Consider the following 55,815-nt stretch of genomic DNA (forward strand, 5'->3'; position numbering starts at 1 on the left):
GCCGTAGATCGAACCGGCGGGCAATGCATTGCGTACGCGCAGATCGACCGTCGTGCCTTCGCGCCAGCGCAGGATCGGTGCGGGCAATGATCCGTTGATCGTCGCCGCCGGTCGCGTGCGGCCCGTGAAGTTGACGAGCGTCTCGCCGACGACGAGGTCGAAATCGGTGCCGGCGAGCACGCGGCGCGTCGGCGATTGCAGCGCCCAGCTGGCGCGTGGCCACAGGCCTGCACCCGCGGCGGCGATGCCACCCAGCGCGAGGCCCTGCACAAAACGACGGCGCGACGGCGCGACGCCGTCGTCCGCGGAAATTCGGAATGTCATGTCTTGCTCCAGATCGGAAACCGGATCGCGAGGCGACCCATGCCCTGCCCCTGTCGAGGCAGCGATGCGATCAGGTGCGCAGAATCGGAGGTCGGACGGGATCGTCGAGACGCGGCGCGGCGCGATCGATGGTCACAAGCAGGGCGACGACCGCGCCGCCAGTGGATGCAGCGATGCGTGGCACCACCGGCAACACGCTGCCGCAGCCGTGCAGGCACAAACAGTCGCCGCCGTCGCAACAGCTGTCGGGCGCAGGGGACTTCTGTTCGGGCGCAGCAGCATCTGCGGATGCATCCGCATCCGTCGAATGACAGGGCGGCGGCGCCTCGGAGGCGACGTGCGCCGCGTGCGACATCACCGGCGCTGGCCCCGCAGCTGCGAACGCAGCGCCCACGCCGTCGAATGCCAGCAGGACGGCGAGCAGCAGATGCAGCAGCACGAGCGCGGAAGAACGCATGCGGCGAGTATACGTCGGCGCGCGAATGCGTCGCGGTACGCGAACCGGCGCAGCGATCGCACATGGCAGAACGGGCAGCTCTCGCGAGCTGCCCGTCTGTTTGTAAAGTGGCGTCCCCACGGGGATTCGAACCCCGGTGTCCACCGTGAAAGGGTGGTGTCCTAGGCCTCTAGACGATGGGGACGCAGAAACCTGCATCATTCTATCGATCGGCCTTTGATCGACAGACAAATTGTGGTGGAGCCAGGCGGGATCGAACCGCCGACCTCCTGCATGCCATGCAGGCGCTCTCCCAGCTGAGCTATGGCCCCACGTTTGGGAGCGCGAAATTGTAGTGTTCCGTAACGGCAACGTCAACAGAATTTCGCACTTCCTTCGTTCGCTTCGATTCGTTCCGGAGAACGTCTCAGCCGGTGGCGCCGGCGTTGCTGCGATCGAGCCGCGCATCATCCGGATTTGGACGCAGGCTTGCAAGCCCATGTCCCTGATCGTCGAGATACTGCAGCCACTTTCCAAGGAAGGTGTTCATGCGCAGGCGGTGATCGACCACTTCGTCCGGTGGCGGAAACATGCCGATCACGTCCTGCCAGCGGCGGCCCACATAGCAATGCGTCGCCTCGACCTGCCCCGCATCGCGATACAGACGCAGATGCGCGGACGGGTCCGGTTGGCCGGTCACCGGGTCGAGCATCGCGTAGCTCAGGCGCAGCTGCGTCGTGTACGGATGCTGCTCGACGACGTCCAGCAACACCGGCAAGGCGCCGGGCACCTCGGACCGGTAGCGGCCGGGTGCGAGGCTCGCGGGATCGAACAGGCGCACCAGGCGTTCGTGGTTCTCCGCATACAGCGCCATCAGCCAGCCGAAGCGGCCCATCGAGGGCACGCGGGGACGGCGGCGGGTCAGGACTTTTTCCATGGATCGATGCTACATCCGCGGCGATGAATCCGTCAGGATCGATCGACGGCGTGCGGGATGGGGTTCCGGGCGTGCCGTCCCCATCTCCGGATCGACCTCCTCAATACATGACGCGCTCGATGCCCAGGGTCGACAGGACCTTGCTGGAGATCTCCTCGATCGAGGTGTGCGTGGTGCTCAGCGAGGGCATGCGTTCCGCGCGAAACAGCGCCTCGGCCGCGCTCACTTCGTGCTTGCAGGTCTCCAGTTTCGCGTAGCGCGAATTGGGCCGGCGTTCCTGGCGGATCTGCGCCAGGCGCACTGGATCGATCGTCAGCCCGAATAGCTTGGCGCGATGCGCGCGCAGCCTCGGCGGCAGGCGGTCGTGCTCGAGGTCTTCCTCGGTCAGCGGATAGTTCGCCGCGCGCACGCCGTGATGCAACGCCAGATACACGCAGGTCGGCGTCTTGCCCGCGCGCGACACCGCGACCAGGATCACGTCGGCCTCGTCGTAGTTCGTCGCCATGCCGTCGTCGTGGGTCAGCGCGAAGTTCATCGCATTGATGCGGCGGTGGTAGGTCTCGAAATCGACCATGCCGTGCGCCCGGCCCACGCGCGACTCGCGCGTCTCCAGCAGTTCGCGCTCCAGCGGCTCGATGAATGGCGCGAAGACGTCGAGCACGAGCGCCCCGCTCTCCCCGAGTACCAGTGCCAGGCCGGTGTCCACGCAAGAGCTGATGACGATCGGACGCACGCCCATTGCCTCGCCGCGGGCGCGGATCAATCCCGCGACTTCCCGCGCGCGCGCCTCGTTGTCAACGAACGGGATCCGGTTGGTGCTGAACTGCGTGCCGCTGAACTGGGTGAGCAGGCTGTGGCCGATGGTTTCGGCGGTGATGCCCGTGCCGTCGGACACGTAGAACACCGGGCGGGGACTGGACATGCGGACTCCGGAAGTCACGGATGAGCGCCGCGGCGCCCGGGAGGGCTAAAATAGCCGTTCGATGCCGGGCCTGCCCGACCTCCTTTTCGATCAACGCGACACGGAGTCTCACCTTGAGCGCCAACATCCTGTGGCTGCATGACCTGCGCCTGTCCGACCTCGCCCAGGTCGGCGGCAAGAACTCGTCCCTCGGCGAGATGATCGGCAACCTCGCCAAGCTCGGCGTTTCGGTGCCCGGCGGTTTCGCCACCACGGCCGATGCATTCAAGGCGTTCATCGCCCACAACGATCTGCACCAGCGCATCTTCGATCGCCTGGCGCCGCTGGACGTCGAAGACGTCGCCGCGCTGACCGCGGCCGGCAAGGAGATCCGCGGCTGGGTCATCGATGCGCCGCTGCAGCCCGATCTCGACGCGGACATCCGCGCCGCCTACGACACGCTGGCGTCCGAGAACGGCGGCGGCGACATCGCCGTGGCCGTGCGTTCGTCGGCGACCGCCGAAGATCTGCCCGATGCCTCGTTCGCCGGCCAGCAGGAGACGTTCCTCAACGTCACCGGCGCCGACGACGTGGTGGTCAAGGTCAAGGAAGTCTTCGCCTCGCTCTACAACGACCGCGCGATCGCCTACCGCGTGCACCACGGCTTCAAACACGAGGACGTGTTCCTGTCCTCGGGCGTGCAGCTGATGGTGCGTTCGGACATCGGCGCGTCCGGCGTGCTGTTCACGCTCGACACTGAATCCGGTTTCCGCGACGTGGTGTTCGTGACGTCCAGCTTCGGCCTCGGCGAGATGGTCGTCCAGGGCGCGGTGAACCCGGACGAGTTCTACGTCTACAAGCCCACGCTGCGCGCCGGCAAGCCCGCGATCCTGCGTCGTGGCATCGGCAGCAAGCAGCTGCGCATGGTCTATTCCGACGTGCCGGGCGAGCGCGTGCGTATCGAGGACACGCCGGCCGACCTGCGCGACACCTTCTCGATCACCGACGAGGACGTGCAGGAACTCTCGCGCCAGGCGCTGATCATCGAGGAGCACTACAAGCGCCCGATGGACATCGAATGGGCGAAGGATGGCGCCAGCGGCAAGCTGTTCATCGTGCAGGCGCGTCCGGAGACGGTGAAGTCGCGTGCCAAGAACACCCAGATCGAGCGTTTCTCGCTCGAGCAGCGTGGCGACGTGGTCTGCGAAGGCCGCGCGATCGGCCAGAAAATCGGCGCCGGCGTCGCGCGCGTCGTGCGTTCGCTCGACGACATGAGCCGCGTGCAGCCCGGTGACGTGCTCGTCGCCGACATGACCGATCCCGACTGGGAGCCGGTGATGAAGCGTGCCGCCGCGATCGTCACCAACCGCGGCGGCCGTACCTGCCACGCGGCGATCATCGCCCGCGAACTCGGCGTGCCGGCCGTCGTCGGCACCGGTAACGCGCTGGACACGATCGAAGACGGCCAGGAAGTCACGATCAGCTGCGCCGAGGGCGATACCGGCTTCATCTACAGCGGGATCCTGCCGTTCGAGCGCATCACCACCGATCTGACTTCGATGCCCGAGGCGCCGCTGAAGATCATGATGAACGTCGCCAACCCCGAGCGCGCGTTTGACTTCGGCCAGCTGCCCAACGCCGGCATCGGCCTGGCGCGTCTGGAGATGATCATCGCCGCGCACATCGGCGTGCATCCCAACGCCCTGCTCGAATACGACAAGCAGGACGCCGAGACCAAGAAGAAGATCGACGCCAAGACCATCGGTTACGGCAGCCCGGTCGATTTCTACGTCAACCGCCTGGCCGAAGGCATCGCCACGCTGACCGCGTCGGTCGCGCCGAACCCGGTGATCGTGCGTCTGTCGGACTTCAAGTCCAACGAGTACGCGAACCTGATCGGCGGCACGCGCTACGAGCCGGAAGAAGAGAACCCGATGATCGGCTTCCGCGGCGCCAGCCGTTACGTCGATCCGTCGTTCACCGAAGCGTTCTCGCTCGAATGCCGCGCGGTGCTCAAGGTCCGCAACGACATGGGCCTGGAGAACCTCTGGGTGATGATCCCGTTCGTGCGCACGCTCGACGAAGGTCGCCGTGTCATCGAAGTGCTGGAGAAGAACGGTCTGAAGCGCGGCGAGAATGGCCTGAAGATCATCATGATGTGCGAGCTGCCGTCGAACGCGCTGATGGCCGACGAATTCCTCGACATCTTCGACGGCTTCTCGATCGGTTCCAACGATCTGACCCAGCTCACGCTGGGCCTGGACCGCGATTCGTCGATCGTCGCGCACCTGTTCGACGAACGCGACCCGGCAGTCAAGAAGCTGCTGTCGATGGCGATCAAGGCCGCGCGGGCCAAGGGCAAGTACATCGGCATCTGCGGCCAGGGCCCGAGCGATCACCCCGATCTCGCCCAGTGGCTGATGGACGAAGGCATCGAGTCGGTGTCGCTCAATCCCGACACCGTCGTCGACACCTGGCTCAAGCTCGCGAAGTCGAAGGCCCGCGCCGGCTGATTCGCAGCGACAGCGTCGAAACGCAGAACGCCCGGGTGTGATGCCCGGGCGTTCTGCTGTGTGGCGTCGGTCGGCAGCGGCCTGCTGCGGCCGAGGGAACGCGCGTCAGGGGCTCGCGAGCGCGGCCATGTGCCGGCGGTAGTGGCGCAGTTCGTCGATCGAATCGCGCACGTCGCTGAGCGCGGTGTGCGCCGAATGCTTGGTGAAACCCGACAGCACCTGCGGCGCCCAGCGGCGCGCGAGTTCCTTGATCGTGCTGACGTCGAGATTGCGGTAGTGGAAGAACTTCTCCAGCGCCGGCATCTGCCGGTGCAGGAAGCGGCGGTCCTGGCAAATCGAGTTGCCGCACATCGGCGACTTGCCCGGCTCGGCCCACAGCTGCAGGAATTCGAGCGTGCGCGCCTGCGCCTCGGCCAGCCCCACGCCCTGCTCCAGCGAGCGCTGCCACAGGCCCGAACGGCGATGCTGGCTGCGGTTCCAGTCGTCCATCGCTTCCAGCACGTCGAGCGGCTGCACGATCGCCAGTTCCGGGCCTTCGGCGAGCACGTTGAGCTCGGCATCGGTGACGATGGTCGCGATCTCGAGGATCTGGTCGTGGTCGGTATCCAGGCCGGTCATTTCAAGATCGATCCAGATCAGCCGGCCCTCGATGGCCTTGTCGGCATTCATGCGTGCATTCGCCTTACGCGGAGTGACAGCGCATGATATCGCAGCCGTCGCTGCCGCCAGGTCCGCAGTGTTCCCTTCCCAGATGTTGTCCAATCCCGCCTTGACGCACTACGCCATTCTCACCGCGATGCTCGCCCCGGCGTTCTTCCTGACCGCCACCGCCTCGCTGCTCGGATCCGCGAATGCGCGGCTTGCGCGCGTCATCGACCGCACGCGCTCGCTGCTGCGCGATCTCGCCGACGACGAAGGCAACGATGCCGAAGACCGCCGCATTCTCGAAGAGCGCATCGCGCTGCAGCGTCGCCGCAGCCGCATCATCCTGCGCGGCAGCCAGCTGCTGTACGTGGCGATCAGCTGCTTCGTCGGCACCAGCCTGACGGTCGCCGGCGATTCCTTTTTCGGCCACAAGTTCGAACAGGCGCCGACGCTGCTGGCCTGCCTGGGCGTGCTGGCGATGTTCGCGGCCAGCCTGCTGCTGGCGCGCGAGGCCTCGATGGCCGTGCATGCGGTCAACGAGGAAATGGACGATGCGCACCGCCGGGCGAACCGGCGCAGCCCGTTGATCTGAGACGGTTGCGCGGCGGCTGCCGGCGCGACGTGCGTGCACCGCCCTCGCCTGCCCTCTGGCGAAGGATCCGGCACTCAGCGCGGTGTCAGCCCACGCTTGGCGCGGAAATAGTTCGTCAGCATCGGCCCGGCGACATCGGCCAGAACGCCGCCAGTGACTTCGATGCGATGGTTGTGGCGCGCATCGCCGAGCACGTCGAACACGCTGCCCGCGGCGCCGGTCTTGGGATCGAATGCACCGAACACGACACGCGCGACGCGGGCATGGATCATCGCCATCGCGCACATCGCGCAGGGTTCGAGCGTCACGTACAGCGTGCAGCCGATCAACCGGTGATTGCCGAGTGCGCTGCCGGCACGCCGCATCGCGACGATCTCCGCGTGCGCGCTGGGATCATGCTCGGCGATGTTGCGGTTCCAGCCTTCGCCGATCACGCTGCCGTCCGCATCGACGACCAGTGCGCCGACCGGAATCTCGTCGTCCTCGTGCATCGCGCGCTCGGCCAGCGCCAAGGCGCGCGCCATCCAAGAGGCGTCGGTGTCCTGGGCGCTGGGCGGCACGATCGACGGCATCGAAACCTCAGCGCGTCTCGCGGATATGCGCAGCGAAGTCCTGCACGAACGTGTCGAGCTGCGCGCGCACCTTCTCGTCCTGCAGCGTGCCGTCCTCGCCGAAGGCCTGGCCCGCGCGCGAGACCAGCAGACGACCGCCGGCCCACTGCCGGCAACCGAGCGTGCGCAGCACCGGCAGCCATGCGGTCTGCGACAGGATCGTGCCGAAGCCGCCGAGCGATGCGCCGATCACCGCGACCGGTCGGTCGCCGAACAGGGCGGGGATTCCACCGCCCGGCCGCGACAGCCAGTCGATCGCGTTCTTGAAGACGCCCGGAATGCCGTTGTTGTATTCGGGCGTCACCAGCAATAGGCCATCGGCCGCGAGGATCTGCGCCTTCAGCGCGTCGACCGCGGCCGGGATGCCGTCACGCGCTTCGACGTCGCCGTCGTAGAGCGGAATGCCGTGCAGCGTGGCTGCGTCGATCGTGAGCTCCTCGGACGCGAACGCCTGTGCGGCGCGCAGCAGGCCGGTGTTGTACGAAGCGGCGCGCAGGCTGCCTGAAATGCCGAGAAGTCTGACCATGTCGCAATCCGCCGGAGTCTGGCGGCGCGGCGCCGCAGTTCGGCGGCGACTTTACCGCAGGCGCGATCGCCGGGCGTGGCTCAGCGCGAATCGCGGCGCCATCGCGCGGCCTCTTCGCGGATCAATGCGCGCTCGGTGGCGTCGAGCCGTTCCAGACTGCGGACCTGCTGCGCAGTGCGCGGATTGGTGGCCAGCAGCGCTTCGTGGCGCAGCATGAAATCCCAGTACAGACGCGTGTACGGACAGGCCTGCGGCCCGGTGCGCTGTCCCGGGTCGAACGGACATCGGCGGCAGTAGCTGCCGGCGCTCATGCGCTCGATGTAGCGGCCGCTGGCGATGTAGGGCTTGCTCGACATCAGACCGCCATCGGCGAACTGGCTCATGCCGAGCACGTTGGGCATCTCGACCCATTCCACCGCGTCGACGTACACCGCGAGAAACCAGCGGTGCACCTGCGCCGGCTCGACACCCAGCAGTTGTGCGTACAGACCGATGACCATCAGCCGCTGTATGTGGTGGGCGTAGCCGAGCTTGAGCGTCTGCTGCAGCGCGTCGGCCAGACACGGCATCGGCGCATCGCCGGTCCAGTAGAAACCGGGCAGATCGCCGGTCGCCTGCAGCGCGTTCGATTCCACGTAGCGCGGCATCTGCGTCCAGTAGACGCCGCGCACGTATTCGCGCCAGCCGAGGATCTGGCGGATGTAGCCTTCCGCGGCCGCCAGCGGTGCCCTGCCCGCGCGCCATGCGGCCTCGACCGCGTCGACGACTTCGCGCGGGTTGAGCAGCTTGAGGTTCAGCGCGGACGCGATCTGCGAATGCCAGAGCCACGGCGCATCCGGCCACAGCGCATCCTGCCAGCGGCCGAAGGCCGGCAGCCGGTCCTCGACGAAGCGTTCGAGCGCGTGCAGCGCCTGCGCGCGGGTGACCGGCCACGCGAACCTGTCCAGGTCACCGGGGTGATTGGCGAAGCGCGTGCGCACGAGGTCGAGCACCTCGCGCGTGAGCGCATCCGGCTCGACGGGCGGCGGCGCCGGCACCACGCCCGGGCCCTGCGCGTCGAACGGTGCGCGGTTTTCGGTATCGAAGTTCCAGCGATCGCCGGCGGGCGTGTCTCCGTCCATCAGCACGCGATGCGTGCGGCGCATGTGGCGGTAGAACGCTTCGAGCCGCAGTTCCGGCTGGCCACGCGCCCACGCGGCGAATGCACGCACGTCGCAGTAGAAATGGCGGTCCGGTTCGATCACCAGTTCGACGCCTGCCGCGGATGTCGCATCGCGGACCGCCTGCAGCACGCGCCAGTCGCCCGGGGCAGTCATCCGTACGGATTGCGGACGCAGGCGTTCGATGGCCGATGCCAGTTCCGCACCGAGCGTGCCGCGATTGTCCGGGGCATCCAGCGGCCGGTAGTCGACCGTCCAGCCGCCAGTACGCCGATCCTGCGCGAAGTGCCGCATCGCGCTCAGGAACAGCGCGGTCCGCATCTTCGTGGACCACACGTGCGTGGATTCCTCGGCGACTTCCGCCATCCACACGACGTCGTGCGCCGGGTCGCAACCATCGAAGGCCGCCGCGGTCGGATCGAGCTGGTCGCCAAGAACGACGATGAGATGGCGGACCGGATCAGCCATCACGTGACGTATCGGGCGCGTCCGCAGCGCGCCTGTTGCGACGGCACCGCTCCGAGCAGTAACGCACCTCGTCCCAGGTCTTCGCCCAGGCGCGACGCCAGGTCATCGTGCGGCCGCAGACCGCGCAGGGTTTGCTGGGCAGGAAGCTTTTGTTGCCGGCGAATCCGCCATCGCGCCTGGGTGACATCGCTACCCTGCCCTGTCGATGCAACCACGGGATGATCCGGATCGGCGTCGCAGGACGTGCGACCGGCTCTGCCTAGAACACACGATTTCCGATCCGCAGCCGCGGGCAGCCGGGCCCTGCATGCTCAGGCGCTGCACGCGAACACCAGAAACTGGTGCAGTGCATTCGCCGGTGCCGACAATGCGTCGTCGGGCCGCCAGACCAGGCCGACTTCCATCGGCGGCACTGCATCGTCGAGCGTGCGCACGTCGATCCGGCGGCCTTCCAGCGACCACGGCCGGTAGACCATGTCGGACAGGATGCTCACCCCGAATCCGTAGGCCACCAGTCCTCGCAACGCTTCCAGCGAGGAGGTCCGGAAGGCGACGTTGGGCTCGCGCTGCACCGATTGCCAGTAGCGCAGCGCCGAGGCTTCGCCCTCGTCCACCTTCAGCATGATGTAGGGATACGCAGCAACGTCGGCCAGGCCGATCACCGGTTGCTGCGCCAGCGGATGCGATTCGGCCAGCCATAGTTGTCGGCGCGAGCGGATCAGCAGCTGCCGCTTCAGCGTGTAGGGCTCGACCATGTTGGAAATGATGCAGAGCCCGAAGTCGAGCGCGCCTTCGGCCACGCCGCGTTCGATTTCGACCCGGTCCATGTCGATCAGGTCGATCTCGACCAGCGGATACGAGCGCTTGAAGCGCGCCAGCAGGCTCGGCAGGAAATAGCCGAGCACGGTGTACGACGCGCCCACCCGCACCGTCCCCGCCAGGGTGTTGGCCAGGAACATCGGCTCGCTGAGTGCGTCCTGCAAGGTGTCGAGGATGTGGCGCACATGCTGGTGGAAGCGGTGTCCCTCGGCGGTCAGGGCCACGCCGTGCGGCATGCGGTCGAACAGGCGCAGACCCAGCAGGGTTTCGAGCTGGGCGACGGCGGTGGTGATCACCGACTGCGAGACATGCAGCTTGCGCGCGGCCTGCGAGAACTGGCCCAGCTCTGCGGCCTCGGCGAAATAGCGCAATTGCCGCAGCGACATGTTGGCGGGGATCTGCATGCGGCGCTCCGGCGGGGCTCGGGTATCTGAATAAACAATACCTCATAGTCAATTAAACAAATTTACGATATTCGCTGCCGCCTTTAGACTTCACGTCTGGCGGACTGCGTCACGCTCCACGCCGCCTTGAAAGCCGCGGGCCGACGCCCGTCCGACCGGGAGAAGCGTTCTTGCACTGTGCCCCGTCCAGTCCGCCCAGGCCCGCGCATCGCGCGCCTGCCGTCGCGCCGCCAGCCGTTCCGGTCCACGACCGCGCGTCCCGCATCCGCACCGCCCTCTTCGTTGCCGCCGTCCCCCGCCGCCGGCATGCCTGCAGCTCCATGACCCATGCCCAGCGAGGCCCCTGACATGTCCACATCCCAGAATCCGGCCGCGACCGAACCCTTGCGGTTGCACGTGCCCGAGCCGAGTGCCCGTCCGGGCCAGGCCACCGACTTTTCCTATCTGCAGCTCAGCCCGGCCGGCAGCGTCGACAAGCCCACGCTGGACGTGACCGCCCAGCAGACCATGCCGATGACCCGGCAGCTGATCCGCGTGCTCGACGACAACGGCGACGCCGTCGGTCCGTGGGCCGCCGACATCGACGACGACGTGCTGCTGCGCGCGATGCACGCGATGCTCAAGACCCGCGCCTTCGACGCGCGCATGCTGATCGCACAGCGCCAGAAGAAGACCTCGTTCTACATCCAGTGCACGGGCGAAGAAGCCATCGCGGTCGGCCAGACCCTTGCGCTGCGCGACGGCGACATGCAGTTCCCGACCTATCGCCAGCAGGGCATCCTGATCGTCAAGGACGTGCCGCTGGTCAGCATGATGTGCCAGATCCTGTCGAACGCCGCCGACCCGCTGAAGGGCCGCCAGCTGCCGATCATGTATTCGTACAAAGACGCCGGCTTCTTCTCGATCTCCGGCAACCTGACCACCCAGTACATCCAGGCCGTGGGCTGGGCGATGGCCTCGGCGATCAAGGGCGATACCAAGATCGCGACCGCGTGGGTCGGCGACGGCGCGACCGCCGAAGGCGACTTCCATGCCGCGCTGGTGTTCGCGCACGTCTATCGCGCGCCGGTGATCCTCAACGTGGTCAACAACCAGTGGGCGATCTCGACCTTCCAGGCGATCGCCGGTGGCGAGAACACCACCTTTGCCGCGCGCGGTGCCGCGTACGGCATTCCGTCGCTGCGCGTGGACGGCAACGATCTGCTCGCCGTCTATGCCGCTTCGCGCTGGGCTGCAGAGCGTGCGCGCAGCAACCTCGGTTCGACGATGATCGAGTGGGTGACCTACCGCGCCGGTCCGCACTCGACCTCGGACGATCCGTCCAAGTACCGCCCCGCCGACGACGCCCAGCATTTCCCGCTCGGTGATCCGATCGATCGTCTGAAACAGCATCTCGTCAAGCGCGGCCTGTGGAGCGACGAACAGCACGAGACCGTGCGCGCCGAACTCGACGCGGAAGTCTCGCGTGCGTTGAAGGAGGCCGAGACCCACGGTCTGCTCGGCAGCGACAACCGTCCCGGTGCCGCCGACATGTTCAACGACGTCTACAAAGAACTGCCCGAACACCTTCGTCGCCAGCGCCAGCAGTTGGGAGTCTGACCATGAGCGAAACCCAGAACACCGGCGGTTCGCCGATGACGATGATCCAGGCGCTGCGTTCGGCGATGGACGTGATGCTGGAGCGCGACGACAACGTCGTCGTGTTCGGCGAGGACGTGGGCTACTTCGGCGGCGTGTTCCGCTGCACCGACGGCCTGCAGGCCAAGTACGGCAAGCAGCGCGTGTTCGACGCGCCGATTTCCGAAAGCGGTATCGCCGGCGCGGCGATCGGCATGGCGGCCTACGGCCTGCGTCCGGTCGCCGAGATCCAGTTCGCCGACTACATCTATCCGGCCTACGACCAGATCGTGTCCGAGGCCGCGCGCCTGCGCTATCGCTCGGGTGGCATGTTCACGTCGCCGCTGGTGTTCCGCACGCCCTGCGGCGGCGGCATCTACGGCGGCCAGACCCACAGCCAAAGCCCGGAGGCGATCTTCGCCCACGTGGCCGGCCTGCGCACGGTGATGCCGTCCAACCCGTACGACGCCAAGGGCCTGCTGATTGCCTCGATCGAGAACGACGATCCGGTGATCTTCCTCGAGCCCAAGCGCCTCTACAACGGACCGTTCGACGGTCACCACGACCGCCCCGTCACCGCGTGGTCCAAGCACACCGACAACGTGGTGCCGGAAGGCTACTACTCGGTGCCGCTGGACAAGGCCGCCATCGTGCGCGAAGGCAAGGCCGTGACCATCCTGACCTACGGCACCACCGTGTGGGTGGCGCAGGCCGCGGCCGAAGACGCCGGTATCGATGCAGAAGTGATCGACCTGCGCAGCCTGTGGCCGCTGGATCTCGAGGCGATCGTCGCCTCGGTCAAGAAGACCGGCCGCTGCATCGTGCTGCACGAGGCCACGCGCACCTGCGGCTTCGGCGCCGAGCTCGTCGCGCTGGTGCAGGAGCACTGCTTCTATCACCTGCAAGCGCCGGTCGAACGCGTCACCGGCTGGGACACCCCCTATCCGCATGCGCAGGAATGGGACTACTTCCCGGGCCCGGCCCGGGTCATCGAAGCGTTGCAGCGCGTGCTGGAGGACTGAGCCATGGGACATCACGTCATCAAGATGCCGGACATCGGCGAAGGCATCGCCGAAGTCGAAGTGATCGCCTGGAAGGTCGAAGTCGGCGGCCAGGTTGCCGAAGACCAGATCGTGGCCGAGGTCATGACCGACAAGGCCATGGTCGAGATCCCCTCGCCCGTCGCGGGCACCGTCGTGTCGCTGGGCGGCAAGCCCGGCGAGATGATGGCCGTCGGCAGCGAGCTGATCCGCCTCGAAGTCGAAGGCGCCGGCAATGCCGCGTCCGCAGGTGCACCGGCTGCGGCCAAGCCCGTTGAAACCGCGGCCGAGCCGAAGGCCGAAGCGCCGAAGCCGGCTGCGGACGCCAAGCCCGCACCGGCCGCTGAAGCCAAGCCCGCCGCCGCACCTGCGAAGGCCGCGGCACCTGCACCGGCCGCAAAGTCCGACGCACGCGGCGCGGTCACCAACAGCGTGCTCGCGGCCGGCGAACAGCCGCTGGCCTCGCCTGCCGTGCGTCGCCGTGCCTGGGATCTGGGCATCGAGCTGCGCTACGTGCCGGCGACCGGTCCGGGCGGCCGCATCCTGCACGCCGATCTCGACGCGTACGCCGAAGCCGGCGGCAAGGCGCAGCCGGTCGGTGGTGGCGCGGGCGGCAGCAGCTATGCGCGTCGCACCGGCGAAGAGCAGGTGCCGATCATGGGCCTGCGCCGCAAGATCGCGCAGAAGATGCAGCAGTCGTGGTCGAACATTCCCCACATCACCTATGTGGAAGAAATCGACGTCACCGAAGTCGAGGCGCTGCGCGCCAAGCTCAACGACCGCTGGGGCAAGACGCGCGGCAAGCTGACCCTGCTGCCGTTGCTGGCACGCGCGGTGGTGCTCGCGGCACGCGACTTCCCGCAGATGAACGCCCGTTTCGACGACGAAGCCAACATCGTCACCCGCTACGAGGGCGTGCAGCTCGGCATCGCAACGCAGAGCGCGGTGGGCCTGTCGGTGCCGGTGATCGCGCATGCCGAATCGCTGGACCTGTGGCAGACCGCAGCCGAGATCGGACGTCTCGCCGCCGCCGTGCGCGAAGGCAAGGCGACCCGCGATGAGCTGTCCGGTTCGACGATCACCATCAGCAGCCTCGGCCCGGTCGGCGGCGTGGTGTCGACGCCGATCATCAATCATCCGGAAGTGGCGATCGTCGGCGTCAACCGCATCATCGAGCGTCCGATGTTCCGCGAAGGCCAGGTCGTCGCCCGCAAGCTGATGAACCTCTCGTCCTCGTTCGACCATCGCATCGTCGACGGCATGGACGCGGCCGAGTTCGTGCAGGCCATCCGTCAGCGCCTGGAAACCCCTGCACTGCTGTTCGTGGAGTAATCGATGTCCAACACCATTGAAACCCAGCTGCTGGTCATCGGCGGCGGCCCCGGCGGTTACATCGCCGGCATCCGCGCCGGCCAGCTCGGCGTCAAGACCATCGTCGTCGAGGGCGTCAACCCGGGCGGCACCTGCCTCAACATCGGCTGCATTCCGTCCAAGGCGCTGATCCATGCCGCCGAGGAATTCGCCAAGGTCGCGAGCTATGCGGCCGGCACGTCCCCGCTCGGCATCAGCGTGCAGGCGCCGGCGCTGGATCTGGCCAAGACCGTCGAGTGGAAGGCCGGCATCGTCAAGAAGCTCACCGGCGGCGTCAGCGCGCTCTTGAAGAAAAACGGCGCGCAGCTGATCAAGGGTTGGGCGACGATCGTCGACGGCAAGACCGTCGAAGTCGCGGGCGCCGGTGAAGACGGCGGCGCGCTGCGCATCAAGTGCGAGCACCTGTTGCTGGCGACGGGTTCGGACGTCGTCGAGCTGCCGTTCCTGCCGTTCGGCGGCAAGGTGATCTCCTCGACCGAAGCGCTCTCGCCGACCGCGCTGCCGAAGCATCTGATCGTCGTCGGTGGCGGCTACATCGGCCTGGAACTCGGCACCGCCTACCGCAAGCTCGGCTGCGAAGTCACCGTGGTCGAAGCGCAGGACCGCATCCTGCCGGCCTACGACGCCGAGCTGACCAAGCCGGTCGCGACCCACCTGCAGAAAGCGGGCGTCAAGGTGCTGACCAGCCACAGCGTGCTCGGCCTGAGCGATGGCGGCGCGCTGCGCGTGCGCGATCCCGACGGCACCGAACTCACGCTCGATGCCGACCAGATCCTGGTCGCGGTGGGCCGTCGTCCGAAGACCGACGGCTTCAACCTCGAATCGCTGGGGCTCGATCTCGCCGGCAAGGCGATCAAGATCGACGACCAGTGCAAAACCTCGATGCGCAACGTCTGGGCGATCGGCGATGTCGCCGGCGAACCGATGCTCGCGCACCGCGCGATGGCGCAGGGCGAACTCGTCGCCGAGATCGTCAGCGGCAAGAAGCGTCACTTCATGCCGGCGGCGATTCCGGCCGTGTGTTTCACCGATCCGGAAGTCGTCGTCGTCGGCCTGTCGCCGGACGAGGCCAAGGCGCAGAACATCGAGATCAAGACCTCCATGTTCCCGTTCGCAGCCAACGGTCGCGCGATGTCGCTGGAATCGACCGACGGCTTCGTGCGCGTGGTCGCGCGTGCGGGTGACCACCGCATCCTCGGCTGGCAGGCTGTCGGCGTGCAGGTGTCCGAACTGTCGATCGCCTTCGTGCAGTCGATCGAGATGGGCGCCACGCTCGAAGACATCGCCGGTACCATCCATCCCCACCCGACGCTGGGCGAAGCCGTGCAGGAAGCTGCGCTGCGCGCACTCGGCCACGCCCTGCACATCTGAGTCCCGCGCATGACCGACACCACGTTCCCCACCTTCCGCCACGTCCCGTCGCAGCAGGCGCGCGCGCAGGCCGACCGCGAGAAGATTCTCGCCGATCCAGGTTTCGGCACGCACTTCACCGATCACATGGTCGCCATCGACTGGACCGTCGAAGACGGCTGGCACGACGCGCATGTGCGGCCCTACGGCCCGCTGACGTTCTCGCCCGCCGCCGCGGTGCTGCACTACGGCCAGGAAATCTTCGAAGGCATGAAGGCGTTCCGGCATGCCGACGGTTCGGTGTGGACCTTCCGCCCGGAGTCCAACGGCCGTCGCCTGCAGCATTCGGCCCGCCGCATGGCGCTGCCGGAACTGCCGGTGGATCTGTTCGTCGAATCGATCAAGCAGTTGGTCAAGACCGATGCAGCCTGGGTGCCCGGGGGCGGCGAATCGAGCCTGTACATCCGGCCCTTCATGATCGCCAACGAGGATTTCCTCGGCGTGCGCCCGGCCCGTCGCGTGGCCTACTACGTGATCGCCAGTCCCGCCGGCGCCTACTTCAAGGGCGGCATCAAGCCGGTCTCGATCTGGCTCTCGCGCGACTACGCGCGCGCCGGCCGCGGTGGTACCGGTTCGGCCAAGTGCGGCGGCAACTACGCGTCGTCGCTGTTGCCGCAGCGCGAGGCGGTCGAGAACGGCTGCGCGCAGGTGCTGTTCCTCGATGCGGAAACCAATACGTATGTCGAAGAACTCGGCGGCATGAACGTGTTTCTCGTGCAGCGCGACGGCAGCGTCATCACGCCGTCCCTGACCGGCAGCATTCTCGAAGGCATCACCCGCGACAGCGTGATCCAGCTGCTGCGCGATCGCGGACACACTGTGACCGAACGCCGCGTCGAGATCGCCGAGTGGGTCGAAGGCGTGCGCTCGGGCGAGATCAGTGAGGTCTTCGCCTGCGGCACCGCGGCCAGCATTTCGCCGATCGGCGTGCTCAAGGGCGCCGATTTCAGTGTCGGCGATGTCGACGCGCAGCCGGGCGAGATCACCATGGCGATCCGCAAGGATCTGCTCGACATCCAGTACGGCCGCGCGCCGGACCAGCATGGCTGGCTGACGCGCCTGGTCTGATCCATCGCGTCAGGTGATACGAAAACGGCCCGCATTGCGGGCCGTTTTTTCTTTTGCCGAGTCGTCTACGCGTCCTGTCTGAAGAAGACAACGAATCAGAGATGTTCGAACCCCCGGCTGCTCCCTGAGCCGCTAGCACGCAGATTCGCGAGCCTCATCTCCATCGACATGCCCTCTTCCGGTCCCGGCACTTATAGTCCGCGCCGGCACCGGATGAGGGATTGGTCATGTGCAAGCAGTATCACTTTCGTGAGGGCGAGCAGGGCTTGCTCGCTTGGGATGTGCACCGCCTCATCGACCTCACGAAAGACATGGAGCCGCATGCGGTGAGACTGTCCGCGATCCGTGAGATCGATGAGCCTTACTGGTACGACGCCGACGATCCGCCACCGACCTGTCGCGACCTGATGGATCATATGCGCTTGGTCGAAGCAACCGACCTGGCGCACCCGATCATCCTGTCGCCCGATGGCCGGGTTATGGATGGCATGCATCGCGTCATCAAAGCCCTGCTGCAAGGCCACTCCGACATCATGGCGGTCCAGCTGACGGCCATGCCCGCGCCGGATTACGTCGGTGCTGATCCCGATGACCTTCCGTACGCATGATGCACGGGAAGTCGACGACGCGCTGTGCGGTGTAGACCTGCGCACACGCGCTCCTGTTGACAGATGGACGGGGCGGCCCGAGGCTCGCCGGCATGAAGATCGATGTCGATGCGCTTTCCCTCCGCGAGCTCGATGCACTGTTGGTCGCCGCCGAGCGACGCAAGGCGGTGCTGTCACGCCGTCGACCGGTCGCGGTCGTCCGCGCGGAACTGATCGCGTTCGTGCTTTCCCAGGGCTACGCGATCGAAGAACTCATCGACGCCGCATCTCCGGGTCCCGTCGCCGCCAAGCGCGCGAAGAAGGGAAAGCGCGCGAAGGTCGCTGCGAAGTATCGCGATCCGCAGAACAGGCGGAACACCTGGTCCGGCCGTGGCCGCATGCCACGCTGGCTTGCGGAGAAGACGAAGCGTGGCCAGAGCGCCGCGGACTTCCTCATTCCCGGTCTGGCCCGGCCGACCGCGAAGAAGAGCAGTCCGATCGGACAGCGGACTGTCTACAAGCAGGGCTGAGTTAGGGCTGCGCCCGGTCGCGTCAGGCCGGATCAGGCCGCCGCGTTCGCCAGCCCCACCGTCGCTAGCTTGCTGGCCGGCTTGCGCCCGAGTTCGCCGCTGATCCACACCGCCGTATCGGTCACGGCCTGCAGGTCGATACCGGTGCGCAGCCCCAGTCCGTCGAGCATGTAGAGCAGATCCTCGGTCGCGAGATTGCCGCTGGCGCCCTTCGCGTAAGGGCAGCCGCCGAGTCCGCCGACCGCGCTGTCGACCACGCGCACGCCGGCTTCGAGACAGGCCAGCACGTTGGCCAGCGCCTGGCCGTAGGTGTCGTGGAAATGCACGGCGAGCTGCGCCATGGGCACGGTCTGCGCGCAGGCCAGCAGCATCTCGCGCGCCATGGCCGGCGTGCCGACGCCGATGGTGTCGCCGAGCGAGATCTCGTCGCAGCCCATCGCATGCAGGGCATCGGCCACGCGCACCACGTCGCCCAGCGGCACGTGACCTTGGTAGGGACAGCCGAGCACGGTCGACACGTAGCCACGGACCGATACACCCGCAGCACGCGCCTGCTCGACGACCGGCTTCAGCCGCTCGAGCGAGCCGTCGACATCGATGTTGGTGTTCTTGAGGCTGAAGGCGTCCGAGGCCGCGGTGAACACCGCGATGTGCCGCACGCCGGCGGCCAGCGCCCGTTCCAGACCTTTCGCGTTGGGCACCAGTACCGGATAGGCGACGCCGTCGTTCGGCTGCATGCCGGCAAGCACCTCTTCGGCATCGGCCAGCTGCGGCACCCACTTCGGGCTGACGAAGCTCGTAGCTTCGACGACCTGGAAACCGCAGACCGACAGCCGGTCAATCAACGCGATCTTGGTCGCGGCCGGCACCAGCGCTTTTTCGTTCTGCAGCCCATCGCGCGGACCGACTTCGACGACGCGGACGAAATCACTCATGCCGCGCCCTCCTCTGCATCGCCCTCGACGAAGTCGACCAGCACCGCGCCGTCGGCGACCAGATCGCCCTGTTTCGCGAGAAACGCCTTGACCACACCGTCGTGCGGCGCCTGCAGCGTGTGCTCCATCTTCATGGCTTCCATCACCAGCAGCGGCGTGCCCTTCTTGATGGGCGTGCCCAGCGGTGCCAGCAGTTCGACGATGCGCCCCGGCATCGGTGCGATCACCGCGCCGGCATGCGCTTCGGCGCCGGTGTGACGATGCAGCGGATCGACGTGTTCGAACACGAAGCGGTCTTCGCCGCGATACAGCACGATCTGCGCGCCCTGCACCAGTACGTCGACATTGCGACGTACGCCGTCGAGGGCGGCGGTCAGCGTCGGTACGCTCCATTGGAAGCTGACCGGACTGGCCGTCTCGCCGTCGAAGCCGATGCGCAGGCCGTCGAGGTCCTTACGCACCGCGATGCGGCGGTGCTGTCCGTTCGCCGACAGTTCGATGAATCGGGCGGCATGGGTGCCGAGGCGCCAGCCGTCGGCGATTGTCCACGGAGAAGCGACCCTCACCCCTGCCCCTCTCCCGGAGGGAGAGGGGTTGGAAGTCGCGTCGTCTTTTGCCGACTGGGATTGCGCCCAGAATCCGAGCGCGGCCAGCATCCACGCCGCATCGTCGGCCTCGGGCAAGGGCGCGAGCAGCGTGTCGATCTCGCGTGAGACGAGTCCGGTGTCCAGACGCGCGGCAGAGAAATCCGCCTGGCGCGCGAGGCGGCCGAGGAACACCGCATTCGTCGTCACGCCGACGACGCGCACCGCATCGATGGTCTGACGCAGACGCTGCAAGGCACGGGGACGGTCTTCGTCCCAAACGATCAGCTTGGCGATCATCGGGTCGTACCACGGGCTGATCGCGTCACCCTGCTCCACGCCGGTGTCGATGCGCACGTGCACGCTCGCTTCCGGGAACTGCATGACCTGCAGCGTGCCCGTCGAGGGCAGGAAGCCTTTGAGCGCGTCTTCCGCATACAGGCGCGCTTCGATCGCATGACCGCGATGGTGGATCTGATCCTGACGCAATGGCAGCGCCTGGCCGGCAGCCGCGCGCAACTGCCATTCGACGAGATCGATGCCGGTGACCATCTCGGTGACCGGATGTTCGACCTGCAACCGGGTGTTCATTTCCATGAAATGGAAATCGCCGCCCTCGCCCACGATGAACTCGATCGTGCCGGCGCCGATGTAATCGACCGCGCGCGCGGCGGCGACCGCAGCCTGCGCCATGGCCTCGCGCTGCGCGTCGCTCAGTTCGGGCGCGGGTGCTTCTTCCAGCACCTTCTGATGCCGGCGCTGCACCGAGCAGTCGCGCTCGAACAGATGCACCACGTTGCCGTGGCTGTCGCCGAAGACCTGCATCTCCACGTGGCGCGGCCGCACGATGTAGCGCTCGATCAGCACGCGCGCATCGCCGAACGAACTCTCGGCCTCGCGCTGGCACGACAGCAGCGACGCCGCGAAGTCCTCGCGCTTCTCGACCAGACGCATGCCCTTGCCGCCACCGCCGGCGCTGGCCTTGATCAGCACCGGATAGCGGATCTCGTCGGCCTGCTGCTGCAGGAACGCGGGATCCTGGTTGTCGCCGTGATAGCCCGGCGTCACCGGCACATTGGCGGCCTGCATCAGCGCCTTGGCTTCGCGCTTGTCGCCCATCGCCTGGATCGACTTTGGGCTAGGGCCGATGAAGACCACGCCGGCATCGGCGCAGGCCTGCGCGAATGCCGCGTTCTCGGACAGGAAGCCGTAGCCGGGGTGGATCGCCTGCGCACCGGTGCGGCGCGCGGCGTCCAGCAGTTTGTCGGCGCGCAGATAGCTCTCGCGCGCCGCCGACGGGCCGATGTGCGCAGCCTCATCGGCCAGACGCACATGGCGCGCATTACGGTCGGCGTCGGAGTACACCGCCACGGTGCGGATGCCGAGCCGGCGACAGGTCGCGATGATGCGGCACGCGATCTCGCCGCGATTGGCGATCAGCACGGTGTCGAACAGCGCGCCTTCGGAAATTCCAGTGGTCATCGAGCATCCTTTGCGCGGCGTGCGGACAGGAAGGCGTCCAGCCGCTGGCGGGCTTCGCCGGTGGCGCGGATGCCGGCGATGCGCGCGGCGGTGTCGGCAATCAATGCATCACCGATGGTCTGGCCATCGAGATCGCGGATCAGCCGCTTGGATTCGGCCTGCGCATTCGGACCGCCCTGCGCCAGCGCCTGCACCAGCGTGTCGATCGCGGCGTCGAGGGCATCGTCGGCGACGACTTCATGCACCAGTCCGATCTCGTACGCCTTCGCCGGCTGGATCAGCTCAGCGGTCAGAAAATAGCGCGCGGCCTGGCGCGGGCCGATCGCGCGCAGTACGTACGGGCCGATGGTCGCGGGAATCAGTCCGAATCTGACCTCGGACGTCGCGAATACCGCCTTGTCGCTGGCAATCGCGATATCGCAGGCAGCGACAAGACCCAGCCCGCCACCGATTGCCGCGCCATGCACGCGCGCGATCGTCGGCTTCGGCAGTTCCGCCAGGCGGCGCAGCATGCGCGCCAGTGCTTCGGCTTCGTCGCGATTGCGCGCGACGTCGTAATCGGCAGCGCGGCGCATCCAGTCCAGATCGGCGCCGGCGGAAAAACTGCGGCCGCGTCCGGCCAGCACGACGACGCGCACGCTTTCGTCGGCGCCGAGCGTCTGCAGGCCACGATCGATCGCGTCGATCAGGTGTTCGTCGAACGCGTTGTGACGCTCGGGGCGATCCATCCACAAGGTCGCCACGGCGCCCTTGCGTTCGATCCCGATGTTCGGTGTGTCGGTCATTGCGGTGTCCTCGTCGCGCCCGGTCACATCCGGAAGATGCCGAACTTCGTCTCTTCGTTCGGTGCGTTCAATGCCGCCGACAGCGCCAGCCCCAATGCGCGCCGGGTCTTGGCCGGATCGATGATGCCGTCGTCCCACAGTCGTGCGCTGGCGTAGTACGGATGGCCCTGCTGCTCGAACTGTTCGCGGATCGGCGCCTTGAACGCGTCCTCGTCTTCCGCCGACCACGTGCCGCCCTTGGCCTCGATGCCGTCGCGACGCACGGTGGCCAGCACGCCGGCCGCCTGCTCACCGCCCATGACGCCGATGCGGGCGTTGGGCCACATCCACAGGAAACGCGGCGAGTACGCGCGGCCGTTCATGCCGTAATTGCCGGCGCCGAAACTGCCGCCGATGACGACGGTGAACTTCGGCACCTTCGCGCAGGCGACCGCGGTCACCAGCTTGGCGCCATCACGTGCGATGCCGCCGTTCTCGTACTTCTTGCCGACCATGAAGCCGGTGATGTTCTGCAGGAACAGCAGCGGAATGCCGCGCTTGGCGCACAGCTCGACGAAGTGCGCGCCCTTGAGCGCGCTCTCGGAAAACAGGATGCCGTTGTTGGCGACGATGCCGATCGGATAGCCGTGCAGATGCGCGAAGCCGGTGACCAGCGTGGTGCCGTAGCGCGCCTTGAATTCATCGAAGCGCGAACCATCGACCAGCCGCGCGATCACTTCACGCACGTCATACGGTTTACGCGTATCGGCGGGAATCACGCCGTAGAGTTCTTCGGCCGGATACGCCGGCTCTTCCGACGGCTGCGTCAGCAGCTCACCCTGCTTGCGCCAGTTGAGCGAGGCCACGATGTCGCGCACGCGCGCCAGTGCATCCCGATCGTCTTCGGCGAAGTGATCGGCCACGCCCGAGATGCGCGTGTGCACGTCGGCACCGCCCAGCGATTCGGCGTCCACTTCCTCGCCCGTCGCGGCCTTCACCAGCGGCGGTCCGCCGAGGAAGATCGTGCCCTGCTCCTTGACGATCACCGTCTCGTCGCTCATCGCCGGCACGTAGGCGCCGCCGGCGGTGCACGAGCCCATCACGCAGGCGATCTGCGGAATGCCCTGCGCGGAGAGATTGGCCTGGTTGTAGAAGATCCGGCCGAAATGATCGCGGTCGGGGAACACCTCGTCCTGCATCGGCAGGAAGGCGCCGCCCGAATCGACCAGATAGATGCACGGCAGGCGGTTCTGCTGCGCGATCTCCTGCGCACGCAGATGCTTCTTCACCGTGATCGGGTAATAAGTGCCGCCCTTCACCGTCGCATCGTTGGCGACGATCATGCATTCGACGCCGCTGACCAGTCCGATGCCGGCGACGACGCCCGCGCTGGGCACCTCGCCGCCGTACATGCCGTGCGCCGCCATCGGCGCGACCTCGAGGAACGGCGCGCCGGGATCGATCAGCGCATCGATGCGATCACGCACCAGCAGCTTGCCGCGCTTGCGGTGCTTCTCCCGCGCGGCCTCGCTGCCGCCCTGGGCGATGCGCGCATGCGTGGCGCGCAGATCATCGAGCGCCGTCTGCATCGCAGCGGCATTGGTCTGGAAACTCTCACCGGCCGGGTCGATCCGGCTCTGCAGGATGGCCATCGGTGCTCCTTCAGCTGGTCTGGCGGAACAGTTCGCGGCCGATCAGCATGCGCCGGATCTCCGACGTGCCCGCGCCGATCTCGTAGAGCTTGGCGTCGCGCCACAGGCGGCCCACCGGGTACTCGTTGATGTAGCCGTTGCCGCCCAGCGCCTGGATCGCCTGCCCGGCCAGCCACGTCGCCTTCTCGGCGGCGTAGAGGATCACGCCCGCGGCGTCCTGACGGGTGATCTTGCCGGCGTCGGCCGCCTTCGCCACCGCGTACACGTAGGCGCGGCAGGCGTTGTAGGCGACATACATGTCGGCGACCTTGCCCTGCATCAGCTGGAAGTTGCCGATCGCCTCGCCGAACTGGCTGCGCTCGTGCACGTACGGCAGCACCGCATCGAGGCCCGCGGCCATCAGCCCCAGCGGACCGCCCGACAGCACCAGGCGCTCGTAGTCGAGACCCGACATCAGCACCTTGACGCCGCCGCCGACTTCGCCGAGCACGTTCTCGACGGGCACTTCGCAATCCTCGAACACCAGTTCGCAGGTATCCGAAGAGCGCATGCCGAGCTTGTCGAGCTTCTGCGCGGTCGAGAACCCCTTGAAGCCCTTCTCGATGATGAAGGTGGTGATGCCCTTCGGGCCGGCGTCCGGATCGGTCTTGGCGTAGACCACCAGCACGTCGGCGGTCGGGCCGTTGGTGATCCACATCTTGTTGCCGTTGAGCACGTAGCGGTCGCCGCGCAGTTCCGCGCGCAGCTTCATGCCCACCACGTCCGAACCCGCGCCCGGCTCGCTCATCGCCAGCGCGCCGACGTACTCACCGCTGCACAGCTTCGGCAGATACTGCTGCTTCTGCGCCTCGCTGGCGTTCTTGCGCAGCTGGTTGAGGCACAGGTTGGAGTGCGCGCCATAGGACAGACCGATGCCACCCGAGGCCCGCGAGATCTCCTCCATCGCGACCACGTGTGCCAGATAGCCGAGGCCCGTGCCGCCGTATTCTTCCTCGACGGTGATGCCCAGCAGGCCCTGCGCGCCGAGCTTGGTCCACAGTGCGTGCGGGAACTGGTTGGCCTCGTCGGCATGCGTGGCGAGGGGCGCGATCTCCTGCGCGGCGAAGTCCTGCACGGACTCGCGGATCATCTCGATCTCTTCGCCGAGTTGGAAATCGATGGACGGAATACGCATGCTGGACTCCAGGTTCCCGGGGACGACGACCCGCATGGCATCGCGCCTGCGCAGTGGTCCCGATCAGCACAGGCTAGCGGGTTCCGGGCAAGAATTGAACTGATATTCAAAAATTGAACCGAGGATCACGTTTTGAGCTACCGGCGTTCGGACCTGATGGAAGAGCGGATGACCCGCAACCGCGAGCGGATCGTCCACGCCGCGCGCACGCTGGTGTCCGTGGGCGGCTTCCGCGAGGCCCAGGTGGCCGCCGTCGCGGCCGAGGCTGGCGTGTCGACCGGGCTGATCTACCGCTACTTCCCGTCCAAGACGGAACTGTTCGTCGAAGTGCTGACCGTCGCCATCGACGCCGAGATCGTGATCCTGCGCGGCGCGGCCGCCGGCCACACCGATGCCCGCGACCAGCTGGGCGCCGCCATCGAAGCCTTCGTGCGCCGCGCCCTCGCCGGCCCGGCCCTGGCCTACGCCTTCATCGCCGAGCCCGTCGATCCCGAGGTGGACGCCGAACGTATCCGCGGCCGCCGCCGCTTCGGCGAAGTCTTCCGCGACATCCTGCTGGCCGGCATCGAACGGAAGGAATTCCCCGCCCAGGACGCCGACGTCACCGCCGCCTGCATCGTCGGTGCGTTCACCGAGGCGCTGGTTGGGCCGGTGGCGCCGATTCTAAAAGAGAAGACATCGGGGCCGGCTCAGTTGGTGGATTCGATTCGGGAGGTGTGTTTGCGGGCGGCGGGGTCTGTCGGTTAATCCTTCGCTCTCATGGCCGAAGCGAAGTTCTATTTAGGAAACTCAGCGGTAAGAATATGGTCCTCGTCGAGCGCGACGACAGCGTTCTTGCGCCAGAAATGACCGGCAGCATTCTCGATGGCATCATCCGCGATAGCGGCCCGGAGCGGAGGCGCACGCACGTGTTGGGACTCCCGCCTTCAACGAAAATTAGATGAAGTCGTAGATCGCCTACTCGACTCCCAGCGCCTTGAACACAGCATCCACCGGATCGGAATAGAAGCTCGTCTGAAACTTGGCAAACAGCTCGCCCGGCACAGACACGATGTCGGCGACGCTGCTCATCGGCAGCAGAATCCGCTTGGCACCGGCGTCAAACGCGACCTGCATAGATTCCGCCAGATTGCGTGCAGGCGAGATGGTGCCGCCCAAGGACATGTCCCCCAAAACCACCAGTTGGCTCTGTACGGCGCGCCCTAAACCGGCCGAACACAGCGCGATCAGGCTGGACAGCGTCATACCTTGCGGGGCGCCGATGTTCTGCAGCTCGACCAGATGCAGATGGAAGTCGTGTTCGCCAGGCTTGATCGATGCACTGATGCGAGCGGCGTGCGCTTTGAAGTAGTCGAATCCCACACGAACGGATTCCTTCGCGGCGGAGCCGGAAATCGACAGCTTTCCGTTTCCCGCCATCGTCTGGATCTCGACGCGATAGACACCCGGCATGCCGCCTAGCCCCATCGTGATCGTGTGCAGCGTGCCCGGTGCGCTGCCGCCTTCTGGTATCAGACCACCTCCGCCCTGTTCGGGTACGGCGACGAAACGTTCCTCACGGTCTTCCAGATCGATATAGGAAAAGTGGACGTCGTAGAACTCCATGCCGCCGATCTTCTTCAGCTGCTCTTTGACCCGTCGGCGCGCCTCCAGCGCGTACTCGAGACACTGACGCACCTGCTCCTTGTCATACTCGCCATGTGGACACAGCAGTTTGAGCAAACCTGAGACCGTGCGCCGCACCGCAATGGTGTCGCGCTGGTTGAGGTTGTTGCCCAGCTTGAAGTAGCGGTCGATCGCGTCGGAGAAGCTGTGCTTGCGCATCTCGCGCAGGTACTCCGCCAAGTAGTCCACGATGAGACCAAATTGGTTGGTGAAGAACTCCGGCCGCATCTTGGGGATTTCCCAGCCCGGCACGTAGGCATGGAATCGATCGAAGAACGCGGAGTCGATCATGACTTCCGGAAAAGGCGCCAGCAGGTGCGAGGTCTTCACCAGCGACTCGACGCTCTGGTTGATGTTGCCGATGAAGACCATCGACGCGTTGGCATTGATCGACTCGCGGCCGCGGCTGAATGAGCCGGACGCCATGTAGTCCTTCATGATCTGCACGCCGTCGTGGTCCTTGAAGCGGATGCCCGCGACTTCGTCGAAGGCCACAACATCCCACAGGCCCACCAGGCCCACCGTACGCGCCGCCATGTTGTAGAACAGGTTGGCTACGGTGGTCTGTCCACCGGAGACCAGTATGCTGTTGGGGCTGATCTCTTTGAAGATGTGGCTCTTGCCCGTGCCGCGCGGCCCCAGCTCGCAGTAGTTGTAGTTGTTCTCGACCAACGGAATCATGCGCGCCAGCAGATGCCACTTGGCGCGCTCATCAAACGTGGTCGGTTCCATGCCGGTGGAACGCAGCAGCACGTCGATCCATTGCGCATCGGTGAAGGCCTTGCGGCCCTCGAACAAGGCCTGCATGTCCATGTTCGGCATCTGGATCGGCTTGAGATCCTCGACGACGAAGGGCGAGCCCTTCTGGTTTTCCTCGTAGAGGTAGCGCAGCGTCACGATGCACCAGATGCCGCCAGCCAGCAGCTTCTCGAACTCACGCACGAAACGATGCGAGATCTCTGCGTTCTTCACGCCGAGGTTGGACAACAGCGCCTCGTAGACATCCCGCTTGTCGTTGAGCTTGACCGTGACCTTGTCGATGATGCGATACGTGCCGCTCTCGCGGATCTTCGATTTGACCTTCTCGGCCTCGTCGGGTCGCACATAGTTCTCGCTCAGCACGCGCTTGACCGTGGTCAAGCCGGCCTGAATGGTCGCCTCGTCATCCGAGGCGCAATACATGCCCAGCAGGTACTCCAGAACGTAGACCGGGACATTCGCCCCCTCTTTGATCAGCTTGGTCAGATCCTTGCGCACCACCTTGCCGGCGAAATGCCGGTTCAACAGCGCATCCAGATCCTGCAGGGCCTGCGGATCGTCTACAGCACTTGCCGTGTCGCTCGAAGCGTCAGAAGTCATTGGAAAACGCCAGGTCGATTCTCAGGGAAGCGCGTAGTACTTCTACGTTCGTCTTTGCATCGCGCCCCACCAGGGCGTAGTCCTTGTGGCGGTCGTACTGGCCCGACCGGACGGTCAGGATGATCTGTTTAATCCGCTCTGCCAGGACGGAAGATGCGCTGTCAAAGGTCACCGTCGCTTCGTCGCTGATCAGCGTGTCGCCATCGCGCAGCGAAACCTTCAAAGAGCGTGCCAGCACCTGTGCGCCTACGGCCTCTGTCTGAATCAGGTCGAAGCGCTGCGTGTTGGTCACCACCTTGTTCGACAATCCCATCAGACTCACGTCCACGGCGCGTACCCGGCCCTTCGCCGATTCGGATTCACGCACGGTCAGCAGCGGCACGATCACTTCCTGCGGCATCGCCGAGCCATGCACGAAGCGCGCGCCCCCAGCGAAGTGGAAGCGCATGGCGCCCTTGGGCAGCCAGAAGTCCACGCTGCTCTCGCCTAGCTCTGTATGCGCGGTGGTACGGGTGGAGCCAGCCCACACGGCCGGATTCTCCGGCAGGTCGCGACCGATCAGGTAGCGCTTCTTGGCGCGCAGCGTGCCTGCAGGCTTCTCGGCCAAGGCCGCCTTGCTCGCGTGATCCAGGGGCGATTCCTGATAGAGGAATCCGTGATCGGCTGTCACCAGTACCGTCGAGCCGTTCAAGCTGTTGATGATGTAGGAAATGATCCGATTGAGCTCCACCACCGTCTGCGCCACCGCGTCGAAGGTCTTGCCCTCCGAGCCCTGCTTGTCGCCGGTCATGTCGATCAGGTCGTGATAGACGTAGATCACGCGGTGGTCGCCGACCAATTCCCGGCCCTTGGCTTTACCCAGTTCCAGCAGGTCTGCGGCGCGCACGGCAATGCCGTCGTAGCGGCCCAACTGCGCGTTGCGAGCGTCCAGGGTGGCGGCCGGTTGTCCGTCCACCAGCACGTCCAGGCTGTCGCCCGGCTTGTAGGCCAGCGAGTGATGCGGCAGCAGGGCGGCCATGCCCAGCGAGGTGTAACTGGGCAACACGCTCAACATGGCATCCAGCTCGGCGACCAATCGGTTCTTCGCATTGATGTCCCGTGCCAGCTCTTGACCTGCTTCGTAGCGGAACGCATCCGAGATCAGCACGAAAACGCGCTTGGTGGTCTCGAGTTGCGCCGCGACCCGGTTGTCGAAGAACTGATGCTGTGGCACTAGGCCGTACACGCTCCAGGTCTCCAGCAGTCCATCGCTGCCCTCCAGCACCTTGGCCCATGCCGAAGACAGCGTCGGCACGAACCAACCGGAGTACGCCGCTTCAATTTGCTCGTGCAAGTCGTGCAGCACGCCCCAGCCCATTGGCTCGACTTGGCTGGAGGCGTGGTGGAAGTAGCGGTACAACTGGTCGAAACGGTACAGCTCGGCACGGTAGGCATGTACTGCTTCTCCTGCGCCGGCAAAACTGATGCCCGCGGCATGTCGCTCTTTCAATTCGGAGAAGCCGGCCGCCGCCTCCAGCGCCGAGTAACAGCTGGCGATCGCGCGGACCTCGTCGCTGTCGCTGGCTAACCGCAGATCGGCCCAGTGGCCGTCGCGACGACGGTCGATAATGGGCTGAATCGATGCCAGTGCCGCGCCGCCGAGTTGCAGCACCCTGCCCTTCAAGTCATGCAGGATGCACCGCTCCACCTGGGCGAAGGTCATGCACTCCAGCAATACTTCCGCCGGGCGGTCGGCAATCAGCGCGTTAATACTTAGCTCGTCCGCGATCGCGGCCGACAGGTCGGTGTAAGCCCGGTAGCGGTTGAGGTCACTGCGCCAGCGGCCTGCCAGGACGGCGGCATTGCCGGCGAGCAGCGCATGGGGCAATTGCAGGTGGGTCAAGGCCGCAGGAACGGCAGTGCCCAGGCTGCGGGCGAAATCGGTGACCAGGATACGGCGCAACAGATCTGCTAAGCCGGGCGCGCTGGCCTCATAACCGAAGGTCTCGCGCATCAGCTGCCAGAAGGCGTCCTCCAGCCCATAGCCCTGCAGTTCACTCCAGGCCTTCGGCGACTCGCCGATATCCTGATGCCCTTCCACCCACAGGCCGTGCATCAGCTGTAGCGCCAAGGACAGCGCGTCCGCCTCGTCGCTGCGCAGGATGACGGCCATCATCTTGCGGTCCAGCTCTGCTTCGCCGTCCATGGGCTGCAGCAGGCGTTTCAACTTTTGGCGTCGGGTTTCCGCGGCCAGGAATTTCGCGCGGGCGCGCAGGTGTGGCGCCAGTGCGGCGTTGCTGAGCCCCAGCTCATCCAAACGCACCGAGGTCAGGTCGGCGCGGAAGCTTTGCGCGCGCAGGCGGATGTCCAGCAGCCAATCCGATGCGGGCTCGGGCTCGGCCTTGTTGCTGTAGAGGAGGAATCGGCCTTTGGGGTTGCTTTCGATGTGGCGCTTGGTGGCCAGTGCGGAAGCGCTGTCCAGGCGAATGGTCTCGATATCGACATCCATTTGCAGGGTATCCAGAGCATCAGCAAACTCCGCGTCCACGTCGTGCCAGAACACGAGGCCGCCAGCCGCGAAGCGCGAGGCCAAGGCGTCCGCAATCCACGGGGCTTTTGACTCTGCGGCCACGGTCAGTCCTCGTCCTTGGTACCGACGATGGCTTTAACCTCGGCCAGCAGGTCGCCGAACTTGCCGTAGTTCACTTTTACGCCGTCATCGAGATCCAGTTCAATGCGCATGTCGGCGTAGTGGCGCAGTTGTTCGTCATAGGCCAGCAGCTCCAGGTGTTGTTTACGCAGGCGTTCGAGTTGTTTGTTGGCGCGGTTGCGTATCGCAGTGGAACTGGCGGTGATGGCATCACGTTCCAGCTGTTCGATGCGGGCCTGCATTTTTCCGGTCAGGGGTACGACGTACTCGGCGCGCAGACGCGACAAGGTGCCGGCGTTGTAGCGGTGCAGATAGACGAGTGCCTGGAAGGCGCCTTGCTTGCCGCTGGAAAACAGCCAATAGATGGGACGCTTCTTGTAGGTCTGCAGATGGTCTTTGAAGAACTTGTCGGCCAGGTAGCGGCGGATGGTGTCTTCAGACGCTTCGTTGGGTTTGCGGCCCAGGCTTTCGGCCAGCCAGGTCATGTTCTGGTCGAGTGTGTCGGCACCCCAGACGGCCAGCAGGAATTTGCGGATGCCTACGGCAGCGTCATCGTCAAACCAGAGGTCTTCGGTCAGGGGGACGATGCCGTCGGCGTCGGCGGAAAACCTGGTGTAGCGGGAGGGGTCGAAGCCGAGGTTGCCGGCGTCGGCGTAGATCAGGCCCGGGGCGTCGAGGCTGTAGCGGCCCATCATGCAGCCGATGGCATAGGAGATCACCTCCTGCATCGTGTCGGTGCGGAAACGAGCCCATTGCTCGTCTTCAGTGAGTTTTCCGCCGTAGCGGTAGGCGGGATTAACCGTGAGAGTTACCTGCTCTAGGGGAAGGGCGGGGGAGAGTTCATCCTGCAGGTCGTACGCGTCGATGAAGAGACGGTTATTTTCCTCTTCGAGACGCTTCATCTTGGCAACGTTGTCGCGGTTCTGGGTAACCCAGAGAATGTAGCTTGTTTCGAGGCTGGTAGGGGCATCGGAGGAAGCTCTGAGGACCGGTAAGGATGGAAAGTCCCAGGAGCGCTCGTAAGAATCCCAATCCGATGCTGCAAGATCCGCGCAGGCTCGTGCATTTACCACGCATTGTGCCCCACAGCTTTCTAAGTATGGCAACCGTCCAACCGGACCTTCATGAAAGTCCAGCGTAGGGGAAAGGGCCAACAGAAAATAGTTCACCAATGGTGAATTGGCGAATGCCATGACTGCCATCAACTGATCATTTGATTCCGCAAAGCACATCGCTCCCTTTGTTTCAAAAAGAAACCCAGGAGGGGTATAACGCATGGTCAGATGAAGTGAGATTGTCCCCCAAGTAATTCCTTCACGCAGGTAATACCGCTCGTTACGAATCACTGATCGAGGCTTGAACGCATGAAGATCTCGACCGCCGCTTTCCCAGTTGACGACATACTCGTTGTTACCGTACCACTTGCGAATTTCGCCACCTTTGTTACATGGGAACCATTTGGCCGATCTCTGTAACCGGTCAGAGGCCACATCGAGTATCGTCGATCGATTCGCAGCGACCTCATGCCAATAGCGAAGAAACTTCCCATTGTCCCCAGTGGCCAAGCCCTGACGCGGCTCGACTTTCGAAATTAGTGGCGGAATTTCTGAGAAAATCTCACGAAACCTATCGCTAACCCAGTACGCAATTGGCGCACCTGGAATCAACAGAAGCTCTTCGGCTGAAACACAGAACAAATCCTTCGGATTCTTAGCAAGAAAAACTTCCTGTTTATTCGAACTCTGGGGTGCGCGATTCAAATTCTGGAAAGATCCGCAGAATCTTGGAACGTTTCTGTTCATCGCAGAAAATACCGTCGCCATTGCAATCTTTGAGTTCATGGATGGGAAGCTATTGAATCCAATCTGCGCCATCGTTCGAATAGTTTTCTCGCGCAGAAGGTATTCTCTGAATTTTTGAAACGATGACAAAAACATCCAGCTCTGCATGGTAACCATGGACATGCACCCTGCATCCTTCAGCAAGGAATAGCCTCTCTCAACGAAGCATGCGAAGAGATCGCTTTTGGCATTAGGGAATCTGTCTTTTGCAAACGTCTTTACGAGCACGTTCATACCCTTTCCACCCATATATGGGGGGTTCGCCACTATCGCGTCGTACTGTGCCGCCAGCAGTTCAGCCTGCTGTACCAATGGCTCCAAGCGCTTGAGTGCATTCGACACAAACAGGTCCCGGCTAGTCGCCGCACTCAGCTTCTCAAGTGCTGGCAGCTTCTTCGCCAGTCCCTCCAACACCTGAATCAACGACCCAAACGTCGTCGCGTGATCAAACAGCCGCTTCAGCGCCGTGAGGTCCCCCAGCTTCAGCCCGTAATCCTCAAGCTCAACCGACTTAGACAATCCCTCTGCGTCGAAGTCAGCGCTATCGACCAGCGCCATAACATTGAGTGTCACCCCACGCCCAAACAGCCGCCGGTCATCTGCCCGCCCCTTCATCATTAGCGCAAAGCCGGTCAACTGAGCCGCACGCTCGTCGATGTCCAGACCAAACAGATTCTTCTCCAGAATCAACCTCGGCACATCCCGCAGCTGGTACCCCCGCTCCATATAGATCGCCTTGAACAAGTCGTAGGCCTCCACCAGGATGTGTCCCGATCCACACGCGGGATCCATCAGCGTCAACGCCTCGGGATCCAGACTGCTCGGCGTAATCGCCGCAAGCTGCGCATTGACCTCATCCGTCTGCTGCGCCGGCTCGATGTAGTACTCCATCTGCCCCTTCAGCGGCGAATCCGGATACGTCGCCAACCACTGCGCACCCAGAGAGTTCTGGACCATGTACTTCACGATCCAGTTGGGTGTGAACAACTGCGTGGCCGCCGGAATGTCCTCCGACTTCACCACCTTGCCGATCACCTGATCCTTCTTCTCCGAAATATAGAACTGGTACAACCAGCCAATGATCTCGATCTGCTGCCAATCCGCCTCCGGAATGGACTGCACCAACCTGTTGACCACCGAATCGGTTAGCAACAAATTCTCCGGCAACAACAGCTCCGTTTCATCCCCCAGTGACTCGAACAGGAACGGCATTGCTTGATGCAGCGCATTGCACTGCGCAATCAACACTTGTCGATACAGCTCCGCATCCTGGTTGGCCAGCATCAACTCCCGCACCGTCTCCACGGTCAGCCCGGGCAGCGCATTCGATTCCGCCAGATCCAGCGCATGCGTCAACACCTCCGGCAAACCACCCTGTGGATTGGACAACACGCGCCGACCATGTCCCAGGTAGTCGTGCAGCTCCATGAAGCGCAGCGCCGCCAGGCGGTTGAACCACGAGTAGGCCACCGCCTCCGCTGTCTGCCCAAAGCCCTGCTGCTGCATGCGCGCGATCAACTTCCTGCGCTGTTCGTTGATCTGCTGTGGCCATGCACGGCCGGCGATCATCACCAGATCACCGGACACCTGAGCATCAGCGACCTGTAGCACACCGTTCGCCTCGCTAAGGCCCAACAGGTTGGCGCGTGCGCTCACCGCGGCGATGAAATCCTTGCGTGCCTGTGGCGCATAACTTTTGAGATGACCTGTATTCATTACTGGATCCGGATCCGCTTGCCTGATTTCAGGATGGCCGCGAACTCTGAGCGCAGCGCTTCGATATAGAGATCCACCTCCGCCTCGGATTCGAGGTATGGACGGGCGGCCAACTCAGACGGCCGCACGGTCTGCGACGGTTTCGGAGTGGGCGCTGTTGGCTTGATTGCCTTGCTGCTAGCAGTTGCCGAGGCAGCCGCAGTGGAAGTTCCGTTCATCGCGGACTGCCGCTTCAAGGCGTCAATGATCCGGTCCATGGCCTCATCCAGCAGCTGCCCGGCACCTTGTTCCAAATAGCTGATTTCCGGGAGGCTAACGGAGGCGCCAATACTCAGTTTCTGCTGCTGCAGCGGATGCAGGGCCGCATTGCTGAGGTCTGCGTCCGCGGACACGTCCTGCAAGGCACGGGTGACTTCCGTGATCTTCTTGTCGACTGCCAGGATCGCCGCTGCCCGCCCGCTCTGCACCATTGCATCGTTGCTGGCTTCGACCGTCGCGATCAATGGGTCGATTCGATTAATCCGGGCGTAGGGCGCCTGCTCTTCTCGGATGGCCAGCATTTCGGTGAGCGCTGCACTGGCCTTGGCATCTCCCGCCAGCGCGGCGCTATTCACTGAGAAGCGTGTCGCCGCGGCCAGCAGCTTGCGCCAGGAGACGAGCTGACTGGTGTAGAAACCATTGACGTCGGAGAAGTCCTCGCCCGCATCCAGCCAGGCGTCGCGGTCCCTGTTAAGCCCCTCAATGAACTCGTAGGGATCACGCACTGCAAGCTGCTTCCCTATCAGGGCTAGCAGCGCCGCGATCTTGTCGCCGCCGGGATGGTGCTGCTGCGACGCCAGGCCCTGGGCTGCCTTCAGCTCCGCTTGCCAACCCTGCAACCGCTCCCGGTAATCACTGACCACGCCGTCTTCGTCTTTGCGCGGCAAGGACGAGAACAGCTGGCGATAAAGATCTGCCACGCGGGTGATGCTGCCGGCGTCGGCCGTCTTGCGCTTGAGGATGGAGATCTGCCTGTGTTGCACTGCCTTGGACAGCGGCTCGAACGCAGACTTCGGATCCAGGTCCGAACCGCCCATCGTCAGCTTGATCTCGCCAGCCATGAACAGGCGCGTGACCAGCAGTACAACCTCCCAATCGGGCTTCCAGCCAAAGGGAATACCAGTGAATCGGTCGATGACATCAGACAGCAGCACCCGGTTGGTACTGGCACTGAGCTGCAGGTACTGGCGCACTTCATCCAAAGCCTGCGGGTTGCCCTCGTCACCCCCCAGCGCCAACTGGCGTTGACCGATGTCATCAATGGCCAGCAGCGCACGGATCTCGGTCAAGGGATCGTTCTGGCGCACCTTGAGATACGGCAGTTTGCTGTAGGTATTGGTGATCAGGTAGTTGATCAGCTCGTCCAACAACGCCGAGGGACTGGCCGCCTTCGACTGCACCTTTTGCCCTTTTGCGTAGAAGTCGCCGCGCACCATCAGCTCCGCAATCTGCGCGACCAAGCGCTGACGGCGCTCCCGATTTTCGTCCTTGCGCTCGAGAAGGATCTTCTTCAGCGAGGGTGTGGCACTGCTGGCCTTCGGGCTGTCGACGAATTTCTCGATCTGCCGGTAAAGCGTCAGCTCCACGTCCAGCCGATCGCCTTCGGCCAGCCGGATCAGGGCACGGCCATGACCTTCCGCGCTCAGCAGGATGCATTTGTCCGGCTTAAGCATGTCGTAGTCATCGCCCAGCGGCGTGCGTACGTCCAGGCTCAGTGCATGAGCGGCATTGCGGTACGGCAGCGCGTCAAGGAGCCGATTGAACTCGTAGTCGGCTTTGGTGTCGCGGTGGCGAACTTTCGACTGGGAAGCCAGGACCTCCTCGAACACGATCTCGGCCAGCAGCTTGGACTTGTCGGCGGCCGACACCTCCACATGACCGATCTCGCGCGCGATGTCGCGCTCTTCATTGGTCAGGAAGAACCACTGGTCGCCATTGCGGTTGACCAGGCGCTGCCGCTCCAGACGCTCAAGGCTTTGCTGTATCTCCCGCTTGAGCTGCAGCTTGTCGGCATCGATTTCCGACAGGGACAAGGTTGCGAGATTGTCGATGGTGGGTTTGACCACTTCGGCAATGTGGCGGATCAGAAACAGGGTCTTCAACAGGCGGATATCCTGCTGCTCCAGCGAGGCATCCTCGCCGGCCTGATCGATGGCCCGCTTGACCGCAGTATCAAGGAAGCTCTCGATCGACGGATAGAAATCGTAGAGCGGCACCAAGGCGTCGATGCCCCGCTCGCCGTTCTGCTTGGCAGCCGACTGGAAAGCATCCAGCAAGGAGCGCTCACCTCGCGAGAGATGCTGGCCTGTGGCCCCGACCTTGCGGATGGCCTCGAAGATCTTCTGCAGCAACGTGAACTGGTAGGGCGCAAATGGATACGTGGCGACGTAGTCGGCCGCATCCCGGTAGCTGCGCATGATCACTGCGTTGCCGACGAACGACAGCTGGTTGTTGATGATGTCGCCCTTGCTCTGAAAGACATCGCGCAATGCGTCATGCGCGGCTTCGGTTTTTGCCAGCAGACGCTCGCCGATGACCTCGTCGGTGTTGGAGCTGGCCAGCGACAGACGGGTATGGAAGCGACCCTGGATCTTCGAAAAGTCCTGGGACCGCGCCTTGTTGGCCTCGCCTATCGCAGCGTCAATGTCTTCCTGGCTGGTGACAATGACCCAGGCACGTCCGTTGCAAAGCGTGCCGAGCTGTTCGGTGATGGTCTGCAAGGTCAGCATCAGTTGCGTGTTTGCGCCTACGAACTGCCCGACCTCGTCCACTAGGAAAATGATGCGGTGGTCAGGCCCCCTGGCATCGAGGTATTCCCGCAGGAGCTTGGCAAAGCCCTCGATGTTGATGGTGAAATTGGCTTGCGCATCGTCGAACCATTTGGCTGCCGAGACGTCTGACATCTTGAGTGCGACGGCCAACGCGCCAGCCACTTCATCACGCAGAAAGTTGAAGGCATCACGTTCCGCAATCCAAGGACTGCCATGGATTCTTTCGAACTCGGCCTGGAAGACCCCATACGCATCTCGCGAGACCAGATGGCGCTCCATCTGGGCGATATGCGGAGCGTCTCCCGAAAACCCGAGTTTCTCGTTGAAGACTCGCAGGAACACCTGCAGGATCACATCCCGGTCTGACTTGCTGTCCGCCTTGGCGTCGATGTTGAACAGGATGACGTCAGCGCTGCCACGGGTCGCGCGCGTGATATCGGCGAGCAGCAATGGATCCTTGATCTTGTGCGCATCGAAGAATGCAGCCGCGCGACGCTTCTCGCCTGTTGCCGGATCAACTGCTTCGTAATTCTCAAGCAGATAGGACAAGATCTTGATGAAATGCGACTTGCCCGAGCCGAAGAAACCGGACACCCAGACCCCCATGCGATCGGTCAGCGCCGGGTCGCGAGGATTGTCCATAGCGGCGAGATAGGCATCAAAGAACTTACGCAAGTGCTCGGCAAGCTGCTTGGTGACGACATATTCGTCCAGCTCCTGCCAGACGCTGCCGGCATCCCGCTGGTCTGCCTTGATGACGCCATTGATCGGTCGATCGATTGGTTTGCGAAAAAGGTCACGGATCTTCATGTCTGGTGTAGCCCCCTGTGTCATTCGACGAGCCGAAACGCCCGGTAATAATGGTCGTCAGCCAGCGTGTTGAAGAGTCGTAACGAGAATCCGTCGTAACGACCGGGATAGAACATCACGACTGGAAGATGCTGCATGGTCGCCTGCAGAGCGGTCAGAAGTGTGTGGGAGCGCAGCATGGGATAAGACGCGCCCACGCCGGTAAGCAGCAAGACATCAACCTGTTGCATGTCGATTCGGGCCGCGATTCGCGCCGCCAGCTTGTCCTCTTTCAACACCGGCCTGAGCGCAGCCAACGCCGCGTCATCTCCCCTGCTGTTCTGGATATCCAGTACCCGCGTGTAGAGGTTGCGGTCCTCGAGTAGATCGATGATGAGCTTGAAAAGGTCGATGACCGCCGGGCGGACGGCCGGCTGCCGCTTCGTGAGGGCGGGCAGCAGAACGTCATCGACATAGCTCCGAACCTCCATCTCATGCTCAGGCGGATAGTCGAAGACCCAAAAGCCGATCTCATTGCCCAAGCCTTTGTTGGTCAGCAGTTCGTTGGTCGCCAAGCGCTCTCCGACCCGGTTCAAGCGTTGCCGAAATTCGTCACTCATGCCTGGAGCTCCATCAATTGAAGCAAGCGCTGTTTCCCTGATTGCCTGAGCATGTCCGCAACGACAGGATGAATATGAGGCTGAAGCAGACGCAGCGAACGCGTGGATTCAAGACAACGGGCTTCAGCGAGAATCCTGAGAATGACCTGCAGCAGCTTGCGTCGCGTAGATTCAGTCCAGCGCGCCACAGCGGGATCGCTTGATGCGCAGTCCGCAAGAAAGCGATCCCAGTCCCGCGGGGAAAGCTTGAACTCGAGCCGACGCGCGTGGTCCGCCACCACGCCGCGTATAAAATCGCGGAGGAGTTCGCTGTGGAGAATCGCTGCTGCGAACAGTGTCTGCGTTGCAACCTCCTTGTCACCATCGGCCACCAATGGCCAAAGCGCAGGATCTGCGGATTCCAGACGCAGACGAATCAGTCGTGCCTGACGGACGGCAGTCGCTTGAGAAGACTTCTGCAGAATGTTGTCGATCTTGATGGCCTGCTCCCACTTCTCATTTGTCACGCCGCCGATGAGCAGCCGCGCCACAAGGCGACTCTCGGGCAGCATGAGCGAGCCTGCAGAAAGATCTGCCTGATAGTGCTTCATGACCTGCCACCGAGCAGGTCCGATCGTCCGATTAAGCTTCGATCGGAGTTGACCGGTTCCGGATCCGAGAAGGTCGTAAAAGCGTCGCCCAGTGCAAGGTCTCCCATTGCATAGGTCCGCTTGTCGCGAAGGCCTCCAATGCCATTCTGCCAGGCGAGCAGCATCCGCTTGCCGATCTCGACAAACCCGGGATGCGCATCCATCGCATCCCGCACCTGCGGCGCGACTCCGATGATTGACTCTCCAATCTGCTCAATGATGTCAGCTTGGTTTCGAGCAGGCACGCCGAACGTGTTTGTGATGAAGGTTTGCAGATGCCTGCCTGGATCCCATGTTTTCTTACCCATGAAGCCGATGGCAGGTGGATTGTTGATGTAATTCGGATACGCGGCCGTGGTGATCATGTCGTAGACCGGCGTGAGATGGACATCAGTCCGCCGCGTGTACAGCAGGCCTAGATTCTTCGCGTGGCAGTCGGCATTCCGGAGTGCGTAGGTGAGCAATAAAAGCGTCGCCATCTGCTTAAAGACATCCGGACGGTTTTCGGCGGACACATGATCGCGAACGGCCCGTGCGATGCGCTCCCAGGTTGTCTCGTACTTGTTCGCCGGGCGCAAGCCGAGCAATGCGCAGAAATCTTCCATGCCCCATGCGCGCTCACCGTTCGCATCGACATCGAAGCGCTGCACTACCAATGCCTGACCATCGCTGGATATCTTGGTGGCTGCGGCGGGCGTCACCCGGCGCGCAACTTCCATGCAGAGATGTTCGTTGAGGGAGACGAAGGGCAGAAGTCGCGACGAGCCTTTGATTATGTGGTGATGCGTCAGCAGCGTGGCCTTAGTGTACGGAGCGACCCCGCCGCCTTCTCCACTCGAGTCTAGAAACTTCGGTACGACGCCCGACACGCCACTGGTCGCATGCTCCCGAACCAGATCGGCGAAGGCTTCCTCTGAGTTGTCGCCCTGCAACAGTTGCGCGACATCCAACGGCTTCGCCGGCGCATCCAGCGCAGCACCGGGGGGCGCAACCTGCACACGCCCGATCATGTTGCGTCCGATGACGGACAACAGGGCTGCAGGGCTTGCGCCCACGTGCGGACCGAAGCGTTCTTGCAGCACCTGCAGTAGATACCCCTCTGGCAGGTTCATCTGGAACACAGGATGGAGCACGTCATCCCAGAGATAGGGATCGCGTCGCACGTGCATAGTCAGGGAGACGAAATCGTCCTGGACGACGTCATCGTGATAGCTCAGCTTGCTCTTGAAGTCGCCGATCGCTTCGAGCGATGCAACCTCGCGCCCCATGACGGAGACAGACAGATTCATGGATCGCCACCGCGTTCACGCCGCAGCTCGTCAAGAGAACCAGATGATCCTGACTCTTCGAACCTGACTTCCATCCCCAAAACAGACAGCAGGGCCAGCAGCTTGCGTGACCCGAACTCGGCGAGCTTTCCGCGCTCGAAACGAGAAAGCGCCTCTTGGGTCAATCCTGCTTGAGCAGCGATATCACCTTGTTTGAGGCCAAGCAAACGACGCCGCTCTGCCACCGCTTGACCGAGCTCGACCACAGTTTGCATATGCTTTATTTGGCAAAATTTTGGCTGGATCAGCCTATTTTTGCCAAATAAATCAAAATGTCAAGGCTGTAATAGCGTTGTAGTGACGAATCGCGCCTAACAGCGGTCCGCCGCAGGCAGCGCAGCGCCCGTACCGCCGCACAAGTCATAACCATTTCGGCAGATCTGCGCTGGGAACAAACACGAATACCGTCACGTGTCATGAACACTAAAAACTAAACTACGAATTGCGGTGAGACCGCCGCCCTACTCCCACTCAATTGTCGCCGGCGGCTTCCCGCTGATGTCGTAGACCACGCGCGAGACGCCGCGGACTTCGTTGATGATCCGGTTGGAGACGCGGCCGAGGAAGTCGTACGGCAGGTGCGCCCAGTGGGCGGTCATGAAGTCGATGGTCTCCACCGCGCGCAGCGAGATCACCCACTCGTACGCGCGGGCATCGCCGACGACGCCGACGGACTTGACCGGCAGGAACACGGCGAACGCCTGGCTGGTCTTGTCGTAGAGGTCGGCGCGGCGCAGTTCTTCGATGAAGATGTGGTCGGCCTTGGCCAGGATCTCGGCGTACTCGGCCTTGACCTCGCCGAGGATGCGCACGCCCAGGCCCGGGCCCGGGAACGGGTGGCGGTAGACCATCTCGCGCGGCAGGCCGAGTTCGACGCCGAGCCTACGCACTTCGTCCTTGAACAGCTCGCGCAGCGGTTCGACCAGGCCCATCTTCATGTGCTCGGGCAGGCCGCCGACGTTGTGGTGGCTCTTGATGACGTGGGCCTTGCCGGTCTTGCTGCCAGCCGACTCGATGACGTCGGGATAGATGGTGCCCTGCGCCAGCCACTTGGCGTTGCTGAGCTTGTTGGACTCTTCGTCGAAGATCTCGACGAACAGGTTGCCGATGATTTTGCGCTTGGCTTCCGGATCGCTCACGCCTGCGAGCGCGCTGAAGTAGCGGTCACGCGCGTCGACGCGGATCACGCGCACGCCGAGGCCGTGCGAGCTGGAGGCATCGGCAAAGGTCGTCATGACCTGGTCGCCCTCGCCCAGCCGCAGCAGGCCGGTGTCGACGAACACGCAGGTCAGCTGCGTGCCGATGGCCTTGTGCAGCAGCGCGGCGACGACGGACGAATCCACGCCGCCCGAGAGGCCGAGGATGACCTCGTCGCTGCCCACCTGCTCGCGCACGCGCGCGATCTGGTCGTCGATGATGTTGGCCGCGGTCCACAGCGTGGCGCAGCCGCAGATGTCGACGACGAAGCGGCGCAGCAGCGCGAGACCCTGCTTGGTGTGCGTGACTTCGGGATGGAACTGCACGCCGTACCAGCGCTTGTCCTCGTTGGCGAACGCGGCCACCGGCACGCGGTCGGTGCTGGCGGTGACGGTGAACTCGGGCGGCGCGGCGCTGACGTGGTCGCCGTGGCTCATCCACACGTCGAGACGCTGGGCGCCGGCGTGATCGCTCAGGCCTTCGAACAGGCTGTCCTTGGCGACGATGGCGACTTCGGCGTGGCCGTACTCGCGCGCGTCTGCGGCTTCGGTCTCACCGCCCAGCTGCTTGGCCATCGTCTGCATGCCGTAGCAGATGCCCAGCAGCGGCAGGCTGCCGTCGAACACTTCCTGCGGCGCGCGCGGCGAGCCGTGTTCGGTGGTCGATTCCGGGCCGCCCGACAGGATGATGCCCTTGGGCGCGAACGCAGCGATCTCGGCCGGATCGTGGTCCCAGGCCCAGATTTCGCAGTAGATGCCCAGCTCGCGGATGCGGCGGGCGATCAGCTGCGTGTACTGCGCGCCGAAGTCGAGGATCAGGATCTTGTCGCTGTGCAGGTCGGTCATCGGCTTGGTTTTGTCTGGAATGTGGTGGCGCGTGGCGCTGGGAAATGCGGTGCGTGGAAGCCGGATACGAAACGGGATCCGCTTTCGCGAATCCCGGATCGGTGCGTGATGCCGCGGCCTCAGCCCGCCTGGTAGTTCGGCGGCTGCTTGGTGATCGTGACGTCGTGCACGTGGCTCTCGCGCTGGCCGGCGCCGGTGATCTTCACGAACTTCGGCTGGGTGCGCATGTCTTCGATGGTCGCGCAGCCCACGTAGCCCATGGTCGCGCGCAGGCCGCCGGCGAGCTGGTGGATGATGCCGCCGAGCGCGCCGCGGTACGGCACGCGGCCTTCGATGCCTTCGGGGACGAGCTTGTCGGCGTCCGAGGAATCCTGGAAGTAGCGGTCCTTGGAGCCCTGCTCCATCGCGCCCAGTGAGCCCATGCCGCGGTAGCTCTTGTAGCTGCGGCCCTGGAACAGTTCGACTTCGCCCGGGGCTTCCTCGGTGCCGGCGAACAGGCCGCCGATCATCACCGTCGATGCGCCGGCGACCAGCGCCTTGCCGATGTCGCCCGAGTAACGGATGCCACCGTCGGCGATCAGCGGAATGCGGTCCTGCAGGGCCTCGGCGACCATGTCGATCGCGGTGACCTGCGGCACGCCCACACCCGCGACGACGCGCGTGGTGCAGATCGAACCCGGACCCACGCCGACCTTCACCGCGTCCGCGCCGGCGTCTTCGAGCGCCTTGGCCGCTTCGCCGGTGACGATGTTGCCGCCGATCACCTGCACTTGCGGGTAGGTCTTCTTGACCCAGTTCACGCGGTCGAGCACGCCCTGCGAATGGCCGTGCGCGGTGTCGACGATGATCACGTCGACGCCGGCCGCGACCAGCGCTTCGACGCGCTGCTCGGTGTCGCCGCCCACGCCCACCGCGGCGCCGACCAGCAGCTGCTCGTCGGCATCCTTGGCGGCGTTGGGGTTGTCGTGCGCCTTCTGGATGTCCTTGACCGTGATCAGGCCACGCAGCGCGAAATCGTCGTTGACCACCAGCACCTTCTCGATGCGGTGCTTGTGCAGCAGTGCCAGCACCTCGGTGTCGCTGGCGCCTTCGCGCACGGTGATCAGGCGGTCCTGCTTGGTCATCACGTTGCGGACCGGATCGTCGAGCTTGGTCTCGAAGCGCAGGTCGCGCCCGGTGACGATGCCGACCAGGCGGCTGCCGTCGACCACCGGCACGCCGGAGATGTTGCGCGCGCGGGTCAAGCGCAGGACTTCACCGATGGTGGTGTCCGGGCCGACGGTGAAGGGCTCGCGGATCACGCCGGCTTCGAAGTTCTTGACCTTCGAGACCTCGGCGGCCTGGCGCTCGACGCTGAGATTCTTGTGCACGATGCCGATGCCGCCGAGCTGGGCCATCGCGATCGCGAGGCGGGCTTCGGTGACGGTATCCATCGCCGCGGAGACGATCGGCAGGTTCAAGCGCAGGTCGCGCGTCAGGCGGGTGGCGAGCCGGACATCCTTGGGGAGGATCAAGGAGTGGGCGGGAACGAGCGATACGTCGTCGTACGTGAGTGCTTCGGCCTGGATGCGCAGCATGCGGGGTGCCGGGGAGGAGGAAGCGCGCCATTCTAGCGCGTTTGAGGCCTCGACGCAGGCAACGCAGCGGTGCGCGGGCGTGCATCTGCGCCGGCCCGGAGGACCGGCGTTGCGGGGATCAGTGCGCCGCTTCGGCCGCTTCCAGCGTGTTCTGCATCAGCGTGGCCACGGTCATCGGCCCCACCCCGCCCGGCACCGGCGTGATCCAGCTGGCGCGCTGCGCGGCGGCGTCGAAGCCGACGTCGCCGACCAGGCGGCCGTCCTCGATGCGGTTGATGCCGACGTCGATCACCACCGCGCCCGGCTTGACCCAGTCGCCGGGAATCAGCGACGGACGCCCCACCGCGACGACCAGGATGTCGGCCTCGCCCACGTGCCGGCGCAAGATGTCCGGCGGGGTGAAGCGATGGCAGGTGGTGACGGTGCAGCCGGCGATCATCAGTTCCAGCGCCATCGGCCGGCCGACGTGGTTGCTGACGCCCACGATCGTCGCGCTGGCGCCGCGCACCGGGCGATCGGTGTAGGCCAGCAAGGTCGTGATGCCGCGCGGCGTGCACGGGCGCAGGCCGAACTGGCGCAGCGCGAGGCGGCCGACGTTCTCGGGATGGAAGCCGTCGACGTCCTTGCGCGGATCGATGCGGTGGATGATGTGGGTCGCGTCCGGAATGCCCGGCAGCGGCAACTGCACGAGGATGCCGTGCACGGCCGGATCGGCATTGAGACGGTCGATCAGCGCGATCAGTTCGCTTTCGGTGGTGCCGACGGGCAGATCGAAATCGAAGGCCTGAATGCCCACCTTCTCCGCCGCCCGGCGCTTGTTGCGCACGTAGGACTGCGAGGCCGGATCGCCGCCCACCAGCACCACGGCAAGCCCCGGGCGCGACCCGCCGGACGCGACGCGCGCATCCACGCGCACGCGCAGCTGGTCGAGCAGGGTGTCGGCAATGCGCTTGCCGTCGAGGATACGGGCCGGAATGGAGTCGACGGCGGTCATGCGGGCTCGAGCGTCTGGGGGCCCGCCATTGTCCCCGATTCGGGCCCGGGCTTGCAGGCACCGGCATGCGCCTCGATCCTGTCGGGCTTCCCGCCCCGGAGTTCTTCCCATGGCCGATGCCATCCCCACCCTGTCCGACGACGCCCGCACCCGCGTCGAGGCCGTCGCGTTCCGCCGCCTGCTGTCGCATCTCAACGACGCGCGCCCGGATGTGCAGAACATCGACCTGATGATCCTCGCCGGCTTCTGCCGGAACTGCCTGGCGGACTGGTACCGCGACGCAGCCAATGCGGAAGGCGTGGCGCTGGACAAGGATGCGGCGCGCGAGGCGGTCTACGGGATGCCGTTCGCGGAATGGAAGGCGCAGCACCAGAAGGAGGCGACGCCGGAGCAGCTGGCGGCGTTCGAGGCGGCGCAGAAGAAACACGCGAGCTAGCGATCGCCTGCCGCGCTCCGCCCGTTACCCCGCCGGTGACGAAAGGCTGGGAGGGGGATTTAGGACCGCGCGTGGCCCCACGCCGTCATTCCGGCGAAAGCCGGAATCCATTTTGACTTTGACCTGCAAACTTCCCGGGAAGATCAAGATGGATTCCGGCTTTCGCCGGAATGACGGGTTCAAATGGCGCTGCGGGCTCTTCCCGGAATCCAGGCTCCGCAGGAGGCCGACTGAAAGACGTTCAAGAAAAAGCCCGCCTTCCGGCGGGCTTTTCGCTTGTCACATTGGCCGATGAATCAAGCCACGATCCCCTGCCGCACCGAATCCCGGCTCGGCGGGGCATTCCGCAACGAGGCGATGCGCTCTTCCAGCGGCGGGTGGCTCATCAGCAGCTTCTTCAGGCCGTGGCCCACGCCACCGCTGATGCCGAACGCGGCAATGGTCTTGGGCATCGTGCTCTGGCCGTAGGTCTGGGCCAGGCGCTCGAGCGCGGCGATCATCTTCTCGCGGCCGGCCAGTGCGGCGCCGCCTTCGTCGGCGCGGAACTCGCGGTAGCGCGAGAACCACATCGCGATCATCGAGGCGAACAGGCCGAAGATCATGTCCAGCACGAACACGATCGCGAAGTACGCGATGCCGCCACCGCCGTTGTCGCGGCCACCATTGAGGTAACCGTCGATCGCGCGGCCAACCACGCGGGCCAGGAAGATCACGAAGGTGTTGAGCACGCCCTGCAGCAGGGTCATCGTCACCATGTCGCCGTTGGCGACGTGGGCGACTTCGTGGCCCAACACGGCTTCGGCTTCATCGCGCGTCATCGAGCGCAGCAGGCCCGTCGACACCGCGACCAGCGCGTTGTTGCGGTTGGCACCGGTGGCGAAGGCGTTGATCTCGGGCGCGTCGTAGATCGCGACCTCGGGCATGCCGATGCCGGCCTGCTCGGCTTGGCGACGCACGGTGTTGACCAGCCAGCGCTCGGACTCGTCGCGCGGGTCCTTGATGACGTAGGCGCCCGTCGCGCGCTTGGCCGACCACTTCGAGATCGCGAGCGTGAAGAACGCGCCGCCGAAGCCGAACAGGGCCGCGAACACGAACAGTCCGGCGTAGGTGGACGGATTGATGCCGAAGATCGCCATGACGATGCTGACCAGCGCGAGCACGGCGAGGTTGGTGGCGATGAGTAGGCCGAAACGCTTGAACATTGGGTACCTTGAGTCCGGATGACGCCTGCGCCAGGCGGAGATGGAAACGTGACGCGACAATCTGCGTGCACGAACGCACGATTTCAATTCGGCAGCGTGCAAGGCACAGTGGCGACCCCATGACAGTTCATGTGCCAGACAGTTTGATGCGCGCTTCCGATGCGTCCGCGTATCGCGGACGTTACGCGCCCTCGCCCACCGGTCCACTGCATGCAGGCTCGCTGCTCGCCGCGCTTGGCAGCTGGGTGATGTCGCGACAGGCGCGCGGCAGCTGGGCCGTCCGCATCGAAGACGTCGACCGTCTGCGCGAAGTCACAGGCGCGGCGCAAGGGCAACTGGCGACCTTGCAGGCATTCGGCCTGCAGCACGACGGACCGGTGCTCGTGCAGAGCACGCGCGATGCGCGCTATGCCGCCGTCGTCGACGCTCTGCTCGCGCGCGGGCACGCGTTCGTCTGTCATTGCAGCCGCGCCGATCTCGCCGCAACAAGCGGTCGTCATCTCGGCGTGTGTCGTGCGAGCGGCACGCGCCCCGATCCCGCGATCCGCCTGCGGGTCGAACCGGGCACGACGATCGAGTTCGTCGACGCGATCCGCGGACCCCAGACGCAGCAGGTCGATGTCGAAGTCGGCGATTTCGTCTTGCGTCGCGCGGACGGCTTCTGGGCGTATCAGCTTGCGGTCGTCGTCGACGACGGCGACCAGGGCATTACGGATGTCGTGCGCGGCGCCGACCTGCTCGACTCCACCGCCCGGCAGATCCTCTTGCAGGGAATCCTCGGTCTGCCGACGCCGCGTTACGCGCATCTGCCGCTGCTGCTCGATGGCGACGGCCGCAAGCTGTCGAAATCGGAACTTGCGCTACCCGTCGATGCCCGCGACCCGATGCCCGCGTTGCACGCCGTCTGGCACACGCTGGGGCAAGCGGGGATCGACGCGGACACGCCGTCTGCGTTTCTCGAACACGCGACCGCACGCTTCGACATCGCACGTGTGCCGACGCAGGACATCGTGATTGCTGCATCGCACAACACTGCTGCAACGCGCGATGCATAGACTGCAAAACCCGCTGTCGGACCGGCAGCGCACCCCACAGACGAGGACGGCATGAGCGGACGCGTGGCACTGGTGACCGGCGGCACCGGCGGTATCGGAACGGCAATCGTGAAGCGGCTGGCCGACAACGGCTATCGCGTGGCGACCAATTATCGCAACGCCGAGAAGGCGCAGGCCTGGCAGGCGCAGATGCGCGATGCCGGTTACGAGATCGCGATCGCCTCGGGCGACGTGTCCGATCACGAAGAGGCGGAGAAGATGGTGCGCGATGTCGAAGCGCAGCTCGGCCCGATCGACATCCTGATCAACAACGCCGGCATCACCCGCGACGGCACGTTCCACAAGATGCACGCGCTGCAGTGGCAGGACGTCATCAACACCAATCTCAATTCGGTCTACAACGTCACGCGCCCGGTGATCGAGGGCATGCGCGATCGCAAGTGGGGCCGGATCATCCAGATCAGCTCGATCAACGGTTTGAAGGGCCAGTACGGCCAGGCGAACTACGCCGCGGCCAAGGCCGGCATGCACGGCTTCACGATTTCGTTGGCGCGCGAGAACGCCAAGCTCGGCATCACCGTCAACACGGTCTCGCCCGGCTACGTCGCCACCGACATGGTGATGGCGGTGCCGGAGGAAGTCCGCGCGAAGATCGCCGCCGACATTCCGACCGGTCGCCTGGGCCGCCCGGAGGAGATCGCCTACGCGGTGAACTTCCTGGTCGCCGACGAAGCCGCGTGGATCACCGGCTCGAACCTCGACATCAACGGCGGCCACCACATGGGCTGGTGACGCGCGCCGCGCATCGCGCGCGGACCGACGGCACCGTATGTGCGCGGACGGCCCGCGTCGCGGCGCGGCGCGGCCCCGTTCAGCCCCTTCGTCCAGTTGCGCCCCCCAATCCGCTGCGCCATGCTGCGCAGCATCAAAGGATCAGAGTGTTGGCTTCATGAGCAGTGCCGTGCGCATCATCAAGAAGTACCCGAACCGTCGCCTCTACGATACGGAAATCTCCAGCTACATCACCATCGAAGACGTCCGCCAGCTGATCGTCGACGGCGAGGACTTCGAAGTCCGCGACGCCAAGATTGGCACCGACATCACCCGCTCGGTGCTGTTGCAGATCATTTCCGAGCACGAGTCCGACGGTGAGCCGGTGCTGTCGACCCAGTTGCTGAGCCAGATCATCCGCTTCTACGGCGATTCGATGCAGGGCTTCATGGGCAACTACCTCGAGCGCTCCATGCAGACCTTCCTCGACCAGCAGCAGCAGTTCCGCCAGCAGATGGGCGGCCTGCTCGGCCAGACGCCGTGGACGATGATGAACCAGCTCACGGAGCGCAACCTCGACCTGTGGAAGGAATTCCAGAAGACGATGGTTGGCGCCGCGACGCCGAGCGCCAAGCCTGCCGATCGCGATCCGCCCAAGCGCGGCCGCTGATCCTTCCGCACCACCGGCACGGCGCGGATTCCGCGCCGTTGTCGTGTCCGCTTCCGGAATCCCCAGCATGACCCAGACACCACGCGTCGCCATCGTCACCGGTGGCCTCGGCGGCATCGGCCGCGCCATCTGCAGGCAACTCGCGCAACGCGGCGTGCACGTCGTCGCCGCCGATCTGCAGGCCGACGCCGCGCGCCTCGATGCGTTCGCGGCCGACATGGCCGGCCTGCCGGTGACCACGCTCGCCGTCGATGTCGGCGATGCCGACGCCTGCGCGGCTGCGATCGCCGACGTCGAAGCGCGCCACGGCCGGCTCGACATCCTCGTCAACGCGGCCGGCATCACCCGCGACGCGACGCTGCGCAAGATGGACACCGCGCAGTGGGACGACGTGCTGCGCATCAATCTCGACAGCGCCTTCCACCTGTGCCGCGCCGCGGTCGAGGGCATGGTCGCGCGCGGCTTCGGCCGCATCGTCAACATCAGTTCGGTCAGTGGCCAGACCGGCAACTTCGGCCAGACCAACTACGCCGCGGCCAAGGCCGGCCTGCACGGGTTCACGATGTCGCTGGCCCGCGAAGTCGCGGCCAAGGGCATCACCGTCAACAGTCTGTCGCCCGGTTATGTCGAAACACCGATGACATCGAAGATGCCGCCCGAGGTGCTCGCCCGCACCGTCGCCAGCGTGCCGGTCGGCCGCGTCGGCCAGCCGGACGACATCGCGCGCGCGGTCGTGTTTCTCGTCGCCGACGATGCCGGTTACATCACCGGCATCAACCTGCCGGTCAACGGTGGTTTGTTGATGGGGTTCTGAGTCAGGCGCGCGACGCTCAGAACGCGCGTTCGAGCACGGCGGGATCGTAGGGTCGGCAATCGCCCTCGAAATTGCCCGGTGATCCCGAGAAATAGAGCACGCCATTGATGCGATCGATCTCGATGCGCGCCGACGCAATCATGTTGAAACGCAGCTTGGCAGTGATCTGCTCTTCGGCGATCACGAGATCCTGCAGCGGAATCCACCCGTCGACGCTGTTCCGGGTCGGCGCGGAAAGCGCTTCGGGCAGTTGCACAGTGCCTTGCCCACCGTCGAGCTTCAGCCGCACGCGTCCGTCCCCGGAACGCCCGACCGTCCCGCCCGATTTCCACCACCCGCCCTCGCACAAGAGATTGAGGGCCGACGACGCACCTGCCGTCGTATCGGATGGTTGCGCGATTGCAGCGCTGCAGAATCCAAGCGTCATGGCTGCCAGCAGATAACGTCGCATCGGGTCTTCCTTGTCAGAACCAGCGTGGGATCAGCGAAGCGCGGTCGCCGTCTCGCCCTGCGCGTCTTCGCAGAATTTCGCGCGGTACTCCAATGCCTTGGGCATCAGCGCTTCCAGCGTCTGGATGCGGGTCCCGGGATTGGGATGCGTGGACGAGAATTCCGGCGGCGCCTGTCCACCGCTGGCCTCGGACATGCGTTCCCACAGCGGCACGGCTTCACGCGGATCGAAGCATGCGGCGGCGGCGAGCATCAGGCCGACGTTGTCGGCTTCGGTTTCGTGCTTGCGCGCGTACGGCAGCAGATAGCCGTAGCCCATCGCGGCCATGACCATCTGTTGCTGCTGCGGATCCATGCCGCTCATCGCGCCGGCCATCTGGCCGACCTGGGTCAGCTTTTGCTGGGCCATGCGCTGCGCGCCGTGGCGCAGCAGCGCGTGGGCGATCTCGTGGCCCATCACCACGGCCAGCGCATCGGCGTTCTTCGCCACCGGAATCAGACCGGTGTAGACCGCCATCTTGCCGCCCGGCAGGCAGAAGGCATTGGCCTGGTCGGATTCGAGCACGTTGACCTCCCACTCGAAGCTCTGCGAGAAGCGGGTCGGTTCCAGCCCGTGTTCGCGTGCGAGTTCGGCTTCGACGACGTCGACCTTGGCGATCAGGCGTTCGGCGATCAGGCGGACTTCTTTCGAGATCTCGCTGTCGGGATCGACCGGCCGCTCCTGGCCAAGGATTTCCTGGTAGGCCTCCAAGCCCAGCGCCTTCTCCTGCTTCACGTCGAGCGTGCGATCGATCAGCACGGTCTCGCCGGTGACCGGGTCCACGCTCTGGTTGGAGAAGTAGTAATAGGCGCCGTAGCCCGCGAACAGCAGTAGGACGATGAAGCGCATGCCGAAGCGGCGCCGCGGCGCGCGTCCGGGCTGACGACGGTCACCGCCGCCGAAAGGATCCTGTCTCATCTCGCCTCCCCTGACCGGTCGCCCGGCTCAACGTCAAAGTTCGCGTACCACGCGGAAGCCGAGTCTCGCATTAGTCGTGTCAACCTGCGCGAGTGCCCGCCAGCTGGTCCGGGTCTGCGCCGGCGAGCTCGCCCAGGAGCCGCCGCGGATCACCTGGTCGCGGCAGCCGGGATTGACCCAGGCCGAGCCGTCGCCGGGTGCGCGCCGGTAGGTCGCGTGCCAGCAGTCGGCCATCCACTCGCTGACGTTGCCGGCCAGATCGTGCACGCCCCAGGTGTTGGGTTCGAAGCTGCCGACCGGCGCCGGGCCCCAGTAGCCGTCTTCGTAATCGGGGAACGCGTTGCCCCAGGCGCGCCCGCCCGGCGAGCGGTCCAGCGCGCCGGTCATGTTGCCGGCGCCGTCGGGCGGCGTGCCCTCGCCCCAGGGATAGCGTTCGGCGGTGCCGTTGCGGTACGCATACTCGAATTCCGCTTCGCTCGGCAGCCGGTAGCGGCGGCCGCTCTGCGTCGACAGCCAGTCGACATAGGCCTGCGCGTCCTTGGCGCTGACGTGCAGCACCGGCATCGTGTCGCCGGCCGGACGGCCGACGTAGTCGGAGCGCCAGTCGACGTTGCTGCGACGCAGGAAATTGCCGGTGCGCTCGTCATAGGCCAGCGAGAAGCCGCGCCGCACCGCGCGCGACTGGTAGCCCGTGGCATCGACGAAGCGGCGGAACTCGCCCACCGACACTTCGCGCACGCCCATTGCGAAGCCGCGTTCGAACCGTACCGGGTGCCGCGGCGATTCGTTGTCTTCGGCGTCACGGTCGCCGGGCAGCGCACCCATCATGAAACCGCCGTGCGGCAGCACGACGACCTGCGGCCCGCGCGCGCCGCCTTCCAGGGCATCGGTGAACACCTGTCCCGGGCGGAAATCGCCGTAGTGCACGGTGCGGTCGATGCGTTCGCGCAGATCGTTGACCACCGGATCGCCCGGTTCGGCGATGCCGATGATCTGGGCCAGCCGTTCGCGTGCGACCGCCACGCCGTTGATGTTCGGCAGCGCGTCGACGCCTTCGTCGCGCAGCCGGCGGATGTGCGCGGCGCGCATCCGCTCCAGGCGTTGCTCGGCGTCTCCGACGGTCGGAAAGCCGGGCCGGATCGTCGTGGCATGCGCGAGCCAGCGCGAGGCGCCGCTGTAGTTCGCTTCGTCGGCCGCCAGTTCCGCGCGGCGGATCATCGCGCTCTCCACCGCGGCCATGCCCTGCAGCGCACGCGGTTGCCCGGGGCGCAGCGCCGCGGCTTCGCGGAACAGCGCCAGCGCGCCGCCGCCCGCCTCGCCCAGTTCACCGGCCTGCAACGCCCGTTCGGCCGCCCGGTTGAGTTCCCACAGCCGGTCGCTGTCGTCGACACGTTCGAGATAGCGCACCACCGCCTCGTCACCGGCCGCGAGATACCGCGCCACTGCGGCGAAATCGTGCGCGGCGCGCATGCCGGCGATCGAATCGAGTTCGTCGGCCTCCACCAGCGCCTGCGTGCCGAGTGCGAGCAGCCGTGCCTGCGCACGTTGCAGGCCGCTGCGCGCGGCGCGTGCGCTGTCGGGCCGCTGCGCCAGCGCGAGATACAGCGGGATCGCCGAGGTCGGCGTCGCATACAGATCGTCGGCCGCCATCGCGGCGCGTGCCTGATCCAGCGCTTCGGCGTCGCCGTCTTCGGCGATGACCACCGGCGGCGGCGTCCAGTTGAGTTGCGGCACCGCCGCGTCGTCGCCAGTGATGGTCACGCTGCCGTCGCCGGGCGCGACATCGGTGTCGGCATCGCCTTTGCAGCCCGCCAGCACGAGCACGCCCAACAGGCCGACGACGAAGAAACTGCGCAAACGGGGCTCCCTGGACCGCATCGCGCCAGATTAAGCCATCGCGGCCGTGGCGGCGATGCGAGCACGCCCGCGATTGCCGCCACCGGCCCGCACCGCTAGGCTTTCGCGCATGTCATCTCCCAACGCTGCCTGGATCGACGATCCGGCGATCCTGCGGGCCCGCCTGCCCGACGCCCCGACCCGCATCGGTCTGGATACCGAGTTCATCCGCGAACGCACGTTCTGGCCCCAGCTTGCGCTGGTGCAGATCGCGTTCGAAGGTGCCGACGGCATCGAAGTGCTGCTGGTCGATCCGCTGGCGCCGGGCATCGCCGAAGCCCTGCGTCCGCTGCTCGCCGATCCGTCGATCCTCAAGATCATGCACAGCGCCAGCGAGGACCTCGTCGCCTTCGGCCACGCCTGCGGCGCGGTGCCGGCGCCGCTGTTCGACACCCAGATCGCCGCCGCGCTGTCGGGCACGGGTGCGGGCATGGGCTATCAGCGACTGGTGCAGGACACGCTGGGCATCGCGCTGGCCAAGGGCGAGACGCGTTCGGACTGGCTGCGGCGTCCGCTGTCGGCGACCCAGCTCGACTATGCGGTGGACGACGTCGCGCATCTGTTCGCGCTGCACGACGTACTCGCCGGCAAGCTCGACGCACTCGGCCGCGCGGACTGGCTGGTCGAGGACTGCGCCAGGCTCGTCGCCACCGCCGGCAACATGGAAGGCGATCGCTGGCCGCAGCTCGGCGGCCGCGCGGGCCTGTTCCTCGACGCGGACGCACAGCGCCGTCTCGCCCGCCTGCTGCGCTGGCGCGAGACCTACGCACGCACCACCGACCGGCCGCGCAGCTGGATTCTCGACAACGAACTGGCCACTCTGCTCGCCCGCGATCCGCCTGCGGACATGGCCGCGCTGCAGCAGCGGCTGGATACGCACCCCAAGGCGCCGCGCAAGCTGACCCATGTGATCTGGCAGGCGCTGACCACCGAGCTGCCGGACGAGGCGGAGATGCCGCTCTCGCGCGGCGAGGAACCCGATCGCAAGCAGCTCAAGCGCCTGCAGCAGGCGGTGGCCGCGCGCAGCGCGGAGATCGGCCTGCCCGACGGCGTGCTCGCCTCGCGCAAATGGCTCGAAGCGCTGGTCGAAGGTGCGGACTGGCCGGGCGCGCTGTCGGGCTGGCGCCGCGGCCAGCTGGAACCGTCGCTGGCGCCCTTGCTCGACAGGGCTGGCGAGCCCGCAGCGGGGACCGTATAATCGCCACGCATCATGTGGGGCCATAGCTCAGCTGGGAGAGCGCGTCGTTCGCATCGACGAGGTCAGGAGTTCGATCCTCCTTGGCTCCACCACTCGATACCGCCGGAAAGCCAGGACCCAGGTCCTGGCTTTTCTGCTTTTCGCTTCCGGAAAGTCTCGCGCGATCAGGCGCGGTACTGCTTCTCTTCGACGAAGCGCGAACCGGCGAGCCGGTTGATCGTGTTCTTGACCTCGACCCGGGCGCCGTTGTGCCGTGCGACCGCGCGGGCGAGTTCGACGAATTCGTCGCCGAAATCCTGCGCGGCTTCCTTCGCGCGCAGCGCGTCCTGCACGTCCCACATGCGCGTGTTGGCCTCGCGCAATGCGGTCTTGAGTTCGGCCATCTCCGGCTGCCTGTCCGCGAGCGGCGCCCACAGCGGCAGCAGGCCGTCGAGTTCGGTGCGGACGTTGGCCAGCTTCTGCGCGTCGCCGATGCGCTCGGCCTTGATCTCGAGGATGGTGATCTTGTCGGCGAGTTCGCCGATCGACACCGGGGCCAGAATCGTGCTCACGGGAGGTCCTCTTGTTCGCGCAGATGGGGCCGGACATGGTAACGCGGCGCTGAAGACGCTTCGCGCAACGCGCATTCGAACGCGCCTGCGTTACGGAGCGTGCTGCATCGCGGCGTAAACTGTACGCCGGCGCGATCGGCGCCGTGTGTGTGGAGCTGCCGTGCGTTTCAAGGACCGCCTGCCCGTGTGGCTGCACGACTGGCTCGACATCGTCCTGCCGATCGGCCAGATCCTGCTGATCCTGATCGTCGCCTGGCTGCTGCGGCTGCTGGTGCGCCGGATCATCGAACGCATCGGCCACCGCTACACGCTGCCGGTCGAGGCCGTCGTCGGCGGACGCCGCGTCACCTCGTTCCTAATCTATGCCGCGGCGCTGCTGCTGATCCTCGAACGCATGGGCGTGTCGGGCACGGTGCTGTGGACGGCGTTCACGGGCTTCGCCGCGGTCGCGGCGGTCGCGTTCTTCGCCGCGTGGAGCGTGCTGTCGAACATCTTCTGCACGATGCTGATCCTCACCACGCGTCCGTTCCGCCTCTACGACCACGTCGAGCTGCTGGAGAACGGCGAGAAACCCGGCCTGCGCGGCCAGGTGGTCGACATCAACCTCGTCTACACCACGCTGCGCGAGACCGACGACGGCGATGGCGCCGGCACTAGCCTGCAGATTCCCAACAGCCTGTTCTTCCAGCGTGCGCTGCGCCGCTGGCGTGGCGGCGCGCTGCCTGCGCCGCGTGGCGGCACCAGCACCGGCGACCCGCTGGACGTCTGAAGCGTCGCGCGCTTCAGGCCAGCGCCGCGGTCACGATGATCTCGATGCGCCAGCCCGGATCGGCGAGCCTGCCTTCGATCGTGGCGCGCGCCGGGCCCTGACCGGCCACGACCCAACGGTCCCATTCGGCGTTCATGCCGGCGAAGTCGGCGATGTCGGCGAGCACCACCTGCGCCTGCAGGATGCGGGTCTTGTCGCTGCCGGCCTGCGCGAGCAGCGCGTCGATGGCCTCGAGGACTTCGCGCGTCTGCGTGCCGATGTCGGCGCCTCTGGTCTCGGGCACCTGCCCGGCGCAGTAGACGACGTGGTTGTGGATCGTGGCCTCGGACATGCGCGGGCCGGCGTCGATGCGCTTCATGGGACTGCCTCGGAATGCGGGGGCGCCCATGCTGGACGGCGCGCGCGTCGACGACAAGCCGACGCGCGCCGTCAGCCCTCGCGCTCGCCCGGCACCGCGGTGTCGCCGCCCAGCACTTCGCGCACGTAGAGCCGCTTG

50 protein-coding genes and 3 tRNA genes (2 of these 53 only partly in view) are annotated in these 55,815 nt (G+C 65.2%); 18 read left to right on the forward strand and 35 right to left on the reverse strand.

Going from position 1 to position 55,815, the window contains the following annotated elements; genetic code table 11:
• From AC3A5T_RS09960 to ppsR, 6 genes are all read right to left on the reverse strand, one after another.
• Positions 1 to 324 carry the 5' portion of a copper resistance system multicopper oxidase gene (locus tag AC3A5T_RS09960; RefSeq protein ID WP_487628433.1) on the reverse strand. 1,530 nt of this gene lie to the left of the window's left edge, so only the first 324 of its 1,854 coding nucleotides appear in the window; the start codon lies at positions 322 to 324; its stop codon lies off the left edge, out of view.
• Between the two features lie 70 nt (positions 325 to 394).
• Positions 395 to 781, reverse strand: coding sequence for a CopL family metal-binding regulatory protein (locus tag AC3A5T_RS09965; protein WP_487628434.1), 387 nt, complete (start codon positions 779 to 781; stop codon positions 395 to 397).
• 108 nt (positions 782 to 889) lie between these two features.
• Positions 890 to 965 (reverse strand) — tRNA-Glu (locus tag AC3A5T_RS09970).
• A 51-nt stretch (positions 966 to 1,016) separates the two neighbouring features.
• A tRNA-Ala gene (locus tag AC3A5T_RS09975) sits at positions 1,017 to 1,092 on the reverse strand.
• 95 nt (positions 1,093 to 1,187) lie between these two features.
• Positions 1,188 to 1,697 (reverse strand): DUF1249 domain-containing protein, encoded by a 510-nt coding sequence (locus AC3A5T_RS09980; RefSeq protein ID WP_332077279.1) that lies wholly within the window; start codon positions 1,695 to 1,697, stop codon positions 1,188 to 1,190.
• Positions 1,698 to 1,797: 100 nt separating this feature from the next.
• Positions 1,798 to 2,619 (reverse strand): posphoenolpyruvate synthetase regulatory kinase/phosphorylase PpsR, encoded by an 822-nt coding sequence (gene ppsR / locus AC3A5T_RS09985; RefSeq protein ID WP_332077280.1) that lies wholly within the window; start codon positions 2,617 to 2,619, stop codon positions 1,798 to 1,800.
• A gap of 113 nt (positions 2,620 to 2,732) precedes the next feature.
• Here ppsR and ppsA point away from each other — a divergent pair, with 113 nt between their 5' ends.
• A complete protein-coding gene (gene ppsA, locus AC3A5T_RS09990) occupies positions 2,733 to 5,111 on the forward strand; it encodes a phosphoenolpyruvate synthase (protein WP_487628435.1) in 2,379 nt (792 codons plus the stop codon).
• Between the two features lie 105 nt (positions 5,112 to 5,216).
• On the opposite strand, the gene orn is transcribed toward ppsA, so the two are convergent.
• A complete protein-coding gene (gene orn, locus AC3A5T_RS09995) occupies positions 5,217 to 5,780 on the reverse strand; it encodes an oligoribonuclease (RefSeq protein WP_332077283.1) in 564 nt (187 codons plus the stop codon).
• Positions 5,781 to 5,880: 100 nt separating this feature from the next.
• On the opposite strand from orn, the gene AC3A5T_RS10000 reads away from it, so the two are divergent.
• The gene (locus AC3A5T_RS10000) at positions 5,881 to 6,348 is read left to right on the forward strand and encodes a DUF2721 domain-containing protein (RefSeq protein ID WP_487628436.1); all 468 of its coding nucleotides are present in this window, start codon (positions 5,881 to 5,883) and stop codon (positions 6,346 to 6,348) included.
• 74 nt (positions 6,349 to 6,422) lie between these two features.
• Here AC3A5T_RS10000 and tadA read toward each other — a convergent pair whose 3' ends face one another.
• The 5 genes from tadA to AC3A5T_RS10025 form a co-directional block, all read right to left on the reverse strand.
• Positions 6,423 to 6,920 (reverse strand): tRNA adenosine(34) deaminase TadA, encoded by a 498-nt coding sequence (gene tadA / locus AC3A5T_RS10005; protein ID WP_487628437.1) that lies wholly within the window; start codon positions 6,918 to 6,920, stop codon positions 6,423 to 6,425.
• A 7-nt stretch (positions 6,921 to 6,927) separates the two neighbouring features.
• Complete coding sequence (locus AC3A5T_RS10010) at positions 6,928 to 7,485, reverse strand: NADPH-dependent FMN reductase (RefSeq protein ID WP_487628438.1); 558 nt, start codon at positions 7,483 to 7,485, stop codon at positions 6,928 to 6,930.
• Between the two features lie 80 nt (positions 7,486 to 7,565).
• A complete protein-coding gene (locus tag AC3A5T_RS10015; protein ID WP_487628439.1) occupies positions 7,566 to 9,113 on the reverse strand; it encodes a cryptochrome/photolyase family protein in 1,548 nt (515 codons plus the stop codon).
• Positions 9,106 to 9,300, reverse strand: coding sequence for a DUF2256 domain-containing protein (locus tag AC3A5T_RS10020; RefSeq protein ID WP_487628440.1), 195 nt, complete (start codon positions 9,298 to 9,300; stop codon positions 9,106 to 9,108). The genes AC3A5T_RS10015 and AC3A5T_RS10020 overlap by 8 nt, the downstream gene beginning before the upstream one ends.
• A gap of 124 nt (positions 9,301 to 9,424) precedes the next feature.
• Positions 9,425 to 10,336, reverse strand: coding sequence for a LysR family transcriptional regulator (locus AC3A5T_RS10025; RefSeq protein ID WP_332077290.1), 912 nt, complete (start codon positions 10,334 to 10,336; stop codon positions 9,425 to 9,427).
• 348 nt (positions 10,337 to 10,684) lie between these two features.
• On the opposite strand from AC3A5T_RS10025, the gene AC3A5T_RS10030 reads away from it, so the two are divergent.
• The 7 genes from AC3A5T_RS10030 to AC3A5T_RS10060 all read left to right on the forward strand — a co-directional run bounded on the left by AC3A5T_RS10030 (position 10,685) and on the right by AC3A5T_RS10060 (position 17,959).
• On the forward strand, positions 10,685 to 11,935 hold the full coding sequence (locus tag AC3A5T_RS10030) for a thiamine pyrophosphate-dependent enzyme (RefSeq protein ID WP_332077291.1): 1,251 nt from the start codon (positions 10,685 to 10,687) through the stop codon (positions 11,933 to 11,935).
• Positions 11,936 to 11,937: 2 nt separating this feature from the next.
• Positions 11,938 to 12,975 carry an alpha-ketoacid dehydrogenase subunit beta gene (locus AC3A5T_RS10035; protein WP_487628441.1) on the forward strand — a complete coding sequence of 346 codons (1,038 nt, stop codon included), beginning with the start codon at positions 11,938 to 11,940 and terminating at the stop codon, positions 12,973 to 12,975.
• Positions 12,976 to 12,978: 3 nt separating this feature from the next.
• Positions 12,979 to 14,325, forward strand: a complete 1,347-nt coding sequence (locus tag AC3A5T_RS10040) for a dihydrolipoamide acetyltransferase family protein (RefSeq protein ID WP_487628442.1) — start codon at positions 12,979 to 12,981, stop codon at positions 14,323 to 14,325.
• Between the two features lie 3 nt (positions 14,326 to 14,328).
• On the forward strand, positions 14,329 to 15,735 hold the full coding sequence (lpdA, locus tag AC3A5T_RS10045; protein WP_487628443.1) for a dihydrolipoyl dehydrogenase: 1,407 nt from the start codon (positions 14,329 to 14,331) through the stop codon (positions 15,733 to 15,735).
• Positions 15,736 to 15,744: 9 nt separating this feature from the next.
• Complete coding sequence (locus AC3A5T_RS10050) at positions 15,745 to 16,842, forward strand: branched-chain amino acid aminotransferase (RefSeq protein WP_487628444.1); 1,098 nt, start codon at positions 15,745 to 15,747, stop codon at positions 16,840 to 16,842.
• Positions 16,843 to 17,069: 227 nt separating this feature from the next.
• Complete coding sequence (locus tag AC3A5T_RS10055) at positions 17,070 to 17,450, forward strand: hypothetical protein (RefSeq protein WP_487628445.1); 381 nt, start codon at positions 17,070 to 17,072, stop codon at positions 17,448 to 17,450.
• A 140-nt stretch (positions 17,451 to 17,590) separates the two neighbouring features.
• Complete coding sequence (locus AC3A5T_RS10060) at positions 17,591 to 17,959, forward strand: H-NS histone family protein (protein ID WP_487628446.1); 369 nt, start codon at positions 17,591 to 17,593, stop codon at positions 17,957 to 17,959.
• A gap of 32 nt (positions 17,960 to 17,991) precedes the next feature.
• Here the strand turns inward: AC3A5T_RS10060 and AC3A5T_RS10065 are convergent, their stop codons facing one another.
• The 5 genes from AC3A5T_RS10065 to AC3A5T_RS10085 are packed head-to-tail and all read right to left on the reverse strand — an operon-like array spanning position 17,992 to position 24,550.
• Entirely contained in the window at positions 17,992 to 18,894 is a 903-nt protein-coding gene (locus AC3A5T_RS10065; protein ID WP_487628447.1) for a hydroxymethylglutaryl-CoA lyase, read from the reverse strand.
• The gene (locus tag AC3A5T_RS10070; protein WP_487628448.1) at positions 18,891 to 20,960 is read right to left on the reverse strand and encodes an acetyl/propionyl/methylcrotonyl-CoA carboxylase subunit alpha; all 2,070 of its coding nucleotides are present in this window, start codon (positions 20,958 to 20,960) and stop codon (positions 18,891 to 18,893) included. Before AC3A5T_RS10070 ends, AC3A5T_RS10065 begins: the two co-directional genes overlap by 4 nt.
• Entirely contained in the window at positions 20,957 to 21,745 is a 789-nt protein-coding gene (locus tag AC3A5T_RS10075) for an enoyl-CoA hydratase-related protein (protein WP_487628449.1), read from the reverse strand. The genes AC3A5T_RS10070 and AC3A5T_RS10075 overlap by 4 nt, the downstream gene beginning before the upstream one ends.
• A gap of 23 nt (positions 21,746 to 21,768) precedes the next feature.
• Positions 21,769 to 23,376, reverse strand: coding sequence for a carboxyl transferase domain-containing protein (locus AC3A5T_RS10080; protein WP_487628450.1), 1,608 nt, complete (start codon positions 23,374 to 23,376; stop codon positions 21,769 to 21,771).
• A gap of 10 nt (positions 23,377 to 23,386) precedes the next feature.
• A complete protein-coding gene (locus AC3A5T_RS10085; protein WP_232135147.1) occupies positions 23,387 to 24,550 on the reverse strand; it encodes an isovaleryl-CoA dehydrogenase in 1,164 nt (387 codons plus the stop codon).
• A gap of 132 nt (positions 24,551 to 24,682) precedes the next feature.
• On the opposite strand from AC3A5T_RS10085, the gene AC3A5T_RS10090 reads away from it, so the two are divergent.
• Positions 24,683 to 25,297, forward strand: a complete 615-nt coding sequence (locus AC3A5T_RS10090) for a TetR/AcrR family transcriptional regulator (RefSeq protein ID WP_487628451.1) — start codon at positions 24,683 to 24,685, stop codon at positions 25,295 to 25,297.
• Between the two features lie 210 nt (positions 25,298 to 25,507).
• On the opposite strand, the gene brxL is transcribed toward AC3A5T_RS10090, so the two are convergent.
• The 11 genes from brxL to folD form a co-directional block, all read right to left on the reverse strand.
• The gene (gene brxL / locus AC3A5T_RS10095) at positions 25,508 to 27,574 is read right to left on the reverse strand and encodes a protease Lon-related BREX system protein BrxL (protein ID WP_487628452.1); all 2,067 of its coding nucleotides are present in this window, start codon (positions 27,572 to 27,574) and stop codon (positions 25,508 to 25,510) included.
• On the reverse strand, positions 27,564 to 30,185 hold the full coding sequence (gene pglZ, locus AC3A5T_RS10100) for a BREX-1 system phosphatase PglZ type A (protein ID WP_487628453.1): 2,622 nt from the start codon (positions 30,183 to 30,185) through the stop codon (positions 27,564 to 27,566). Before pglZ ends, brxL begins: the two co-directional genes overlap by 11 nt.
• 2 nt (positions 30,186 to 30,187) lie before the next feature.
• Positions 30,188 to 33,760: a BREX-1 system adenine-specific DNA-methyltransferase PglX gene (gene pglX / locus AC3A5T_RS10105; RefSeq protein ID WP_487628454.1), complete on the reverse strand. Its 3,573-nt coding sequence runs from the start codon at positions 33,758 to 33,760 to the stop codon at positions 30,188 to 30,190.
• Positions 33,760 to 37,380 (reverse strand): BREX system P-loop protein BrxC, encoded by a 3,621-nt coding sequence (gene brxC, locus AC3A5T_RS10110; RefSeq protein ID WP_487628455.1) that lies wholly within the window; start codon positions 37,378 to 37,380, stop codon positions 33,760 to 33,762. The genes pglX and brxC overlap by 1 nt, the downstream gene beginning before the upstream one ends.
• 20 nt (positions 37,381 to 37,400) lie before the next feature.
• Positions 37,401 to 37,979: a DUF1788 domain-containing protein gene (locus tag AC3A5T_RS10115; RefSeq protein WP_487628456.1), complete on the reverse strand. Its 579-nt coding sequence runs from the start codon at positions 37,977 to 37,979 to the stop codon at positions 37,401 to 37,403.
• Entirely contained in the window at positions 37,976 to 38,569 is a 594-nt protein-coding gene (locus AC3A5T_RS10120) for a DUF1819 family protein (protein WP_487628457.1), read from the reverse strand. The genes AC3A5T_RS10115 and AC3A5T_RS10120 overlap by 4 nt, the downstream gene beginning before the upstream one ends.
• Positions 38,566 to 39,897, reverse strand: coding sequence for a type II toxin-antitoxin system HipA family toxin (locus AC3A5T_RS10125; protein WP_487628458.1), 1,332 nt, complete (start codon positions 39,895 to 39,897; stop codon positions 38,566 to 38,568). Before AC3A5T_RS10125 ends, AC3A5T_RS10120 begins: the two co-directional genes overlap by 4 nt.
• Positions 39,894 to 40,151, reverse strand: coding sequence for an XRE family transcriptional regulator (locus tag AC3A5T_RS10130; protein ID WP_487628459.1), 258 nt, complete (start codon positions 40,149 to 40,151; stop codon positions 39,894 to 39,896). The genes AC3A5T_RS10125 and AC3A5T_RS10130 overlap by 4 nt, the downstream gene beginning before the upstream one ends.
• 246 nt (positions 40,152 to 40,397) lie before the next feature.
• On the reverse strand, positions 40,398 to 41,978 hold the full coding sequence (gene guaA / locus AC3A5T_RS10135; RefSeq protein WP_487628460.1) for a glutamine-hydrolyzing GMP synthase: 1,581 nt from the start codon (positions 41,976 to 41,978) through the stop codon (positions 40,398 to 40,400).
• Between the two features lie 119 nt (positions 41,979 to 42,097).
• The gene (gene guaB, locus AC3A5T_RS10140) at positions 42,098 to 43,555 is read right to left on the reverse strand and encodes an IMP dehydrogenase (RefSeq protein WP_487628461.1); all 1,458 of its coding nucleotides are present in this window, start codon (positions 43,553 to 43,555) and stop codon (positions 42,098 to 42,100) included.
• Positions 43,556 to 43,673: 118 nt separating this feature from the next.
• Entirely contained in the window at positions 43,674 to 44,549 is an 876-nt protein-coding gene (folD, locus tag AC3A5T_RS10145) for a bifunctional methylenetetrahydrofolate dehydrogenase/methenyltetrahydrofolate cyclohydrolase FolD (protein ID WP_487628462.1), read from the reverse strand.
• Positions 44,550 to 44,658: 109 nt separating this feature from the next.
• On the opposite strand from folD, the gene AC3A5T_RS10150 reads away from it, so the two are divergent.
• Positions 44,659 to 44,985, forward strand: a complete 327-nt coding sequence (locus tag AC3A5T_RS10150; protein WP_487628463.1) for a DUF1244 domain-containing protein — start codon at positions 44,659 to 44,661, stop codon at positions 44,983 to 44,985.
• A gap of 296 nt (positions 44,986 to 45,281) precedes the next feature.
• Here AC3A5T_RS10150 and htpX read toward each other — a convergent pair whose 3' ends face one another.
• On the reverse strand, positions 45,282 to 46,187 hold the full coding sequence (gene htpX / locus AC3A5T_RS10155; RefSeq protein ID WP_487628464.1) for a protease HtpX: 906 nt from the start codon (positions 46,185 to 46,187) through the stop codon (positions 45,282 to 45,284).
• Positions 46,188 to 46,333: 146 nt separating this feature from the next.
• On the opposite strand from htpX, the gene gluQRS reads away from it, so the two are divergent.
• The 4 genes from gluQRS to phbB (AC3A5T_RS10175) all read left to right on the forward strand — a co-directional run bounded on the left by gluQRS (position 46,334) and on the right by phbB (AC3A5T_RS10175) (position 49,497).
• Complete coding sequence (gene gluQRS / locus AC3A5T_RS10160) at positions 46,334 to 47,242, forward strand: tRNA glutamyl-Q(34) synthetase GluQRS (RefSeq protein WP_487628465.1); 909 nt, start codon at positions 46,334 to 46,336, stop codon at positions 47,240 to 47,242.
• Between the two features lie 51 nt (positions 47,243 to 47,293).
• Positions 47,294 to 48,034: an acetoacetyl-CoA reductase gene (gene phbB / locus AC3A5T_RS10165; protein ID WP_332077333.1), complete on the forward strand. Its 741-nt coding sequence runs from the start codon at positions 47,294 to 47,296 to the stop codon at positions 48,032 to 48,034.
• 157 nt (positions 48,035 to 48,191) lie between these two features.
• Entirely contained in the window at positions 48,192 to 48,683 is a 492-nt protein-coding gene (gene phaR, locus AC3A5T_RS10170) for a polyhydroxyalkanoate synthesis repressor PhaR (RefSeq protein ID WP_487628466.1), read from the forward strand.
• Positions 48,684 to 48,750: 67 nt separating this feature from the next.
• Positions 48,751 to 49,497, forward strand: coding sequence for an acetoacetyl-CoA reductase (gene phbB / locus AC3A5T_RS10175; RefSeq protein ID WP_487628467.1), 747 nt, complete (start codon positions 48,751 to 48,753; stop codon positions 49,495 to 49,497).
• Between the two features lie 16 nt (positions 49,498 to 49,513).
• On the opposite strand, the gene AC3A5T_RS10180 is transcribed toward phbB (AC3A5T_RS10175), so the two are convergent.
• The 3 genes from AC3A5T_RS10180 to AC3A5T_RS10190 are packed head-to-tail and all read right to left on the reverse strand — an operon-like array spanning position 49,514 to position 52,762.
• Positions 49,514 to 49,948 (reverse strand): hypothetical protein, encoded by a 435-nt coding sequence (locus tag AC3A5T_RS10180; RefSeq protein WP_487628468.1) that lies wholly within the window; start codon positions 49,946 to 49,948, stop codon positions 49,514 to 49,516.
• Positions 49,949 to 49,978: 30 nt separating this feature from the next.
• A complete protein-coding gene (locus tag AC3A5T_RS10185; RefSeq protein ID WP_425497199.1) occupies positions 49,979 to 50,905 on the reverse strand; it encodes a M48 family metallopeptidase in 927 nt (308 codons plus the stop codon).
• Positions 50,906 to 50,938: 33 nt separating this feature from the next.
• A complete protein-coding gene (locus tag AC3A5T_RS10190) occupies positions 50,939 to 52,762 on the reverse strand; it encodes a formylglycine-generating enzyme family protein (RefSeq protein ID WP_487628469.1) in 1,824 nt (607 codons plus the stop codon).
• A 109-nt stretch (positions 52,763 to 52,871) separates the two neighbouring features.
• Here AC3A5T_RS10190 and rnd point away from each other — a divergent pair, with 109 nt between their 5' ends.
• Positions 52,872 to 53,999, forward strand: coding sequence for a ribonuclease D (gene rnd, locus AC3A5T_RS10195; RefSeq protein WP_487628470.1), 1,128 nt, complete (start codon positions 52,872 to 52,874; stop codon positions 53,997 to 53,999).
• A 16-nt stretch (positions 54,000 to 54,015) separates the two neighbouring features.
• Positions 54,016 to 54,091: transfer RNA gene (locus AC3A5T_RS10200), tRNA-Ala, on the forward strand.
• A 72-nt stretch (positions 54,092 to 54,163) separates the two neighbouring features.
• Here AC3A5T_RS10200 and AC3A5T_RS10205 read toward each other — a convergent pair.
• Positions 54,164 to 54,550 (reverse strand): DUF6165 family protein, encoded by a 387-nt coding sequence (locus AC3A5T_RS10205; RefSeq protein ID WP_332077338.1) that lies wholly within the window; start codon positions 54,548 to 54,550, stop codon positions 54,164 to 54,166.
• A gap of 160 nt (positions 54,551 to 54,710) precedes the next feature.
• Between AC3A5T_RS10205 and AC3A5T_RS10210 the strand changes: the two genes are divergently transcribed.
• Positions 54,711 to 55,319, forward strand: a complete 609-nt coding sequence (locus AC3A5T_RS10210; RefSeq protein ID WP_487628471.1) for a mechanosensitive ion channel domain-containing protein — start codon at positions 54,711 to 54,713, stop codon at positions 55,317 to 55,319.
• A gap of 13 nt (positions 55,320 to 55,332) precedes the next feature.
• On the opposite strand, the gene AC3A5T_RS10215 is transcribed toward AC3A5T_RS10210, so the two are convergent.
• On the reverse strand, positions 55,333 to 55,677 hold the full coding sequence (locus AC3A5T_RS10215; RefSeq protein ID WP_487628472.1) for a RidA family protein: 345 nt from the start codon (positions 55,675 to 55,677) through the stop codon (positions 55,333 to 55,335).
• Between the two features lie 71 nt (positions 55,678 to 55,748).
• On the reverse strand, positions 55,749 to 55,815 hold the end of the coding sequence (locus tag AC3A5T_RS10220) for an AI-2E family transporter (protein WP_487628473.1). It continues 977 nt past the right edge of the window; 67 of the gene's 1,044 nt are visible here — the last part of the coding sequence; its start codon lies off the right edge, out of view; its stop codon occupies positions 55,749 to 55,751.

It is taken from the genome of Luteimonas sp. Soil_C_16 (assembly GCF_057657295.1).

What these genes read in the sequence shown, in the direction of transcription:
- guaB (WP_487628461.1), bottom strand. Translation starts at nt 43,555, where the DNA reads ATGCTGCGCATCCAGGCCGAAGCACTCACGTACGACGACGTATCGCTC.
- rnd (WP_487628470.1), top strand. Translation starts at nt 52,872, where the DNA reads ATGTCATCTCCCAACGCTGCCTGGATCGACGATCCGGCGATCCTGCGG.
- AC3A5T_RS10020 (WP_487628440.1), bottom strand. Translation starts at nt 9,300, where the DNA reads ATGTCACCCAGGCGCGATGGCGGATTCGCCGGCAACAAAAGCTTCCTG.
- tadA (WP_487628437.1), bottom strand. Translation starts at nt 6,920, where the DNA reads ATGCCGTCGATCGTGCCGCCCAGCGCCCAGGACACCGACGCCTCTTGG.
- AC3A5T_RS10085 (WP_232135147.1), bottom strand. Translation starts at nt 24,550, where the DNA reads ATGCGTATTCCGTCCATCGATTTCCAACTCGGCGAAGAGATCGAGATG.
- AC3A5T_RS10070 (WP_487628448.1), bottom strand. Translation starts at nt 20,960, where the DNA reads ATGACCACTGGAATTTCCGAAGGCGCGCTGTTCGACACCGTGCTGATC.
- AC3A5T_RS10050 (WP_487628444.1), top strand. Translation starts at nt 15,745, where the DNA reads ATGACCGACACCACGTTCCCCACCTTCCGCCACGTCCCGTCGCAGCAG.
- lpdA (WP_487628443.1), top strand. Translation starts at nt 14,329, where the DNA reads ATGTCCAACACCATTGAAACCCAGCTGCTGGTCATCGGCGGCGGCCCC.
- AC3A5T_RS10065 (WP_487628447.1), bottom strand. Translation starts at nt 18,894, where the DNA reads ATGAGTGATTTCGTCCGCGTCGTCGAAGTCGGTCCGCGCGATGGGCTG.
- AC3A5T_RS10120 (WP_487628457.1), bottom strand. Translation starts at nt 38,569, where the DNA reads ATGAAGCACTATCAGGCAGATCTTTCTGCAGGCTCGCTCATGCTGCCC.
- htpX (WP_487628464.1), bottom strand. Translation starts at nt 46,187, where the DNA reads ATGTTCAAGCGTTTCGGCCTACTCATCGCCACCAACCTCGCCGTGCTC.
- AC3A5T_RS10130 (WP_487628459.1), bottom strand. Translation starts at nt 40,151, where the DNA reads ATGCAAACTGTGGTCGAGCTCGGTCAAGCGGTGGCAGAGCGGCGTCGT.
- AC3A5T_RS10040 (WP_487628442.1), top strand. Translation starts at nt 12,979, where the DNA reads ATGGGACATCACGTCATCAAGATGCCGGACATCGGCGAAGGCATCGCC.
- AC3A5T_RS10015 (WP_487628439.1), bottom strand. Translation starts at nt 9,113, where the DNA reads ATGGCTGATCCGGTCCGCCATCTCATCGTCGTTCTTGGCGACCAGCTC.
- AC3A5T_RS10115 (WP_487628456.1), bottom strand. Translation starts at nt 37,979, where the DNA reads ATGAGTGACGAATTTCGGCAACGCTTGAACCGGGTCGGAGAGCGCTTG.
- brxC (WP_487628455.1), bottom strand. Translation starts at nt 37,380, where the DNA reads ATGAAGATCCGTGACCTTTTTCGCAAACCAATCGATCGACCGATCAAT.
- AC3A5T_RS10185 (WP_425497199.1), bottom strand. Translation starts at nt 50,905, where the DNA reads ATGAGACAGGATCCTTTCGGCGGCGGTGACCGTCGTCAGCCCGGACGC.
- gluQRS (WP_487628465.1), top strand. Translation starts at nt 46,334, where the DNA reads ATGCGCGCTTCCGATGCGTCCGCGTATCGCGGACGTTACGCGCCCTCG.
- phaR (WP_487628466.1), top strand. Translation starts at nt 48,192, where the DNA reads ATGAGCAGTGCCGTGCGCATCATCAAGAAGTACCCGAACCGTCGCCTC.
- pglX (WP_487628454.1), bottom strand. Translation starts at nt 33,760, where the DNA reads ATGAATACAGGTCATCTCAAAAGTTATGCGCCACAGGCACGCAAGGAT.
- phbB (WP_487628467.1), top strand. Translation starts at nt 48,751, where the DNA reads ATGACCCAGACACCACGCGTCGCCATCGTCACCGGTGGCCTCGGCGGC.
- AC3A5T_RS09965 (WP_487628434.1), bottom strand. Translation starts at nt 781, where the DNA reads ATGCGTTCTTCCGCGCTCGTGCTGCTGCATCTGCTGCTCGCCGTCCTG.
- orn (WP_332077283.1), bottom strand. Translation starts at nt 5,780, where the DNA reads ATGAATGCCGACAAGGCCATCGAGGGCCGGCTGATCTGGATCGATCTT.
- AC3A5T_RS10055 (WP_487628445.1), top strand. Translation starts at nt 17,070, where the DNA reads ATGTGCAAGCAGTATCACTTTCGTGAGGGCGAGCAGGGCTTGCTCGCT.
- phbB (WP_332077333.1), top strand. Translation starts at nt 47,294, where the DNA reads ATGAGCGGACGCGTGGCACTGGTGACCGGCGGCACCGGCGGTATCGGA.
- guaA (WP_487628460.1), bottom strand. Translation starts at nt 41,978, where the DNA reads ATGACCGACCTGCACAGCGACAAGATCCTGATCCTCGACTTCGGCGCG.
- AC3A5T_RS10030 (WP_332077291.1), top strand. Translation starts at nt 10,685, where the DNA reads ATGTCCACATCCCAGAATCCGGCCGCGACCGAACCCTTGCGGTTGCAC.
- AC3A5T_RS09980 (WP_332077279.1), bottom strand. Translation starts at nt 1,697, where the DNA reads ATGGAAAAAGTCCTGACCCGCCGCCGTCCCCGCGTGCCCTCGATGGGC.
- brxL (WP_487628452.1), bottom strand. Translation starts at nt 27,574, where the DNA reads ATGACTTCTGACGCTTCGAGCGACACGGCAAGTGCTGTAGACGATCCG.
- AC3A5T_RS10180 (WP_487628468.1), bottom strand. Translation starts at nt 49,948, where the DNA reads ATGCGACGTTATCTGCTGGCAGCCATGACGCTTGGATTCTGCAGCGCT.
- AC3A5T_RS10025 (WP_332077290.1), bottom strand. Translation starts at nt 10,336, where the DNA reads ATGCAGATCCCCGCCAACATGTCGCTGCGGCAATTGCGCTATTTCGCC.
- ppsR (WP_332077280.1), bottom strand. Translation starts at nt 2,619, where the DNA reads ATGTCCAGTCCCCGCCCGGTGTTCTACGTGTCCGACGGCACGGGCATC.
- folD (WP_487628462.1), bottom strand. Translation starts at nt 44,549, where the DNA reads ATGACCGCCGTCGACTCCATTCCGGCCCGTATCCTCGACGGCAAGCGC.
- AC3A5T_RS10215 (WP_487628472.1), bottom strand. Translation starts at nt 55,677, where the DNA reads ATGAAGCGCATCGACGCCGGCCCGCGCATGTCCGAGGCCACGATCCAC.
- AC3A5T_RS10075 (WP_487628449.1), bottom strand. Translation starts at nt 21,745, where the DNA reads ATGACCGACACACCGAACATCGGGATCGAACGCAAGGGCGCCGTGGCG.
- AC3A5T_RS10010 (WP_487628438.1), bottom strand. Translation starts at nt 7,485, where the DNA reads ATGGTCAGACTTCTCGGCATTTCAGGCAGCCTGCGCGCCGCTTCGTAC.
- AC3A5T_RS10125 (WP_487628458.1), bottom strand. Translation starts at nt 39,897, where the DNA reads ATGAATCTGTCTGTCTCCGTCATGGGGCGCGAGGTTGCATCGCTCGAA.
- AC3A5T_RS10080 (WP_487628450.1), bottom strand. Translation starts at nt 23,376, where the DNA reads ATGGCCATCCTGCAGAGCCGGATCGACCCGGCCGGTGAGAGTTTCCAG.
- AC3A5T_RS10035 (WP_487628441.1), top strand. Translation starts at nt 11,938, where the DNA reads ATGAGCGAAACCCAGAACACCGGCGGTTCGCCGATGACGATGATCCAG.
- AC3A5T_RS10150 (WP_487628463.1), top strand. Translation starts at nt 44,659, where the DNA reads ATGGCCGATGCCATCCCCACCCTGTCCGACGACGCCCGCACCCGCGTC.